Below are 55,542 nucleotides of genomic sequence, written 5' to 3'. Positions count from 1 at the left end.
CAACCGCAAGAGCTTTGCCGTCCAACTCCCGAACTTGCCCCAGTGACGACATACCGTGCCATGCTATCTATTCCCGTTGCTTGAAATGTCGAACATGCAGCGGGGGGAAAGGAATGACATTAACCGGGGTTAACATGCCAGGCAGGGCGGCGATTTCGCTGTTCGAGCGTATTGCCGGTCAGCCGCTGGCGCAGGCGGAGCGATTGACCGATGCGATCCAGCTTTGCCTGGTGAAGCCCGGCGAGACTATCTTCGCCCAGGACGATTTGCACCCGTATCTCTATGTGGTCGAGAGCGGCCTCTTGAAATTCACCTATCTGCGATCGGACGGTGAAGAGTGGATCAAGTCATTCATTGTCGAAGGGCAGTTCTTCGCCAGCCTCTCTGCACTCGCGCCTGCCGGCCGGGCGAGTTTTTCGGCGGTCGCGATCGAGGCCTGCTGCCTGGAGAGAATTCCGTTCGTAGCGCTCAGAGACCTCGCAGATGCGGATCTTGGATGGTCGCGGATGATCCGGAATGCTTTAATGATCTATGGCGAACGCAAGGAGCGCCGCGAGCGCCAGTTCCTGACGCTGGACCGTGAAGAGCACTATCGCTCGCTGGTCCGCGAGGAGCCGAATGTGGTTACGCGTGTGCCGCAGAAGGATCTTGCGAGTTATCTCGGCATCACCCCGGTGGGTCTCAGCCGCATCGCCACGCGCGTCCGGACTGAGATCGGCCGCTAGAGCCGTTCATCTTTGAATGGCTCTCGGCTTAACCCGGGTTAATGCGCCGGGATCGTTCATGGGCGATACCGGTTTTATTCAAAACGGGAGCCCTGACCTTGACCACTCGCAATACTGCATCGGACACGCTGCTGTTCTTTCGATCTTGGCTGACAAGACCGCTGGAGGTCGCGTCGATTGCGCCGTCGGGCAAAAGGCTGGCTGCTGCAATGACTGCCGAGGTGGGGCCGTCTCCCGGCGACGTCCTTGAGCTTGGACCGGGCACGGGCATCTTCACGCGGCGGCTTCTGCAGGATGGTGTTGATGAGGAAAGGCTGATTCTGGTGGAGCGCAATCCCACCTTCGCCATGCTGCTACGCCAGCGGTTTCCGAAGGCAACCTTGATTGAAGGGGATGCGCAGCATTTGCGCTTGCCGTCGGCAGGCACGATTGGCGCCGCGATCAGCGGCCTTCCATTATTGTCCATGCCGAAACCGATTGTGCATGACATTCTTGATGCCGTCTTCCGGCATCTGGCCGATGATGCCTGCCTTTTCCAGTTTACCTACGGGCCGCGCTGCCCTGTCCCGGCGCCGATACTTGCAGCGCTCGGCCTTGAAGCATCCTTCCGGCGCTGGGTGCCGTTCAATCTGCCACCCGCTAGCGTTTATCGCATCCAGCGCCGGATGGTTTGAGGCCGCAAACACGGTCCTGTCGCTGCCGTAAGAGCAAAAAAGCTCCGCCGGTTTCCCGGCGAAGCTTCTTGTTTGTGCCTATGCTTGCGCAGTTACATATGGCCGCCAGCGCCTTCCAGCGTGGCGTGATCATCGCCCGGATGGGTGAAGAGCTTGCCTTTCTCTGCCCAGAGAACGGCAACAATGGTCACTGCACCAAAGGCGGTAAAGCCGGCGAACAGCGGCTGGACCGTGCCGTTGAACAACTGGCCGACACCGCCGCCAATCAGCGCGCCGCCGGTGGTCGAAACGAAGCCGGTGATGGCCGTAGCTGTGCCTGCCAGGTGTCCCATCGGTTCCAGGCTGATCGCGGTGAAATTGGTGGCGATCACGGCGAACATCATCAAAAGAACGGAAAACAGCAGGTACGCGACGAGGAAATCGGGGCGGCCACCGAGCGAGAGCAACAGCCCCACGCCCGACAGCAGCGTGAACAGGATCATCGCTACATGCGAAATGCGTCGCATGCCGAAGCTGCGGACGAAATAGCCGTTGGCAAAATTGGCAACCGCGATGCCACCGGCCGTGCCGGCAAAGGCGATCGGCAGCCAGTCTCCGAGGCCGTAGACCTCGCCGAAGATTTGTTGAACGGTGACGATATAGGCGCAGATCACGGCGGTGAACAGCGTCAGGCCGATCATGTAGCCGCAGGTGACGCGGTTGGTCAGAACCGTGCGGAAGCCGGAGGCGACGGAGGCAACCGATAGCGGCAGGCGCTCGCTTACCGGTAGTGATTCCTTCAGGCGCATGCCGGCCCAGATGAACAGAATGGCGCCGATGCAGCCGAGCAGGATGAAGATCCAGTGCCAGTTGGCGTAGTAGATGACGGCCTGACCGAGCGATGGGGCGACGATCGGCACGATCATGAAGACGATCATCACATAGGACATCACCCGTGCCATTTCACGGCCACCGAAGCAGTCGCGCACGATTGCCATCGTGGTGATACGTACGGCCGCAGCACCAATGCCCTGAACGAAACGCAACAGAAGCAGCATTTCAAAGCTCTGGGTCAATGCTGCGCCGAACATCGTCAGCGAGAAGAAGACGAGACCTGCGAGCAGGATGTTGCGGCGTCCGAACGTGTCGGAGAGACTGCCGAAGACGATCTGCGAGCAACCGAACCCGAGGAAGAAGATGCCGATGACCAGCTGTGTGTCATTGGTATTGGCAACGTTCAACGACTGGCCGATGGCGGGCAGGGCCGGCAGCATGATGTCGATTGCGACCGCGACGCTTGCGGTCATCAAGGCAATGGTGATGACGAATTCGAAGAAGCCGAGGCCTATTCGGGCAGAGCCGATATTTTCGACGTGTTCAGTGGTGGTGGCGGACATGAAGAAACCTATGAATGTCTTGGGAGAGACAGGACGTTAAATTGCGGGATTGTGTGGTCTGAAAAGCTTGCCTTTTTCGGCGGTGAGAACAAAGGCAAGCCCGATGATGGAAACGCTTAAAAACCCGATGGCGAGCGGCGTGATCGTACCGTTGAACGCCTGGCCGATCAGCGCACCGATGGTGGCGCCCCCGATCGTCTGGGTGAAGCCCAGGACCGAGGATGCGGTTCCGGCAACATGGCCGAGCGGCTCCATAGCCATGGCGTTGAAATTCGAGCCGATCAGGCCGAACTGGAACATGGCGCAAGCATAGAGAGCGGCGAACAACCAGAAGGGAAGCAGGCCGGAGACCGACGCCGCCACCCAGATCAGGCTGGTAAAGACAAAACCGATCAGTGCACCGTGAGACAGGCGGCGCATGCCATAGCGCTTGACCAGCCGCGAATTGGTGAAGGAGGCGAGCGCCATCATGCTGGCAAAGCCGGCGAAGACCAGCGGAAACCAGGTCCCGAGCCCGTAGATACCGACGAGGATCTGCTGTGCCGAATTGATGAAGCCAAACAGCGACCCGAACAGAAACGCAGCCGCCAGCGAGTAACAGAGCGAGACGCGGTTTGTCAGGACGATGCGGAAGCCGGCCAGGATGGACGTGACCGTGAACGGCCGGCGGTGCTCGACCGACAGCGTTTCAGGCAGGCGCAGCATCACCACTGTCGCCACGGAAACCGCAAACAGGCAGATGACCACGAAGATCATGTGCCATTCGGCAAAGATCATGATCAGCTGGCCGACGCTCGGTGCAATGACCGGTACGATCATGAAAACCATCAGCACAAGCGACATGACTTCCGCCATCATCCGGCCGCCGTAGACGTCACGGACGATCGAGACGGTGATGACACGGGTGGCGGCCGCGCCGATGCCCTGAATGAAGCGCAGCGCCAGCAATCCGGTAAACGAGGGAACAAAGACGATGGCGAGTGCACAAAGCGCATAGAGGCAAAGGCCGCCGAGAAGCGGCAGCTTGCGGCCGAAGCGATCCGACAGCGGGCCGAAGACGAGCTGCGCACAGCCCATACCGATGAGATAGGCGGTGATGATATATTGGCGGGCGTTTTCATCGACGACGCCAAGGCTGGCGCCGATTTCCTGAAGGCCGGGCAGCATGATGTCGATGGAAATTGCATTGATCGCCATCAGCATGGCCATCAGCGCAATGAAGCGTGGTTTTGACAAAGCCGGCAGACCCGGCGCTTCGGACAGTGTGGTCATTGGGTATTCCTGGCGGATGTGCCGGGCGCCTGAAACTGGAAGCGGAAACGTTTCCGGCGCGGATGAAAATGCTGGAGCCAGCATGGACGATCGAACGAAAAGCGCGGCTCCGAAGCGCTTTCAAAACGGGAACCGGGCTCGCCGGTCTGGAAGTAGTGCCGGCAAACGACGCCAGCTATCAAGGATGGATATGGGAGGTCAGATTGGCCTCATTGACTGGCGCGGCGGACATCGGCACTGCCCGTGCATACTCCCAACATCGCGACCGGCTTGTGACAGTGGTTCAGATTGGTTTCAGCTAAAAAAGGGCGCGCAACATTAGTCTTCCGTCGCAATCATCCTGAATCAAAAAAGGCGGTGACCCGCCTTTTTCAGGTGTCACTGTGGCTTCAATCAGGTTTCAGGCTGCGCCCTTGACCGCGATGCCGTGTTCTTCGAAATGCGACTGGAGTTCGCCAGCCTGGAACATTTCGCGCACGATGTCGCAACCGCCAATGAATTCGCCCTTGACGTAGAGCTGCGGAATGGTCGGCCAGCTGGAATAGTCCTTGATGCCCTGGCGAAGGTCCGTGTCGGCGAGCACATTGATGCCCTTGTAGTCGACGCCGATATAATCGAGCATCTGCACAACCTGGCCGGAGAACCCACACTGCGGGAACTGGGGGGTGCCCTTCATGAAAAGAACGACATCGTTGCTCTTCACTTCATTGGCGATGAAATCGTTGATACCGCTCATGGCTAGTCCTTCCTCATCCCGCTTCAAGGGCCGGGTGCGTCGATGTCTGTTAGATAACATGCACGCGGGTGATTTTCATCACCTGAATACAACAAAAATTGATGGCTTGCACGACTGCAACAGTGTCCTTTGCAGTCCTAGCGTATCCTGCTGCGAGATGCGGCTGTTTTACGCCGACTCACCTGCTTCTTTGCCGGCTTTGCCTTCGCTACCGCCGCCTTCTTGAAGCGGCCGGTGGTTGCCGAGCGGGTCTGCCGCTTTTGCCGTTTGGTTGTCGTGCTTCCGCCGGCTTTCTTCAGAATTTCCTTCAGAACGCTCTCGACCGCGCCGCTGACCAGCTCTTTCATGAGATTGGCCATCGGGCGTGTTACTCCGGCGCAGATGTCTGAAGGGCGAGCGCGTGCAGAACGCCACCCATATTGCCCTTCAGCGCGTTGTAGACCATCTGGTGCTGCTGCACCCGGCTCTTGCCGCGGAAGGCTTCCGCGACAACTTCGGCTGCGTAATGATCGCCGTCACCGGCAAGATCCCGGATTGTCACCTTCGCGCCGGGAATGCCGGACTTGATCATGTCTTCAATATCGCCAGGTGCCATCGGCATTGTCTGCACTCCCTGATTTACTCGGCAGCGATTTTTGCTTCGCCGTCCATGAAGTCAGGGAACCATGATTCATGCACCGAGCGCAATTGCAGAATTGCAAGCGGCCTGGCCGAACCGAGCACAACTTCCGTGCCGCCGGTGCTGCCGATGACAGGGGCTGTGACGCCGGCAGCCTTTGCCCGCTCTGCAACCACCACTGCGTGTTCCTGCTTGACGGTCACGACATACCGTCCCTGGTCCTCGCCGAAGAAGACTTCGACCGGATCGCGGCCGGCAACGGCCGACACCTTGGCACCGATACCCGATGCCATGGCCATTTCAGCAACCGCGAGCGCCAGTCCACCGGACGAGCAGTCATGCACCGCCGTCGTCAGGCCGTCGGTGATCAGGTTGCGGACGAAATCGCCAGTCTTGCGCTCATGGGCGAGATCGACATGCGGGGCAGGGCCATCGGTGCGGCCATGGATGTCGCGCAGATAGACCGACTGGCCGAGATGCGTTCCAAGGCCTTCGGGTGCGCCAACGAGCAGGATCGTTTCGTGTTCGGCGGCAAAGCGGATGCGGGCCATCTGCGACCAGTCACCCAGCAGGCCAACACCACCAATGGTCGGGGTCGGCAGGATGCCTTGACCGTTGGTCTCATTGTAGAGCGAGACGTTGCCGGAGACGATCGGGAAATCCAGCGCGCGGCAGGCTTCGCCGATGCCCTTAATGGCATGGACGAGCTGGCTCATGATTTCCGGGCGTTCCGGATTGCCGAAGTTGAGATTGTCGGTGGCAGCCAGCGGCAAGGCGCCGGTTGCCGTGATGTTGCGCCAGCATTCGGCCACGGCCTGCTTGCCGCCTTCGAAAGCATCGGCTTCAACGTAACGCGGGGTGACGTCGGAGGAAAAGGCCAGCGCCTTGGTCGGATGGCCTTCGACGCGGACAACGCCGGCATCGCCGCCCGGCAACTGCAGCGAATTGCCCTGGATCAGCGTGTCGTACTGCTCGTACACCCAGCGGCGCGAGGAGTTGTTGGCCGAGCCGACAAGCGACAGAACGGCGTCTGCGACATCTGCCTGCGGAATATCGCCGGCTGCGAGCGGTGCCGCAACCTTGGCCGATGTCCATGGACGGTCGTATTCCGGCGCTTCGTCGCCCAGTTCCTTGATCGGCAGGTTGGCGACTTCCTCGCCCTGGTGGATAACGCGGAAACGCAGGTCGTCGGTGGTCTTGCCGACGATGGCGAAATCGAGCCCCCATTTGACGAAGATCGCCTTGGCGACCTCTTCTTTGGCAGGTTCGAGCACCATGAGCATGCGCTCCTGGCTTTCCGACAGCATCATTTCATAGGCCGTCATGCGCTCTTCGCGCACCGGCACCTTGTCCAGTTCCAGCTCGATACCGAGGCCACCCTTGGCGCCCATTTCGACAGCCGAGCAGGTAAGGCCGGCAGCACCCATGTCCTGGATGGCGATGACGGCGCCGGTCTTCATGAGTTCGAGGCAGGCTTCGAGCAGGCATTTTTCGGTGAAGGGGTCGCCGACCTGGACGGTCGGGCGCTTTTCCTCGATCGATTCGTCGAATTCGGCCGATGCCATAGTGGCGCCACCGACGCCGTCACGGCCGGTCTTGGCACCGAGATAGACGACCGGCAGGCCGACGCCTTTGGCTTCCGACAGGAAGATCGCATCGGACTTGGCAAGGCCTGCAGCAAAAGCGTTGACGAGGATATTGCCGTTGTAGCGGGCATCGAATTCAACCTCGCCGCCAACCGTCGGCACGCCGAAAGAATTGCCATAGCCGCCGACACCGGCAACGACGCCGGAGACGAGGTGGCGGGTCTTCGGGTGATCCGGTGAACCGAAACGCAGCGCGTTCATTGCCGCGATCGGACGCGCGCCCATGGTGAAAACGTCGCGCAGGATGCCGCCAACGCCGGTCGCAGCGCCCTGATAGGGCTCGATATAGGACGGGTGGTTGTGGCTCTCCATCTTGAAGACGACGACATCGCCGTCATCGATATCGACGACACCGGCATTTTCACCCGGCCCCTGGATAACGCGCGGACCAGTGGTCGGCAGCGTGCGCAGCCATTTCTTCGAGGACTTATAGGAGCAGTGCTCGTTCCACATCGCCGAAAAAATGCCGAGTTCCGTAAAGGTCGGCTCGCGGCCGATCAGGCCGAGAATGCGCTGATACTCATCCGGCTTCAGGCCGTGCGAGGCAATCAACTCGGGGGTGATGGGGCGGGTATTGGAAATGGTCATCGGGGTCCATTCGGTCCGTTAGAGCATCCCGGACGGCCAAGGTTCCGTCAGCTTGCGGGGATGCGTCAAAACAAAGAGATCACGTCCGGGTTTCTTTAGCCGAAGCTACTCGTCGATGCGACAGGAAAATGCCGGAAAAGCACAGGAGATCTCGTGCTTTTCGCTGACAATGTCATGGCTCGCTCAGGCGAAGCTGTCATAGCCGGTGCGTCCGCTGTCAAGCAGGCGGCGCAGCGTCAGGAAACCGCGCCGCACTTCGCTGCGGTCGGCCGGTGACGAGAAGCCGATCCGGACCCGGTGGTAGACGCTCTCCGTCCGTCCTGCCTTGAACTCGTCCTCGTCATCGATCAGCACGCCTTCCTCGAATGCCGCATGCTTGAATGTGCCGGAGAACCATGGCTCCGACAGCTTCAGCCAGAGAAATGGCACATGCGGATGCGAGTTGAAGTCGACACCGGCGAAGATTTCGCGCGCCATCTGCTCGCGTGCCCGGATCTCGTCGATGCATTTTGAGCGCAATGTGGCTGCCTCGCCACTCATTACCAAGCGAGCGCAAAGCTCGGCGAGCAGAAACGGCATGCCGCCACTGACCATCTTGTGGGCGATGCGGATGCGCTGGCTAAAGTGTGGAGGGCAGGCGACCCACCCGCCGCGCACCCCGGCAGCCACCGATTTCGACAGGCCGCCAACGAGGAATGTCCGCTCTGGAGCCAGTTCAGCGAGAAGCGGCATCGTGTCTCCGGTCATCGCGCCATAAAGATCGTCTTCCAGCAGCCAGACGCCATAACGGCGGGCAATGTCGGCGATCGCCTGGCGCCGCTCCAGCGACAATGTCACCACTGTCGGATTTTGCGCTGTCGGCATGAGGAAGGCGAGTTTCGGGTGCTGCTGGGCGCAGACGCGCTCGAAGTCGTCAGGATCCAGGCCGTAGTCGTCGGTGCGCAAGAGAATCGTTCGACGCCCGATCAGCCCGGCACTACGGCTGATCTGGGAATAGGTGATGTTCTCGAAGGCGATCTTGTCGCCCGGTGCCGTGACGGCGGCGATCACCGCGACAGCGCCGGCATGGGCGCCAAGCGTCGGCACGATGCGATCGGGCTGCGGCCTAAAACTTCCCTTGGCAAGCCACTGGCTTCCTGCCGTAAACCAGTGTGCCGGAAAATCGCGGGCATAGCTGGCAATATCGGCATGATGGACGCGGCTGATCTCGCCCAGCACCTTTTCAAGCGACGCACCTTGGCCGATATCGGGTGCCGCCGTGCTGTCGAACCGGAGTTTTCCGGGCGGCGCTTTCAGCGCCCTCGTGCCGGCCAGTGCCGCGCTCATCGGATCAGGCTGTTCGGCGGGGCGCAATTCGGCATTGTCGAGCACATAGGTTCCGCGCCCGACTTCGCCGCTGACAAGCCCGCGTTCACGCACCAGATGATAGGCACGACCGATTGTCCCGATTGTCACACCGATGTCGAAAGCAAGGTTGCGCTGCGGTGGCAATTTCGTGCCGACGGTTAAGACGCCACCGGCAATCGCCTGCTCGATCTGATCGGCGATGCGGGCATAAAGCGGGCCTTGGCCTTGGCTGGGATCTGGCATCCATGTTGTCATGGTGACAATTTCTACATTGCATCGATTTTCTTGTCAATTATGACAATGCAATACCGAAATGAAACCGTTGCAATCGATTGGATGATGACAATGGGTACAATGTGCACCAGTGATAACGCCGCATGTGCCATACCGATAGGTACAATTCAGCCACGAAGTCTTGTCTCGCGATTGAAGGGCTTTGGCTGGTTTGTAATCGTCTGGATTTTAGGCCGTGAAGAAAAGCGGCTCAGCCGCATTGCTCTTTCCGAGCTTACCGATGATCAGCTTGCCGATATCGGTGTCACGCCTGCAGAGGCACGCCGGGAGGCTGCACAGCCGTTCTGGAACTGACTGCGGTGTGACAGGCTACAGGAGTTCCAGCACCTTCGTCTTCGGACGACAGAGTTTTGCGCCTCTTTCTGTCACCACGATCGGCCTTTGCATCAGCTCCGGATGAGCGAGCATAGCATCGATAATCTGCCGGTCCGTCTTGCTGTTGTCGTCGAGATTGAGCGACAAATACGCGGGCTCCTTGGTCCGCAGCAATTGGCGCGGCGCCATGTCCATGGCGAGCAGAAGAGCCAGCATCTCTTCGTGGCTTGGCGGTGCTGCCATATAGTCGATAATGGCAGGTTCGGTCCCTGCCTCGCGAATGAGCTTGAGAACCGAGCGGGACGTATCGCAACGACGATTGTGATAAATCATGACGGTCATGAGCGTGCCTTTGGTGTCGATACGAGCGATCGGAAGAGGTTTGGCGAAAGATGCCAGGAGAATGGTCTGCGCCTAGCATGAGAATGCGTGCGGCTTCGTGACAGCTGCAAGATACTATTCTCTGGTTTTATGCACAAAAACACGTTCTTTGGTTGTGTGGAATCAGCGTCGGAAGTCTTGAGTTGATTGTCATGCAAAAGCACAGCAAAGAAAAGCGGCTAGAATTAGCGATACGCGATCATTCCACCGCTTGTTTCTATCAAACTGATTGCAAATGCCTAACCGCCAAACTGCCGACGTGGAGCGCCGGCCCGTTAGAGGGCTGTGCGGGTGGCATAGTTGTATGCGGATGAGAGGAATGCGATTTTGAACCGCAGTGCTGCTAGGTTATCCGGCGTCTGATCTGATTTTCATCGGGAACTGTCTGCACACAGCCCATTCCCTGGTAGGTTGCCTCAGCGGCAACCGGTACCGCCGGCAGCCCAGCGCTTGATATCCGCGGTCATCCTCGCCCCTACAGTTTCGCTGAAAAGCGGCCCGAAAGCCTGCAGCCGGGCAGGGTGCCCCTCTGCCTGAACCACTGCCAGCGGCCGCGATTCGGGGGAGTTACGCTTGACGATCAGGATGCGTGGACGCCCGGAGAAGGAATTCAGTTCCGGCGCAAGGCGATAGGGCTTGAAGGCTGCGTCACCTGACTTGAACCAGCAGGCATTGGCACCAAGGGCCACCCGCTCCATCGTGGCCAATGCGGCCGTATTACTGGCCGGTGCCGGCGGAGATTCCGTCTGGCAGCCGGCGACAAGCGTGAGAAAGGCAACGGAGCCTGCAGTGGCCATGAAACGGATGAAAGCTGCGGCGCGCATGAAAGCCCCTTTTGATTCGGTCTCTAGGGTGCTTTCTAGCAGGTCGAATGTTAAGCAGCGATTACATCAAGCGCCGAAGCGAACAATCCGCGTCCATCCGAGCCGCCATGTGCGGCCTCGATCAGGTTTTCCGGATGCGGCATCATGCCGAGGACATTGCCTTTAGCATTGACGATCCCGGCGATGTCGTTGACCGAGCCGTTTGGATTAGTACCTGCCGCATAGCGGAATACCACCTGGCCGTTATCCTCGATGGTTTGGAGCGTTTCCGCATCGGCAAAATAATTGCCATCGTGATGGGCAACCGGGCAGCGGATGATCTGGCCCTGTTCGTAGGCGCGGCTGAAATCAGTGTTGGCGTTGACGACTTCGAGCTTGATTTCCTTGCAGACGAATTTCAGCGAGGCATTGCGCATCAGCGCGCCGGGCAGGAGGCCGGCTTCGACCAGGATCTGGAAGCCGTTGCAGACGCCGAGCACCTTGACGCCGGCCTCAGCTTTCGCCTTGATTGCCTGCATCACCGGCATGCGCGCCGCGATCGCGCCGCAGCGCAGGTAGTCGCCGTAAGAGAAGCCGCCGGGAATGACGATCAGATCGACATCTGGAATGTCCGTTTCGGTCTGCCAGATCGTAACCGGTGCCTTGCCGGAAATCTTGGTCAGCGCTGCGATCATGTCGCGGTCACGATTGAGGCCTGGAAGCTGAACGACGGCGGATTTCATGGGTGCGGTTCAAACCTGGATTGGGCCTCGGCAAGCTCGCGCAATTCGAGGCGGTTTTCTATTCTCTCCAAACGCTCATCGATCTGATGAAGCATTGTATAGAGCGTGTTGATGTCATTCTGATGGGCATGCAACGACAGTCTTATCGAGCCCATTTCGCTTCGAAGGTCGCGGATCGTATTATCGGATTTGTCGGCCCTAACGTGCATACGCCGCAAAATCTCGTGAATAAGTTCCTGAGTGACATCAGCCATCAAACTAGCCTAGCTTCTCAAGACGGTTTCCGAATAACCTCCGTTTGAGAGCCTCTGTTCGCTCACGGCCTTCCGTTAATTCCCGGTTGGTTTCCCGCATAAAGGTCACCAATTCGTCCAGAGACTGGGCGGTCTCTTGAAGTCGACGATCAAGTGCCATTACTTCCGTGTAAAGCATTTCACTAATGACTTCGGCCATCTGACCACCTCATTCAACCATCAGGCGAGTGAGATAGTGTAATTCTCAATCACCGTGTTGGCGAGGAGTTTCTCACACATGGCTTTCACTTCGGCTTCAGCCTTTGCCTTGTCGGCGGTGTCGATCTGCAGATCGAAAACCTTGCCCTGACGGACATGGCCGATGCCGTCGAAGCCGAGAGCGCCAAGGGCGCCCTCGATTGCCTTGCCCTGGGGGTCGAGAACGCCGTTTTTCAGCGTCACTGTTACGCGTGCGTTGATCACTGTCGTCTTTTCCTGCTTATTTCACCAGAACCGGGCCGGAGCCACGGGGTGGTTCGTTCTCGTTCATGATGCCAAGGCGGCGGGCCACTTCCTGGTAAGCCTCGACTAGGCCTCCCATGTCGCGGCGGAACCGGTCCTTGTCCATCTTTTCCTTGGTCTCGACGTCCCACAGACGGCAGCTATCCGGCGAAATCTCGTCGGCCAGGATGATGCGCATCATGTCGCCTTCGAACAGGCGGCCGCATTCGATCTTGAAATCGACCAGCTGAATGCCGACGCCGAGAAACAGGCCGGTGAGGAAGTCGTTGATGCGGATGGCAAGTGCCATGATGTCATCAAGTTCCTGCGGGCTTGCCCAACCGAACGCGGTGATATGCTCTTCCGAGACCATCGGGTCATCAAGCGCATCGGCCTTGTAGTAGAACTCGATGATCGAGCGCGGCAGAACCACGCCTTCTTCGATGCCTAGGCGCTTGGACAGAGAACCGGCGGCAACATTGCGCACGACGATCTCGAGCGGAATGATTTCCACTTCCTTGATCAGCTGCTCGCGCATGTTGAGGCGGCGGATAAAGTGGGTGGGAATGCCGATACGGTTCAGATTGGTAAAGATATATTCCGAAATCCGGTTGTTGAGCACACCCTTGCCGTCGATGATCTCATGCTTCTTGGCATTGAAGGCCGTAGCATCATCTTTGAAGAACTGAATCAGAGTGCCCGGCTCAGGACCTTCGTAAAGGATCTTGGCCTTGCCCTCGTAGATACGGCGGCGACGGTTCATGAATGATGTCTCTATCTTTAAAGGCGCTCTTGGGCTGCGCACTTGGTATTTTCTAAGGCGGTCCATAACTGAAATGAAACCATTTCACAATCGGCGACTCATCCGATCCCCTGAATTAGGTCTCCTCAATTGGGGTCCAAGGTATCACGAAAGTCGTCATGCCGGAAAACTTCGCATTGCACTTTCGGTGGCCTTTTGGTTTATGGGCGAAAAGCGAAACGTAAAACGGTTTTTTGGAGATCGGAGATGACCAATATGCAGGATCGCGAAAAGGCGTTCGAATCGAAATTTGCTCTTGATGAAGAGTTGAAGTTCAAGGCCGAGGCGCGCCGTAACAAGCTTCTCGGTCTTTGGGCTGCCGAGCTTCTGGGCAAGAGCGACCCGGCAGCCTACGCAAAGGATGTCGTCGCCGCCGATTTCGAAGAAGTTGGCCATGAGGATGTCGTGCGCAAGATCCGCGCCGATTTCGATGCGGCCGGTATCGCCCTGACGGACGACCAGATTCGTCTGAAGATGCTCGAACTTCTGTCCGAAGCCGTCACGCAGATCCAGAACGGCTGATATCGCTGTATCGGCTATTTTGAACCGCCCGAGTTTTCGGGCGGTTTTTTTATGCCTTGCGGTCGCTGCTGACCATTGTCTTCATAGCCTCGTCAGATGTTTGCGGCGGCCGCCAGCTGCCGGAACGGATAAATGTCTCAAGGTCCGCTCTGGCCATTGGCCGGGCGAAGGCATAACCCTGCAATATGTCGCAGCCCAGATCGCGCAGAATATGGGCGTGGTGCATCGTCTCCACGCCCTCGGCGACGACTTCGATATTAAGCGAGTGACCGATATCGATGATCGATCCCACCAGCTTGCGTTGCTCGGCCGCCTCGATAATCGGCTTGACGAGGGCGCGATCGATCTTGAGGCGGCTCGGATTGAGCTTCATAAGACCGACGATCGAGGCGTGGCCTGTTCCGAAATCGTCGATTTCGATGTCGATACCGAGGGCGCTGAGATCACTGAGAATTTGCGAGGAATCTTCGTCGAGATCGTCGAGGAAAATCGATTCCAGCAGCTCGAACGATAGTTTTCCGCGCGGTATGTTCAACTGCCGTAGGCTGTCGATCAGGCCAGGTTCCCGCAACCGTGGTGAAGAGACGTTGACGGAAATGCGCGGGACACCGAGACCCTGCGTCTCCCAACTGCTGAAATCGCTCAAGGCCTGCTCGGCAATGCGGCGATCGATTGCCGTCAGCGCGTTGATATCCTCCGCGATCTTCAGAAAATAATCGGGTGCCAGTAGCCCATGCTGCGGGTGCATCCAGCGGGCGAGCGTTTCGACGCCAGTGATATTGAGTGTACGAGCATCAAACTGCGGTTGGTAGAAGGGCACGAATTCGCCGTCCTCAAGCCCCTTGATGATTTCGTCAGCCGTACGCTTGGCATGGTGGATCTGTGTTTGCAGTTGCTGGGTGAAGAATTCATAGCGGTTCCGGCCAAGACCCTTGGCCCGGTAGAGCGCTATGTCAGCGTTCATCAGTGACTGTTTGGCGTCGGCGGTACCATCGACGGTCCAGGCGATGCCGACGCTGGCCCCGAACCGGCATAGGTGTCCTTCATAGGCCACCGGCTGGCGCAGAGCTTCGATAATCCGGTCGGTGAGCAAGATGACGTCATCCTGTGATTGACGGGCGTCACACAGGACCAGAAATTCATCGCCGCCGATCCGGGCGACGAAATCACGCTCTCCAATGATCGCGGAAAGCACCTTCGCTGTATGCACCAGCATGGCATCACCGGCCTGATGGCCAAGCGTGTCGTTGATCTGCTTGAACCGGTCGAGATCGATATGAAGGATGGCGCAATAATCGACTGTGTCGGCAATCCAGTCATCAAGGCGCTGATCGAGGAACCGGCGGTTGGGCAGGCCGGTCAGATGGTCGTGCAGTGCATTGTATTCGATGCGGGTCCGCGCCACTTCCAATTCCAGATTGCGGGCCTCGGCCAGTTGCCGGGCTCTTTCCAGGTCCTCGCGCAAGGTGACATCGTCAGTCACATCCCAGTTGGCACCGATGAGTTTGTGAGCACCTTCATTATCGGTGAATGTCACGGAACTGGAGCGGATGTGGCGGATTTCGCCGTCGGCACGGATAATGCGAAAGGCGCTCATGAAGGGAATAGCCGAAGCGACGCCAGCTGCGACCCGTGCGAGGGCTGCGTCGCGATCTTGCGGGTGCAATCTTTCCTCAAAGGCTGCGACGCCCGGCTGTTGCGGGTCCAGCCCGTAAATGGACAGCAGTTGTTTATCGCGGATTATGGCGCCGGTATCGAGATTGGCTTCGAAGACGCCGACTTTCGAGACATCTAGAGCAAGCCTCAGCCGCCGCGATATTTCCTCAAGCTGAGCCTCGGCTTTCTTGCGTTCGGAAATATCGGTGTCCGTGCCGATGATCCGGCTTGGCTTGCCATCCGGTGTCCACTCGATGGAGGCCCCCCGGCTTTCGATCCAGATCCAGTGACCATCGGCGTGGCGTTCGCGGTACTGGAAGATGTTGAATGCGACTTCACCTTCATCCTGACGGCGAATACAGGCGAGCACATGCTCGCGGTCAGCCGGATGGACATTGTCGATCCATACATCGAGGGAACCGTCGACCGGCGCATCGGCCGCCATGCCGCGCATGGCCTTCCAGGGGATGGAGTAGAAAAGATCGTTGGCGCTGAAATCATGATCCCAAACGCCCTGATGGGCGCTTTCGAGTGCATATTTCCAGCGGGTTTCGCTCTTCTGCAGGGCGACGACTGCCTGTTTCAGGTCATCGATTGACTGGGTTTGCAGAATAATCGACGGCGAAGTACCGGTCATTTGCGACAGTGAGGCCATGATCCATCTGGCAGAATGATCGGGCTGGATCAGGCGGAGTTCACATTGTTTGGCTGGTACCCCATCCGCTCTGATATCCGCCAACACAGCGATCAGAGGATCAGCATCCTCAGCATGCACGAAACGCAGGATGTGTTCGCCAAGGATCGCCTCTGCGGGTAGGGAAAGGGCATGGGAGAACGCTGCATTGACGTGGCGAATACGGCCGTCCTGTTCCAGCACGCAATAGCCCAAGGGCGCGCTATCGAGAATATCCGCCGCGTCCGGCAAGGCACCGGCCACTGCCGGCCTTGGTGGCGGATGTCTGCTTTCACTGGCGGTTGGCACTACAGGCTATTCCCGAATAATTTCGGGCATCATGGCCGACGACAATGAAAGTCCCATTAATGGCAGGAGTCGCTAAAATACCCCGTTTGCTGTAGCCGGATCAGGGCTGCAACCGGTTGAGAAACTGGGCAAAGACCATCGTTCCTTCCGGCCAGGGTCCGTGCCCGGATTCACTGTTTATATGTCCGGATTCACCAGCATCAACCAAAAGAGAGCCCCAGGCATTGGCGACGTCGCCGGCATGCTCATAGGAGCCGAACGGATCGTTGCGGCTTGCCACCACCAGACTTGGAAACGGCAGAGGATCGCGCGGGTAGGGGCCGAACGTCATCAGGTGTTTCGGGCGGATCGCCTGATTGGTCACCTCTGGCGGTGCGACGAGGAAGGCGCCGGCGATCTTCTTTTCGATATGCGGCAGCGCATGCAGCGCGGTTGCCACGCCAAGCGAGTGCGCAACGATGACGACGGGCTTGGTCGACGCATTGATATCGTCGATCATCCTCTTCACCCAATCCTCGCGCACGGGCTTGGCCCACTCAGCCTGCTCGACGCGCCGCGCCGAGGCGAGTTTGTTCTGCCATCGGGTTTGCCAATGGTCCGGTCCGGAATTTGTGTAACCGGGTACGATCAGGATATCTGCTTCGGATGCTTTCATAATAACGGCGATTTGAGGTCGAGGAGAGCGGAAGTCAAGTGTAAGACCGACAGATTTGGTATATGCTGGTGGCACGGTGCGATTGGTCACGACGCTCCGTGGCGAAAAGACGCCGATACCGGGAGCATCGCATTTCGGTCTATTCTACCGGACTGCCCTTCAAGCCGACACTACTGGTTGTTCTCGAATGACGTGACACCGCGTGTTTCAGCAGGAGAATTGGTCATGACAGCATTTCATGTAATGGCAGGATCCGGCGCCGGGCTCGCACATCCGGACATTCGCAGGATCGGCGTCGCCGACGTTTTCGACGCGCTGCGTCTCGGTTGGCAGGATTTCAATGCAAAGCCGTCACACTACGTTTTTCTCTGCCTGATCTATCCCATCGCCGGTGTCGTTCTGGCCACCTGGAGTTCGGGCGTCAACATGCTGCCGCTGGTCTATCCGCTAGTTTCAGGCTTTGCCCTTGTGGGACCGGTCGCTGCCATCGGCCTTTATGAGATCAGCAGACGGCGCGAAATCGGCATGGATACGTCATGGCGTCATGCCTTCGACGTGCGCCGTTCTCCAGCGCTTGCGTCGATCCTCGGTCTCGCCTTCATGCTGGTCGTGCTGTTTGTCGTCTGGTTGCTGGTCGCGCAGTCGCTCTACACGCAACTTTTCGGCGATATGCCGGCGGCATCATTGTCGGCGCTCTACCATCAGGTCATCGAAACAGAACAGGGCTGGAACCTCATTCTGGTTGGGAATGCCGTTGGTTTTGTCTTCGCTGCGATCGTGCTTTCGACCGTGGTCGTGGCATTCCCGTTGCTGCTTGAGCGGGATGTCGGTGCCGTTGCTGCCATTGAAACGTCGGTGCGGGCGACGCTTGCCAATCCGGTTCCGGTCGCCGTCTGGGGATTGATCGTGGCTGCCGGTCTGGTTATCGGCTCGATCCCGGTTTTCGTCGGTCTCGCGGTTATCATGCCGATCCTCGGACATGCGACGTGGCATCTTTACCGCAAGATGGTTGTCGCGCCGCAAGGCAAGTAACGCAACGTTACCCGGCAATTGCCAGAAGTGCCGCCGTGATGGCGGCACGCATGTTGTTGAGAGCTATGCGGTTTAGCGGAAATATTTGTAATAGGACGAAATCTGCGCCGAGGTGTTGGACGACACGTCGAGGCGAATGCCGATCTTGTCGCCACGATACCATTGCACGACACCGGTCAAATGGCCGAATTCGTCGCTTTGGATCGAGACCTGCTGGCCGGTCGTGGCGTTGATATCGAAATAGAGCTGAAAACAAATTCCAGCCGCCGACAGGTCCTTGACGATCCCGCGGCTCGATCCGCCCTTGCAGGTCACTTCACCGGTGAATTTCGTTTCCGTGCGCACGGCTTTGCGTTCGATTGTCTGCTGGCTCGGCATGGTCCACCCAACTTTTGCGCCTTCATTCCGTCGTAGTCTCCACTGGAAGGTTGACGAAAGGCTTGAAAAATTCATTCGCAATTGAACGAACTGGGTCGAAATCGGACATTTCAGCCAAAAAAGTGCGGAGAGCTTTTGGCTCTCCGCCGGGATTATCAGCCGAAAACGCGGCGGAAGATCGTGTCGACATGCTTTGTGTGATAGCCAAGATCGAATTTCTCGCGGATTTCCGCTTCCGGAAGGGCTGCGCGTACTTCCGCGTCTCCCAGAAGCTCTTCGAGAAAATCCGCACCCTTTTCCCAGACCTTCATGGCATTGCGCTGGACCAGCCGGTAGCTGTCCTCGCGCGACACGCCAGCCTGGGTAAGAGCCAGAAGCACGCGCTGGCTCATCACCAGACCGCGGAACTTGTTCATGTTCTTCAACATGTTTTCCGGGTAGATCACCAACTTTTCGATGACGCCAGCCAATCGGTTGAGGGCGAAGTCGAGAGTGATCGTCGTATCCGGGCCGATGGCGCGCTCGACGCTGGAATGGCTGATATCGCGCTCGTGCCAGAGTGCGACGTTTTCCATGGCCGGAACCACCGACATGCGCACCAGACGGGCAAGGCCGGTCAGGTTCTCGGTCAGGACCGGATTACGCTTGTGCGGCATGGCCGACGAGCCCTTCTGGCCCGGCGAGAAGAATTCCTCCGCTTCCAGAACTTCGGTGCGCTGCATGTGGCGGATTTCGGTGGCGACGTTTTCGATCGAGGAGGCGATGACGCCGAGTGTTGCGAAGAACATCGCATGACGGTCGCGCGGGATCACCTGGGTGGAGATTGGCTCGGCAACGAGGCCAAGCTTCTCGCAGACATATTCTTCGACGTGCGGGTCGATATTGGCAAAGGTGCCGACGGCGCCGGAGATGGCACCGGTGGCGATCTCAACGCGGGCAGCGACGAGGCGGTCACGGTTGCGGCGCATCTCGGCATAGAAACGGGCAAAGGTCAGGCCCATCGTGGTCGGCTCGGCATGGATGCCATGGCTGCGGCCGATGCGGACCGTATCCTTGTGTTCGAAAGCACGGGTCTTCAGCGCGGTCAGCACGCGGTCGAGATCGGCAAGCAGCAAGTCGGCGGCGCGCACCAGCTGGATGTTGAACGTCGTGTCGAGCACGTCGGATGAGGTCATCCCCTGATGGACGAACCGGCTGTCTGGGCCGATGAATTCGGCCAGATGCGTCAGGAAGGCGATGACGTCATGCTTGGTGACGGCTTCGATTTCGTCAATGCGCGCGACATCGAAAGTGGCCGAACCGCCCTTTTCCCAGATTGTCCGGGCAGCGTCCTTGGGGATGACGCCGAGATCGGCCAGTGCGTCGCAGGCATAGGCCTCGATTTCGAACCAGATGCGGAATTTGGTTTCCGGCGACCAGATGGCCACCATTTCCGGCCGGGAGTAACGCGGGATCATGGGCTTTCAGCTTTCGTCACAATGGGAGTTGGCTGAGCCTCTAGCAAAGATGGACGGTAATCTCAACGTTGCTGTTTCGGCATCCGGCAGCTCAGCCACAGGCTGGTCAGTGCGAGAGCGGCAAAACCGAGCGGCAGATAGAGGCGGATGCCCATGACGATGAACTGATAAATGGCGCTGGCTGAGGTAAACGTGAATTGGTAGACCCAGGTGCCGGTGCCGAAAGGTGCATGCCAGCGGGCATAGAAAATCCGGTAATCGATGGCAAAAAGAATAGCCGTGGTGGTGATGGTGCAAAGGGTAAGGCACAGGAAGAATGCCGCAAAGCGGGTTTCCCGGCCCCTGCCGATCGCGCCGAAACGGCCAAGCAGCAGTGCGAACGGCCAGGACACCAGGCCGCCCGAGAAGAACAGCACGAGAATACTGGACAGTTGGGAGGTTTCGACGCCGTTGCGCAGATAGAGTGCCGCTAGCGCCGACACGGCCATCATCACGCCCCACAACGGCGCACCCAGCAGAACTTCCCAAAGGCCAGGCCGGGCCAGACGTAGCCGCTGTGCTACTTTCCGCGTCAGACCGCGCTGCGCGTCCGTCCGCCCATGCTCGGGTGCACTCATGGCGCTGCCGGCGCCGGAACGGCGATCCAGCGGCCGTCGCTGCCTTCGAAACCGACACTCAAAACCTGGACGAGGACGACGTGGACCGGTTCACCTTCCAGCGGATTAAACACCATCACACCGCCGATACGGTAACCCGTCGGGCATTTGCGGCTGTCGGGAATGGCCGTGTCGGCGTGCAGAACGCGGTGCGATGCTGTTCCGTCTTCGGTTTGGAAGGCGAGGCGAAAACCGACCGATTGCGGCGTGACATCCTTGCAGAGTGCGGTGGGAGCAAGCGGAATTTCATTGAGCGATAATATGAAATCTCCACCAACCGGCGGCTCGACGGCATATTGCCGGTATGTCAGGCGGTGAGGAGCGCTGTCCGTTTCCGTGATCGGATTGAAAGCGGCGAGCAGGCCTGGATGTGCGCCAAGATCAAATTTCTGAACGAGGGGGGCGGCTTTTGCGGCAGTCTGTGCTCTCACCTTGGCAAGGCTGGTGTTTTCCTCATCGATGCGCAACCGGATCGGTGTACCGGGCAAAAAGGTGTCCTTGCGGGTATCGACGAAAAATATGTTCGAATAGGGAAAGCCCGACCCATCCTGAACGCCGTATTCCTCGAAGGCAAAGACATTGCCATCCGCCGAAAAGCCGAGCGGCTGGACGGAGGCGAAATCGCCAGCACAGGCCACGCCGGAGAAAAGCGCCGAGGCTAGCAGTGCAGCGGCGATTCCGCCTGAAAATCTCACCCGCGGCCTCCTTCAGCGTTGCTGCGCAGCGTGTCGATTGTTTTGCGGTAGGCATCGACGTGCCCCCCGCCGAAGATCGCCGAGCCGGCAACGAAGACATTGGCCCCGGCAGATGCCGGCAGTGCGATCGTGTCCAGCGCAATACCGCCATCCACCTGGATGTCGATCGGCCGGTCGCCGATCATCGCCTTGATGCGGCGGATCTTCTCTTCCATCGCGGGAATGAATTTCTGGCCGCCGAAACCTGGATTGACTGTCATCACCAGAACGAGGTCGATCTTGTCGAGCAGGTAGTCGAGAACGCTTTCGGGCGTTGCCGGATTGATCGAAACGCCGGCCTTCTTGCCGAGAGCCTTGATGGCCTGCACCGAACGGTCGAGATGCGGGCCTGCCTCGGCATGCACGGTAATGCTGTCGCAGCCGGCCTTGGCAAAGGCTTCCAGATAGGGATCGGCCGGCGCGATCATCAGGTGGCAATCAAAATAGGCCTGCGTGTGCGGCCGCAACGACTTGATCACATCCGGGCCGAAGGAAATGTTCGGGACGAAATGGCCGTCCATGATGTCGAGATGGATCCAGTCGGCACCGGCGGCAACGACGTCGCGCACTTCCTGTCCGAGCTTGGCGTAATCGGCGGCGAGAATGGAGGGGGCGATGCGGATAGGCAGGGGCATGATGTGGGGCTCCAACTGTTTTGCGGGCAATAGCATCGCTTTTCTCGGCAAACAACAGATGTTGCCGCTTCATCATCGCGCGGCGTCTAGGTTTGCACCGCCCAAACGGGCAGCAGATCGTTTTCCTGAGCCGTCGCATCATGCACGCCACGGGCAATAGCGCGGGCCATGGTGGATGCTGCCGCAGCACCGAGATCGATGAAATCCTGTACGGAAATGGTTTTTCCGCTTGTTCCAGTCGCCAGCGCAAAGACCAGGTCGCCATCAAGTGGCGTATGCGATGGCCACAGCGCCCGGGAGAAACCGTCATGGGCGGCGATGGCCATACGTTTGGCCTCGGCCTTGGTCAGCACCGCATCGGTGGCGATGACGGCGATCGTGGTGTTTTTCGTTTCGCTCTGCTTGCCGCGGAACTTGATGCGCAGGTCTCGCGCGTCCTTCGGGAAGGGATGTGGCATTCCGAGGCCGCCGAATTCCGTGTCTTCCTCGAACGGTGCCGCCCAGAAATGTCTGCCGTCACCGATGGTCGCTGATCCAAGCGCGTTGACCGCCACCAGCGCGCCGACGGTGATGCCGTTGTCGAGGATCGACGAGGCCGTGCCGAGGCCGCCCTTGAACGTGGCTGTCAGGGCGCCTGTTCCGGCTCCGGCGCTGCCTGTCGAAAACTCCAGCGCTGCGGCCTGAACTGCCGCATACCCAAGTTCGCGATAGGGCGGGTAGAGACCCCAATCCTTGTCGCCGCCATTGATCAGGTCGAACAGGATAGCGGCTGGAACGATCGGGATATGCAGGTTGCCGACTGGAAAACCGCGTCCCAGCTGACGCAGGGCCGCCTGTGCGCCCGAGGCAGCGTCAAGCCCGAAGGCCGAGCCGCCCGACAGAACGATGGCATCGACGGTCTGTACCGTATTGTGTGGCTCGAGAAGGTCAGTTTCCCGCGTGCCGGGGGCGCCGCCCAGCACCTGTACAGCGGCGACAGCCGGCTGGTCGCAGACGACGACGGACACCCCGGATTTCAGCCGATGATCCTCGGCATTGCCGACCCTCAGGCCGCCGACATCGGTGATCGCATTGCGCGGGCCGGGGCGCATCATTGGCTTCCCGAAACGGCGGGTGCGGCGATGAACCGGTTGTTCTGCCATTCCAGCAGGCGGTAGGGGTTTTCGGCCAGTTCGTGATTGGCGTTGAAGCGGATCGGGCCGAGAACGGTCTGGTAGGGGCCTTTGGCCAGCGCATCCAGCACCGGTCCGCCATCCTTGCCGGCCTGATCCTTCGCCTGCTCCAGCAGCGCGACGGCTGCGAATGCGGGCAATACATAGCCTTCAGGCAGCAATTGTGCCGCTGTCATGGCATCGACGGTGACCTTGGCGTCCGGCAGGGTGGCATAATCGGGCAGGGACACCGCCAGAACGCCGTTTGCCAGCGGAACCGGCAGGTTTGCCGCATCCAGCGTTTCGCCGCCCATCAGCGTCAGCGGCACCTGTTCGGATGCGGCATCGCGGGCAATGATTGCGGTATCGGCGCGGTCGCCGCCGGTGAACACATGCGTCGCGCCGCTCTTGGCCAGCCGGCGGACAAGGCTGACCTGCTGTTCCTGGGCCGGGCGATAGGTATCAGAGAAGGTTGGGGTGAGGCCGATTTCAGCCAGTGCACCGCGCACGCTTTCCACCAGTTCACGTCCGTGGATTGTTCCGTCCTCGATCAGCCCCAGCGGTTCGTTCTTCCAGCGCGACAGGATGATCTCGGTCACCTTGGCCGCTTCCGCCTTGGCGCTCGGCACCAGCCGGAAAAACGGCCATTTCTTCTTCAGCGCGTCTTCCATCAGGATATCGGAGCGCACGCTCAGCGTCAGTGCCGGAATGCCGGCCTCGGCCATTGCCGGCAGGGTTGCCTCGAGACTTTCCGTACACAGGAAGCCGATCGCCGCCTCGGCGCCGCTGGCGAGCAGTGCCTTTGTCAGGCTCTCCGCATCCTTCGGTTCGCAGGTTTCAGGAATAGCGATGATTTCCGAGCCGCGATCGTCCGCCTGAAAGCGTGCGCCGTCCAGCATCTGCTGCCCGAGAAGCGCAAACGGTCCGTCCGCCGGGGCGACGACAGCGATCTTCAGGCCTGCAGCCAAAGCGGGGGCGGCCTGCACCGATCCGGCAATAACAAGGCTGGCGAAAATCGAACGAAACATGCGCTTATCCAATTGAGAATGCCCATGTTTTAAAGATGTGGCAGCAGGGGTCAAAGGAAAAGATCGGAACAGGCGTCGGGGGGACGGCAATTGCCGCCAATGGCGAAGAAAAACCAGACGATGGGTTTCATATTTCGCCGCAATGTCTATGTGTTAAGGCATAACTCGATCTGGAGACTGCCGTGTTGGACAAGACCCAACTGGACCCGCTGACCTACCGTGATGCCATGAGCCGGCTGGCCGGTCACGTGCATATCGTGACGGCGGCTCATAACGGCGTGCGGCGCGGTGTGACGATTACGGCTGCCTGCTCGGTCTCCGACGATCCGGCAACCCTGCTGGTCTGCCTCAACGGTGCCAACCCGCGCAACGACATCTTTGCTGACAGCGGCAGTTTTGCGCTCAATCTCCTCGGTGCCGACCAGATGAATCTCGCCCATGTTTTTTCCGGCAAGAATCCTGTCGATCCGTCAGAGCGGTTTTCCCACGGCACCTGGGGAGAACTGAAGACTGGCGCGCCGATTCTTGGCGAGGCGGTCGCGGCGTTCGATTGCCGGCTGATCGATATCAAGACGGTAGCCACCCATATCGTCCTGTTCGGACAAGTCGTTGCGGTGACACTCGGTCCGCAGAAACCGGCGCTGGTCTATCTGGACCGGGACTACCGCACGTTATAGATTTTCCTGAACCTCCTGCGATGGGAAATGTAAGAGGAGAGCATATGCCAGGCCAGCCTCTAACCCTCGATCCGTTGACGGTTGCCGCAGAATGGCATGCCGATGGACGTGGTGTCGCCATTGCAACGGTCATCGAGACCTGGAGCTCCGCCCCAAGGCCGGCCGGTTCTCATCTGGTTATTGATTCGGCGGGTAATTTTCACGGTTCCGTTTCCGGCGGCTGCGTCGAGGAAGCTTTGATTCCGGAAGCACTAGAGGTGATCGCCTCCGGCATTGGGCGGACTGTCGAGTTCGGCGTCACCGATGATGCCGCTCGAAAAGCCGGCCTTTTCTGTGGTGGGCGCATTCGCCTCTACATTGAAAAACTGGGATAGCGCCGATGCTTCTCGCTCATCTTCAAGAGATCAATGCGGCGCGCGATGCGCGGCGTGCAGCAGTGACGATCACGGACCTCGACACAGGTTCCACCCGGCTTTTCCGCGAGAAAGAGGTATTTGATCCGCCGGTTTCGTCCGCATTGGAATCCGCGCTGCGCACGGGAAAATCCGGCATTGTCGAAACCGGCGGCCGATCTGTCTTCATCAATGTCTATCTGCCTTCGCCCCGTATCGTTGCCATTGGAGCAGGTCATATATCGCAGGCACTTGCCGGTATGGCCGCCATTGCTGGGTTCGAGTTGACGATCATCGACCCGCGCGATTCGTTTGCTTCGCCCGAGCGGTTCGGTCCCGCACAATGCCTTACGGAGCGGCCGGAGGACGTGTTTCAGCGAACACCGCTTGATGCCTACACAGCCATGGTTGCCGTTTCGCATGATCCCGCCATCGACGACTTTCCTCTGATGAAAGCGATTGCGGCCGGCTGCTTTTATGTCGGTGCGCTCGGGGGCAAGAAGAGCCATGCAAAGCGGGTGGAGCGTCTGGCCAAGCTGGGACTCGACGATGCTGCCATCGCCCGTATTCACGGCCCGATCGGCCTTGATATTCGCGCATCCAATCCAGCAGAAATCGCTGTTGCCATACTCGCTGATATCATACTGACCCTGCGGACACGCAATGTCACGGGAACGCTGGATGAAGCATCGTGATCTCGACACGCCGGATAAGATCATCGCCACCGACGGCATATGGAAAGGCTGACAGACATGGACAATGCGGCAATCGAGGAGATGTTTTCGGCTCTTGGGCCGGTGACGGTCAAGCGCATGTTTGGCGGCAAGGGCATCTATTTCGAGGGCCGGATTCTGGCTCTGGAGGTCAGCGGCGATATTCTGTTGAAAGCAGATACCGAGAGCGCCGGGGAATTCGAGGCGGCCGGTAGTTTGCAGTGGAGCTATGACGGCAAGGGCAAACTGGTGAAAATGCCCTACTGGTCCATTCCGGAAGAGGCTTTTGATGATCCCGATGAAATGGCCCGCTGGGTACGGCTTGCCTATGAGGCCGCCTTGCGCGCTAAGAAATAGCCAGCGCCCGCAACGCCTTGACCGCATCCTGCGCAAACAGGGAGAGCGGTTGCGGCAGGTCGTCGAGAGGGTACCAGCCGATTTCGGAGAGTTTGTCGGGTTCCGTCAACTGGGGTTCGCCGGAGAAATCGTCGGTCACGTAGATCAGCGAGACCCAGTGTTGCCGGTCGGCTTCAATCAGTTGTTCGCTCAGGCAGAGAAAACGGGCCGAATGGATTTTTAGGCCGCTCTCTTCTTCCGCCTCGCGGCGGGCGGCGTCGGCTGCCGGTTCCATATGATCGACCTTGCCACCGACAATGCTCCAGTGGCCAGCTTCCGGCGCCTTCAAGCGCTTGCAAAGCAAAAGCTTGCCGTCACTGAAGACGGCAAGCCCTGATCCCACACCGGGAAAATCTATACCTGGATATGCCATGTGACCGCGTAAAGGCTCAGGCCTTGCCGGCAATCAGCATGAAAGCCGGGATATCGTCGCCAAAGCCGACTGGCGTCGGGCCGTCGTCCTGATCGCGGCGATAGCGATTGCGGCGATTGTCATCGTTGGCAGGAGACGGCTGGGGAGCAGGACGGTTGCTGTTACGGCCGGCATTCTGCGGTTTCGTTTCTGCCTTGCGTTCTGATCTCACAGGTTCTGCCTTTGCTACTACCGGTTCAATGGGGGCTGCTACGACTGCCGGACTATCGTCTGATTTGATGTCCGATTTGTGACTGGCCACGGGCCGGGGAGCGTGTTCGCGATCCCGGTCGTTGCGGCGTCCGCCGCGCTTGCCGTCACGGCCGCCGCGGTCCGGCTTGCTGCTCTCGTGGCTTTCCATCGGAGCGGGCAGGGCGGAAAGATCGCCGTTCAGCCACTCGATGTTCTTGTCGATCAGCTTTTCGATGGCATCGACGAATTTCGTGTCGCGTTTGGAAACCAGCGTGAACGCAGCACCCGAACGTCCGGCACGACCGGTGCGGCCGATGCGGTGGACATAGTCTTCCGCATGGATCGGCACGTCGAAATTGAACACGTGGCTGACATCCGGAATGTCGAGACCGCGAGCGGCGACGTCGGAGGCGACCAGCAGGGTGATCGCATTGTCCTTGAAGCCAGCAAGCATTTTCGTGCGCGAGCTCTGGTCCATATCACCATGCAGGGCACCCACGGAGAAACCGTGACGCGACAGCGAACGGTACAGTTCGGCAACATCAAGCTTGCGATTGCAGAAGATGATGGCGTTCTTCAGATCGTCCTGCTTCTGGATCAGATCGCGCAGCACTGCCCGCTTTTCGTAATCCTTGCTGTGAGTGGCGACCAAACGCTGCGTGACGGTCGTTGCCGTCGAAGAGCGCGTGGATACTTCGACACGCTCGGGGTTCTGCAGGAACCGGTCGGCGAGCTTCTGGATTTCCGGCGGCATGGTGGCCGAGAAGAACAGGGTCTGGCGCGTGAACGGGATCAGCTTGGCGATGCGCTCGATATCGGGAATGAAGCCCATGTCGAGCATGCGGTCGGCCTCGTCGATGACAAGGATTTCAACGCCGGTCATCAACAGCTTGCCGCGTTCGCAATGGTCAAGCAGGCGGCCTGGTGTGCAGATCAGCACATCGGCGCCACGCTCAAGCTTGCGGTCCTGCTCATCGAAGGACACGCCGCCGATCAGCAATGCGACATTGAGCTTGTGATTCTTGCCGTATTTTTCAAAGTTTTCCGCAACCTGAGCAGCCAGTTCGCGCGTCGGCTCGAGAATGAGCGTGCGCGGCATACGAGCGCGGGCTCGGCCCTTTTCCAGAAGCGTCAGCATTGGCAGCACGAAGGATGCCGTCTTACCCGTGCCCGTCTGGGCGATGCCCAGAATATCACGCCGCTGCAGGGCTGGCGGAATAGCGCCTGCCTGGATCGGTGTAGGGATGGTGTAGCCCGCATCTGTCACTGCGGTAAGAACTTTTTGGCTCAGGCCAAGGTCTGAAAAAGTGGTCAAAGGGAAATCTGTTTCCGTTCCGGTTCGGTCGAACTCTGGTCAATCGGCGCATGCGTTAACTGCCGTCGCTGGGGCTCTTAGTCCCATAGCCAAGCAAAGTCAAGAAAACCGGTGGTTTGATCGGTGAAAGAGTCAATAATGGGCTGCCAACAACAGGATAGCGCAAAAACGCCTGCCGTTACGTCAAGAGCGGCCACAAAGCCATCAAGTTCAATTGATGTAGTGGCTGAGCTTAATGCCAGCGGTCAAAAACCGCATGGGGTCTACGGCCTCGCCATTGAGGCGGACTTCATAGTGCAGGTGCGGACCGGTCGAGCGGCCGGTGCTACCGGAGCGGGCAATGGCCTCGCCAGCGGTAATCTTGTCACCGGCATTGACCAGTATAGTCGAGAGGTGCGCGTAGCGGGTGGTGATGCCGTTGCCGTGGTCGATTTCGATCATGTTGCCGTAACCCCCGGTCTTGCCGGCGGTGATCACCGTGCCGGGCGCAGTCGCGAGGATGCGGGTTCCGGTCGGGGCGCGAAAATCGATACCGGCATGCAGCGCCAACCGGCCAAGGAAGGGATCGAGGCGGTTACCGAAGCTTGAGGTAATGTCGCTGGCTGGCGACGGATTGTTGAATGGCAGCTTCCTTGCCTGGCTGCGAACGTTTTCAAGACGGCCAAGCGCTGTGTCGAGCCCAACCAGCGAGCTGTCGAAGGCCTCGGTGGTTTCCGGCTCGACGAACGGACCGCCAATAGCGTCGTCATCTGCGGTAGCGCTGGTGTTTTCCGTTTCCACAGCCTCATCTTTGGCCACCTTGACGCCGGTGCGCGCAAGGATAGTCATGATGGCATCGGTTGCTTCCGACGCGCCCGCCGTCAGGCTGTCGATCCTAGTTTTCTGTTCCTGCTCGATATCCTTGAGCGATAGCGTTACCTTTGAAAACAGCCTGTCGGCCCGGTCAGACATGGCTTCCTGTCCGCTTGACGCGGATTGCGGTGCGTAGGCCAGCGCCATTTTCTGCTGAGGCGCCTTGGCGCCCATGCCCATCAAGCGTTCGATGGCTTTCAAGCCACCACTGGCGTCTGCCCGCTTTTCGTAGGCGAGGGGGGCTGCGTCCGCAGGCTGGATTTCCTTCTCGGCGAGACCGGATTCTTCGGCGCGGTCGAGCAGCGTGCCGAGGCGGCCGTGGCGTGACGACAGCGCCATCTGCTGCTGCAGCAGCTTTTCGACCTTGTCTTCAACGACTTGCTGATCAAGAAGCTGGCGGCTGGTGACGCGATCGACCTGCGCACGCAGGGCGGCAATCCGGTCCTCGTATTCGTGCTGCATGCGCGCCTGGCGGGCCATCGTGCCGCCGATCAGGTCATCGCGCAGCACCAGATAGGAGGTTGCAGCGAGATAGCCGATCGAAAAAACAGAAATAAAACAAACCGACAGCGCTGCCATCCAGGGCTGAACGGTCATGTGGCGAACCTTGTTGCCGCTGGCCAGAATGATGATGTGCTTTTGTGCGCGCTTGCCGAAAACCTGGCTTTCCGTAGACACCAACTCACCCCCAACGCGTGCGATTCTGCCCGTCCTGATGGGGTTGATTAGACACCGTTAAGGTTAATAAAGCCTTTCGGGGCGGGTTTTGTGACGGTCTTTCAGGTGTTCACGGAGGCCGTCATCGATCGATAGAAGGATGGCGTCAGGCCAGCTTCGGCGCGGGCGATATCGTTGAACGGCGCCTTCAGGGGGCCGCGAAAATTTGCCCTGACCAGGGCCTGGAATGCCGCTGCCGGGTCTTTCTTCTGCCGGGCACAGAGGAAGCGGAACCATTTGGCGCCAACGGCCACATGGCCCTTCTCGTCCTCGTAGATGACGTCGAGCACCGCAGCGCTTTCCATGTCGCCAGCCTCGCGCATCTTCGCTTGCAGCGCTGGCGTCACGTCAAGGCCGCGTGCCTCGAGAATCAGAGGCACGACTGCCAGCCTTGCCGTAAGGTCGTTGCGCGTATCATGGGCTGCCTGCCAGAGCCCGTCATGGGCCGGCAAGTCACCATAGTCGGCACCAAGCTGGCGCAGGCGATCGCGCACCATGCGGAAATGCTTGGCCTCCTCGAAGGCCACCTTCATCCAGCCGTCGAAAAAAGAGTTGGGAACGGCTTCCGTGGCAAAGCGGGCGACGATGTCGAGTGCCAAATCGACGGCATTGAGTTCGATATGGGCAATGGCATGCAGGAGGGCGATCCTGCCTTTGTCTGTGGTCAGCGCACGCTTTGGCATTTGCCGTGGCGGTATCAGTTCCGGCTTTTCCGGCCTTCCGGGACGATCTGGCACGGGCGTATCGAGCGGCGAGCGCAGCGACAGGGTCCGCTCGCTCCAGCGGCGCGCCGTCTCCTGGGTCAAGAGTGTCTTGATATCTAGATCGGCTGCGCGGATTGCGCGGACGGCCCCGTCGCGAAGACTGCGAATCGCCGGCAGGCTCGTCATCGTCACGCTGTTCCGTTGGCAAGGTTCTTGGCTGCGGCAAGGACCTCTTCAGCATGACCGGCGACCTTTACCTTCGGCCAGATACGCCGGATGACCCCATTGGGTCCAATCAGCAGGGTTGTCCGCTCGACACCCATATATTTGCGGCCGTACATGCTCTTTTCGACCCAGACACCATAAATGTTCAGGACGGCCAGATCCTCATCCGAGACGAGGATGACGGACAGATCGTATTTCTTGGCGAACTTGTCGTGCTTCTTCACCGAATCCGGCGACATGCCGATGATCACCGCGCCAGCGGCTGAGAATTCGCTCAGCAGGCCGCTAAACGCGATCGATTCGGTGGTGCAGCTGCTGGTGTCGTCCTTCGGGTAGAAGAAAAGCACGACGGACTTACCCTTGAAGCCCGACAGCGAGACGGTTCCGCCGCCGTCACGGGGCAGGGTAAAGTCGGGTGCAATTGCGCCTTCGGTCAGGTTCGCCATGGTTATTCCTTTATTTTGGGGCATGTGCCGCAAAAGCTTGTCGCATGAGGCATATCCAATCGGAACCCGGCCCGTCCAGCGCCGCAGTGGTTAAGGGACGTTTCACGCACAGGGAAGATGGGTGGAAGGACAGACATCGTTTGCCCCGAGATGGTTCTTTGCCTACTGTGCAGCGAATGCAAATGCCGAAAGATGCTTCGGTGCGCCATTGGTGTTTCCAGGCAGGAACATGAGAAAAATCAACCACGTATGACGTGTGTTCGGCATCATGGGCATGGACCCGTCTGATGCCGCGAGGTCGAATCGCAGCAGATTGGAAAATACCGCATGATTCTTTTTCACACTTCCGGAGGCCGCCGGCACTGATGAATGAAATCCGCGGCGAAAAAGTATCGTTTCGCAAGGAAGACATTGTTGCTTTGCATTCCCTGCCGTCGGCGCAGGCCCATGATCCGTGCATTGTCCATGCTCCAAACAAGCGCGGCATTACCCATCGTGTCTTCACTGCGACGGCATTTATTGTTTCGATTGTCCTTCTGCTTGGCGCAGCGCTTGTGGCGGCCATTGAAGGCGGAGCTCTCGATGAGCCGTTGAATGCACGCGCGCAGGCGGCCCTGAACGCAGCGATCGGCAGCGGCTATCATGCCGAGGTCGGCAGCACTGTGTTGCGCGTGACAGCCAGTGGAGCGCTGGCGCTTAAGGCGCGGGACGTGACGCTGGTGCAAAACGTCTCCGACAAGCGCCTGGTCACCACCAATTCCGTCTTTATCGAACTCAATCCGCTGGCCTTGATAACAGGCCGGATTGCCGTTTCGCGGATCGAGGCTGAAGGGGCGACGCTTGATCCGTCCTTGCTGCCGCAGGGCAAGCCGATCGACCTCACCGCCATTCGCGTCGCCGATGTTGCAGCCGGGCTGGAAGTCGTTTTCAATCAGATCGACAGCATTTCGCAACTGATCAGCCGCAGCAATACCGAAACCGTCCGTATCGCCGACCTGAGATTGTCCTTTGCCGGTCTTCGCCAGCGCATCGTCCCTGTCGTTGTGGAAACCCTGGACTTCAAACGCACGGCCGATGGCTCGATGCAGATCGACGGTGTCTTCTCCATCGATGAGCAATCTTCGGAACTGCATCTTCGTGCCGACCGCCAGAACGGGCGGATCACCACGCTCGACGGTTCCGCCGTCGGCTTGCCGCTGTCTGCCTTCCTGCATCGGGGTGATACTGCGACGGAGCTTGCCTTCGGGGTGACGAGCAGCGCCGATCTGACCATCAAAGCAACGCGCGCCGCCGAAAACACGATACCGACGCTGCAGCTGAACGGCCGTTCCAACGGTGGTGCATTCGACGCGGGTGGGTTCACCTCCGAGCTCAAACCCTCCGAGCTCAATGTCAGCTATGATTTTGCGCGCAACAGAATAGAGATTCTGCCATCGATAGTGCGCGTTGGCCGGTCGACGTTCCCCTTTACCGGCGCGATTGCCGATCTTGATCCGGCGGTGCTCGCCGGCAAAAAGGGCTTTTCGATCGATCTTCTGGCGCAATCCGCCAGTTCGTCGCCAATCGACGTGTCGGAGGCGCCGCTGACCTTCGATGCCAAGGCGCAGGGGCGCTATTTGCCGGAGAGCCACGAACTGCTGTTTGACGAACTGACTGTCGCAAGCGGGTTGGGCACGGCTGCCGGTTCGCTGTCCATGACCTTCGGAGACACCTCGCCACAGATCAGTTTTGCGCTCCTGACCAGCAAGATACAGGCGGCGGCCGTAAAACAGCTGTGGCCCTGGTGGGTCGGCAAGAATGCGCGGCGCTGGGTGATCAACAATGTCTTCGGTGGCACGGTCACAGAGGGAAAACTCGAAGTCTTCCTGCCGATGGGACGCATCACGCGCACGGTCGGTCCCATCGATCTGAATGCCGATGAATTGAGCGTTCAATTCAACATTGCCGATACGCGGATCAACCTGGCTGGCGACATTCCGCCGCTGCGCGATGCCGCCGGTGCTTTCAAGCTGAAGGGCGAGCGCCTGGATGTGGAGATCGAGCGCGGAACAGCCTATTTCCCATCCGGGCGTTCCGCCACGGTGACCGGTGGTGATTTCGTCATCCCCAATACCTATGAAAAGCCGCTGATTGCCGAAATGAAACTCGATGTCGCCGGACAGGCCGACGCGATCGCCGAGCTTGTCAGCTACAGGCCAATCCTTGCGCTGCAGCGGACCCCGTTCAAGCCGGAGGATTTTTCTGGCGAGATGACGGCCGAGGTTGGCGCGCGGTTCGGTCTGATCACTGCCCAGAAACCGCCGCCGCCGCTCTGGCAGGCGCAGATGCTGCTGAATGGCGTGACCGTCAACAAACCCTTTGCCGGCCGAAACATCTCGGACATCAACGGCACCTTGCGGATCGACCCGAACCAAGCCGTGCTGGACGCCAAGGCCGATATCGATGGGGGAGAGATGAATATCTCCGTCATCGAGCCCGTCGGCTCAGCCAGCACGGTTAAACGCAAACGCGAGATTTCCGGAACACTGAATGACGGCGAGCTTGCCAAGCTGGCGCCGGGGCTGGCCGGCATCATCAGCGGGCCTGTGGCGCTGGATATCCTGATCAACGACAACGATCAGCACACGGTATCGGCTGATCTCGGCAATGCCTCCATTTCGCTTCCCTGGATCGGCTGGTCGAAAGGTGCCGGGATCGGCGCCAAGGCGACCTTTTCCGCGTCCACCACCGACGGTGTCACGCACATCGATGGTCTAAAGCTGAACGGCGATGGTTTTGGGGCCGCAGGCGCACTTGTGCTCGACAAGTCAGGTTTGAATTCCGGAGAGTTTTCTTCGGTCCAGCTCTCCAAGGGCGATAATTATGCTGTCAGCATAAAGCGCCAGAAGAATGGCTTTGCCGTCAACGTCAATGGCTCGTCCGCTGATATGCGCCCGGTCATCGAAAGCCTGCGCAGCGGGTCAGGCGACGGAGATGGTGGTGGCGATGGCGACGGCAAGCGGATTGCCATCAGCGCCAACCTTCAACAGGTGACAGGCTTCCATTCCGAGACGCTGTCCAACGTCAACCTCAATTACGCGGCCAGAGGCAAGCAGATCGACGCCGTCGACCTCTCGGCAGTGACCGATAGCGGCCAGGCCGTGGTGGCCACAATAACGAAAAACGGTGCCGACAACATTCTCGAACTGACCAGCGGCGATGCCGGTTCTTTGGCGCGATTTGCTAATATCTACAGCAACATGCGCGGCGGCTTGCTGAATCTCAAGCTACGCGATCGCGGCGGCAGCTCCTGGCGTGGAAGTGTCGATATCCGCAAGTTTTCGCTGGTCAACGAGGCAAGGCTGCAATCGATCGTCTCCACACCGACCGGTGCTGACGGCAGAAGCCTGAACCAGGCGGTGAAGAAGAACATCGATGTCAGTTCGGCCCGCTTCGAGCGCGGTTCCGCCAATGTGGCACTCGACAATGGATCGATCGCCGTCGACAGCGGGGTCGTGCGTGGTGTTGATGTCGGCGCAACGTTCCAGGGCACGGTGCGCGACAAGAACGGCAATATGGACATGACCGGAACGTTCATGCCGGCCTACGGGCTTAACCGCCTGTTCGGTGAGCTGCCGATCATCGGCGTCATCCTGGGTAATGGCCGCGACCGCGGTCTGCTGGGGATCACCTTCAAGCTGGTTGGCCCGTTCGCCAAGCCGAACCTGACGATCAATCCGCTGTCGATCATCGCGCCCGGCGTGTTCCGCAGCATTTTCGAATTCCAATAAAAAACCGGCGGGATCACCGTCGGTTTTGATGTCGCTTTATCGTGCTGGGCGCTCAGGCCGGCCGGACAAGAATGTGCTTCTTCTTGCCGAGCGACAGCTTGATGACACCATCTGCCGTCACATCACCGGTGCCGATCACCTGGCGATCGTCACTGACCACGGCATCGTTGAGACGGACCGCACCATCTTTCAGGAATTGTCGCACTTTGCCGTTCGATTCGGCCAAACCAGCCCGCACGAACAGCGCGAGAACACCGACACCGGCTTCAAGCTCTGCCTTTGGGACATCGATGGATGGCAGATTGGCTGCAAGTGCGCCTTCTTCGAAAGTCTGCTTTGCTGTTTCAGCTGAACGTTCTGCTGCCTCGCGACCATGAACGATAGCGGTTGCTTCGGTTGCCAGGATCTTCTTGGCTTCGTTGATTTCCGATCCGCCAAGCGCCACCAAACGGGCAATTTCGTCCAGCGGTAACCGCGTGAAGATCTTCAGGAAACGGCCGACATCGGCGTCTTCGGTGTTTCGCCAGTATTGCCAGAAATCATAGGGGCTGAAGACATCTTCATTCAACCAAACAGCACCCGTTGCTGATTTCCCCATCTTAGCGCCTGAAGATGTCGTGAGCAGCGGGGTTGTCAGTGCATACATTTGCGGTGTGCCCATCCGGTGGCCGAGATCGACCCCGTTGATGATGTTACCCCATTGATCCGATCCGCCCATCTGCAGCAGGCAGCCATGACGGCGGTTCAGTTCGACGAAGTCGTAGCCTTGCATGATCATGTAGTTGAACTCGAGGAACGACAGTGATTGTTCCCGGTCCAACCGAAGCTTGACACTATCGAAGCTCAGCATACGGTTGACCGAGAAGTGCCTGCCAACATCGCGCAGGAATTCAACGTAGTTCAACTTCAGAAGCCAATCGGCATTGTTAACGATGAACGCGTCCGTTGGGCCGTCGCCAAAGCGCAGGATACGCGAGAAGATGCGCTTGATACCTTCAATGTTGACATCGATTGCTTCGGGCGTGAGCAATTTGCGCTGCTCGTCGCGAAATGAGGGGTCTCCGACCATCGAGGTGCCGCCCCCCATCAAAGCGATTGGCCGATGGCCCGTTTCCTGCAGCCAATATAGCATTGTCGCCGAGATAAGGTTGCCAATATGCAGGCTGGTGGCTGTTGCATCATAGCCGACATAGGCCGTCACGGTTTCCTTGTTGAACAGCGCATCCAGTCCGGCATTGTCGGATGTCTGGTGGATGAAGCCGCGTTCGTGAAGGGTGTGCAGGAAATCGGACTTGAATTCGGACATGACCTGTCTCTTTCGGTGGCTGTTTGGAAAAGAATGAGCGCTTGCTGGATATTTGCGCGGCGTTTAGCACTGTTTGGTGAAAAGTGCACCTGTTTGCATCGGGAATGTTTGATTGGGAGTTGAGTGCGGGATGGCGCAGATGAAGACGGCGATCGGGCTGATGAGCGGTACCAGCATGGACGGGATCGACATTGCGCTTATTCGAACCGATGGCCGCAACAACGTTGAGCGCGGCCCGTTCATGGGGGTTTCCTACGAGCCGGTTTTCCGGAGCCGGCTGAAATTGGCGCTGGACGAAGCTCGCACCTTGACGAACAGGACGGAGCGGCCCGGCGATTTGGGCGCCATCGAGCGAAACCTGACGTTACGGCATGCCGTAGCGGTCAATGATTTTCTGGCTCAGAACGGGTTGTCGCCGGCCGATATCGACGTGATCGGATTTCACGGCCAGACCGTTCTTCATCGCCCGAATGACGCGCTGACCGTGCAACTGGGCGATGGCGCGCTGCTGGCCCAGTTGACGGGCATCGCCGTTGTTCACGACATGCGCGCCAATGATATGACCTATGGCGGGCAGGGTGCGCCTCTCATTCCTGTCTATCATGCCGCTCTCGCCCGAAGCGCTGGACAAACCGCGCCGCTGGTTTTCGTCAATATCGGTGGCATCTCCAATCTGACGTTTATTGGCACGCAAGGCGATATCGTCGCCTATGACAGCGGGCCGGGAAATACGTTGATTGACCAATGGGTGGAGACCCATACGGGGAGCGCCTTTGATCAGGATGGCGCCATCGCCACTGCCGGCAGCATCATTCCGCGGCTGGCTGACCGTTATCTCGACCATTCGTTTTTTTCATCCAACCAGCGTCGCTCGCTTGATCGCAACGATTTTTCACCGCCGGCGAATACAGATGCCGCCTTGGCGGACGGCGCACGCACGCTTGCCTATGTGACAGCTGCAGCCATTCTCAAATCGTCCAGACACCTGCCAGAACGGCCCCGGGCCTATGTCATCTGCGGCGGCGGACGGCTCAACCCGGTGATCATGGACGACTTTCGCAGGCTCGCGGCGCAGGAAGGCGCAACAGTTGTGGTTGCCGAGGAGGCGGGGCTCAATGGCGATGCCATGGAGGCGGAGGCATGGGCCTATCTGGCGGTGCGTTCGCTTGAAGGGTTGCCGCTGACATTTCCCGGCACAACGGGCGTTGAAAATCCGGTCACTGGTGGCGTCTTCAATGCGGTTTTAAAGCCTCTGTGATCGACTGAAATTAACGTTTCTTTTGCCGGGCGCAGATACCATTCGCCCGAATCTGCGATGCCTTGGCGGCATGGCGGAGGGGAACACACGGCGTGTGTGTTTCCGAAACGGACATATCCGATGAACGGCGCGCTCTTCTTACTGACGGTCAATTTCTTGATAGCGCAGCTTTTTTGCGCGTTTTTCCTCGTCATTTCCAAGCGTAGCCGCATTCCGTCGGCCGGGCGCTGTTTTGCCGCTGCGTTCGCGGTCGCCTCGCTGTCGGCAGTCTTTGAGGTAATGATCCGCTATGGCGATTTCGACCGGATCGCCAGTTTTGGTGCATTCACTTCCCTGCTAAGCGCGCTATTGATGATCCGCGTCGGCATTGGCCGCTTGTATGCGGTGCCGGCGAACATCTGGACCATTACGGCCCTTCTCTGCGCAGCACTTCCGCTCAACCTGATGATCTATGACTTGCCGCGCGGCACATTCGCCCATTCATTCGGCTACCAGATGCCGTTCGCGATTGCGGAATTGATCTGCGCGGTGGCGGTCTACCGGTCCGGGCGTCGCGAGACCGCCGACCGGATCCTCATGACGCTGCTTTTGGTCACGGCCGGCAATTTTGTCAGCAAGGTCTATTTTGCGGTCAAATTCAGCGGAGGCGATACGGCGCAAGCCTATCTTGGCAGCACCTATGCGCTGGTTTCCCAAAGCCTCAGCGCCGTGCTGGTCGTCTCGACAGGGCTGACATTGCTGGCCGTCATCGTCGTTGAAATCATGGACCATGCAAAGGCAAACTCCGAGATCGATCCGCTGTCAGGGCTTTTGAACCGGCGTGGTTTCGACGCACGCGTGAGCCAGATCCTTGCCCGCCCGATGTCCGCCTATCCGCACAGCGTGATTGTCTGCGATCTCGATCATTTCAAAGCCGTCAACGACACCTATGGTCACGCCGCTGGCGATCAGGTGATCCTGGCGTTTGGCCGCTTGCTTGCCGGACATGCACCGCCCGAGGCAATCTGCGCCCGTTTCGGCGGCGAGGAATTTGCCATCTTCCTGCCGTCGACGGGAGAAGCGACGGGGTACCTGTTTGCCCAGGGACTTCGCAACAGTTTCTCATCGCTGGTGATTATCGGACTACCGGACACCGTTCGCCTGTCGGCAAGCTTTGGTGTTTGCGCGCTTGCCTCACCAAGCCACTCGATCATCGATACGATCAAGGGCGCGGACGCAGCGCTTTATGATGCCAAGAAGAGCGGGCGTAACCGGGTCAACCGCGCGGAGCAAGCCAGACCGGCCAGCCCAGAAGGATGGCAGGCGCAGGCCTGACGTCCATGTTGGTTGTGCCAGCGAACCGGCTGCCGGGACACCGGTTAAAGTGCCCCGGCTGGTTGGAAAATCAGGCTAACGCTTGAAACTGCGCCTTACCTTGATGCAGGAAGCACGCTTTGGAAAAGAGGCTCATATTGATACGATTGGGCAGGCGGATGTCTTGCAGATCCGGCAATGGTTTGCTTTGCGGGTCAAAGGAGCGATCGATCTGCGACAGGAACGCGAGGATGATTCCCGCCCTCTGCGCAAAGGCTTGCAAAGCGTCGAGCTGTTCTGAAAGCGCGGGCTTGTTTCTGCGTTGATCAAGGATTTGCAGATAGTCGATGACGGCGACTGTGCCGCAGGCAGCGCCTGCAAGATGGCGGGTGATGTAATCAGCGCAGATCTCGTCGTCCGTCACGATTTCCACGCCATCGCCAAGCCTAGATGTTTCGCCCTCTAGCGATCGAATGCGCTCGCGGGTTTCATGCTCGGTATATTCCAGCGTGAAGAACACGCTTCTCCTGCCGTCGCGGATGGCATCGAGCAGAAGCTTTAGACCCAGCAACGTCTTGCCATGTCCGGGACGGGCGCCCAGCAAGACGATATCGCCATCGGCGAGCCGGGACAGGATGTCTCTTTCGTCTGAAGTCCCTGCAACTTGCGCGGCAAGCAGGCTCCAGCCTGCAAAGCCCTCGTTCCGTGCTATGCGATCCAAAGCGGCATGCAGGGCGATTTTATCAGCGCGTGCCAATAACTTGGCCCGGCGTTTCAGTTGGTAGATCGGGGCGGATAGCCTCATCAGAAAACCTCCATTGCGAGCAGAAAACGCAATCCCTCCTTATGCGGCGCTCGAACAGATGGCTCGATGATTTCAATACCCCGTATGAACGATACTTCCCCGATTGGAGGGAGGAGGCGCGGGCCAAGCCTGTACCCTGATCAATACCGCGAGTCGGAAATAGCAACAAGACGGAGGCGGATGATCGCCTGCGGCGTGGCCGGCTCGAATTGGCAGGTTCTGTCACCTCGGCAAAAAAAATGGCACCCTGCGACGCTTGAGGACGCAGAATGCCATTCGAAATAAACGCGAGGCCGGGTGTGAACCAGCCAATGCGGGTTTAGCGAATACGCTTTGCCGCCGGTTCCGGCGTCAGTTCGCCGTTCAGCCGCCGGTCGAGGTAGTCCTCGCATTCGGCCATCAGCGTATTGACCTGGCCGCTGAAGAAGTGGTTTGCACCCGGCACGGTCTTGTGGGTAATCAAGATACCCTTCTGGGCCTTCAGCTTGTCGACCAGCGTGTTGACGTCCTTTTCAGGCGCCACCTTGTCGAGGTCGCCGTTGATGATCAGGCCGGACGACGGGCAGGGAGCGAGGAACGAGAAGTCGTAGGTGTTCGGCTGCGGCGCGATCGACATGAAGCCTTCGATTTCGGGACGGCGCATCAAAAGCTGCATGCCGATCCAGGCGCCAAAGGAATAACCGGCGACCCAGCAGCTCTTCGAATCGGGATGCATGCTCTGTACCCAGTCGAGCGCCGATGCCGCATCCGACAGTTCGCCGGCGCCGTGGTCGAATTCGCCCTGGCTGCGGCCGATCGAGCGGAAGTTGAACCGGAGCGTGGTAAAGCCGCGCTTCTGGAACATGTAGAACAGCTGGTAGACGATCTGGTTGTTCATCGTGCCGCCAAACTGCGGATGCGGATGCAGGACGATGGCGATCGGGGCATTCTTCTGCTTGGACGGCTGGTAACGGCCTTCGAGGCGACCGGCCGGTCCGTTGAAGATGATTTCGGGCATTGGCTCTCCGGGCTTGATTCTGGGACTAAAAACCGGTTCAGCGCTGATGCAGTCTTGACGAAAGCAGTCAGCTTTTCTAAAACTAGTTTAGAACCATTCAAAACTTTGACACGGACTTTCCGTGGCGAGTGCTGTCTCTTACGGCAAGCGAAGCGAAAAATTCAAGGAAAATGCACCGGCCGCATGCCTTTACATGGCAGCCGCCGGTTCTTTGGCAAGAGAACATGGCACAAGAGCGCATCTATATGGACTGGAATGCCACCGCGCCGCTGTTGCCGGCCGCGCGCGCGGCATGCCTTGATGCGCTCGATCTCCCCGGTAACCCGTCCTCGGTGCATGGCGAAGGTCGTAAAATTCGCACGCTGATCGAAAATGCCCGCCGTGATGTTGCGGCCCTCTGTGGCGCTGCGGCTTCCAGCGTGACCTTCACCAGCGGGGCGACGGAAGCGGCCAACTGGGTGCTGACCCCGAACTTTCGCATGGGCAAGACGCCCCTGACGATCGGCCATCTCTATATCTCGGCGATCGAGCATCCGGCTGTTCGCGAAGGGGGGCGGTTCGGCAAGGCTGATGTCAGCGAAATTGCCGTGACTGCGGCTGGTACGATCGATCTGGCCGAACTTGAAGCAGCACTTGACGCGCATGACCGCCAGTCAGGCCTGCCGATGGTTGCGGTGATGCTTGCCAACAACGAAACGGGGATCGTCCAGCCGATTGCTGACGTCTCCCGCCTGGTCAAGGCCGCCGGTGGCATCCTTGTCGTCGATGCGGTTCAGGCGGCCGGACGCCTGCCACTGTCGATCGAGGCGCTTGGTGCGGACTTCCTGATCATCTCGTCCCACAAGATCGGCGGACCGAAGGGGGCCGGTGCTCTGGTGGCACGCGGCGAAATCCTGATGCCTGTGGCGCTGGTCCGTGGTGGGGGGCAAGAAAAAGGGCATCGCTCCGGAACGGAAAATCCTGCCGCGATTGCCGGATTTGGCGCTGCTGCCCGGTTTGCGGCCGATAATCTCGGCGAGCGGATGATCGCGGTTTCGGCACTGCGCGAAAAGCTGGAGACAGCGATGATCGCGGCGGCACCCGACGTCATCATCCACGGCCAGGGTGGCGAGCGTATCGGCAATACGTGCTTCTTCACGCTGCCCGGTTTGAAGTCCGAGACCGGACAGATTGCCTTCGATCTGGAGGGCGTCGCGCTTTCGGCCGGCTCCGCCTGCTCGTCCGGCAAGGTCGGCCAGAGTTACGTTCTGTCGGCGATGGGGCACGATCCGCGCCATGGCGCACTGCGGATTTCGATCGGACCGTCAACCACGGAAGCGGACATAGACCGCTGTGCCGAGGTCTTTGCTAAGGTCTCGGCGCGGCGCAGGCTTTCGGGGGCTGCGGCGTGAGACTGAATTAAATTGCGGAAATTGAATTTTCCGCTTGGCAAATGGGGTGAAAATGCCCCTTAAGCCCATTACATAGGCGATACAACGACATTGTATCGTACTGACAAGCTGCCGGACCTTGTATCCGGCGAGATTGGAGAACGACATGGCTGCTGTGCAGGAAACAATCGATCAGGTCGCCCTGATCGATGTCGACCAGTACAAATACGGGTTTGAGACGACGATCGAAATGGACAAGGCACCCAAGGGCCTGTCCGAAGACATCATCCGCTTCATTTCGGCAAAGAAGAACGAACCGGACTGGATGCTCGAATGGCGTCTGGAAGCGTATCAGCGCTGGCTGACCATGGAAGAGCCGACCTGGGCACGCGTCAACTATCCGAAGATCGATTTCAACGAGATCTATTTTTACGCGGCGCCAAAGAGCACGCCTGGCCCGACGTCGATCGACGACGTCGATCCTGAGCTTCTGCGGGTCTATGAAAAGCTCGGCATTCCCTTGCGCGAACAGGAAATCCTCGCCGGCGTGAAAACGCCGCGCATCGCCGTCGATGCCGTGTTCGATTCCGTTTCGGTCGTCACGACGTTCAAGGAAGAGCTGAAGAAGGCCGGCGTGATCTTCATGTCGATCTCGGAAGCCATCCGCGAACATCCGGATCTGGTGAAGAAATATCTCGGCACCGTCGTTCCGCCCACCGACAATTATTATGCGACTTTGAATTGCGCCGTCTTCACCGATGGTTCGTTCGTCTATATCCCCAAGGGCGTTCGTTGCCCGATGGAGCTGTCGACCTATTTCCGTATCAACGAGAAGGGCACCGGCCAGTTCGAGCGCACGCTGATCATTGCGGAAGAGGGCGCCTACGTCTCCTATCTGGAAGGCTGCACGGCGCCGCAGCGCGACGAAAACCAGCTGCATGCGGCGGTTGTCGAGCTTGTTGCGCTCGACGATGCCCAGATCAAATATTCGACGGTCCAGAACTGGTATCCGGGCGACAAGGACGGCAAGGGCGGCATCTACAACTTCGTCACCAAGCGTGGCGATTGCCGCGGCAAGAACTCGAAGATTTCGTGGACGCAGGTCGAAACCGGTTCGGCGATCACTTGGAAATACCCGTCCTGCATCCTGCGCGGCGATGGTTCGCGCGGCGAGTTCTATTCGATCGCGGTCTCCAACGGCCATCAGCAGATCGATAGTGGCACCAAGATGATACATCTCGGCAAGAACACCTCGAGCCGCATCGTCTCCAAGGGGATTGCTGCCGGTTTCAGCCAGAACACTTATCGCGGCCAGGTCTCGACCCACCGCAAGGCCGAAAACGCCCGTAACTTTACCCAGTGCGACTCGCTCCTGATCGGTGACAAGTGCGGCGCCCACACGGTACCCTATATCGAGGCACGCAATTCCTCAGCCCAGTTCGAGCATGAGGCGACGACCTCGAAGATCTCCGAAGACCAGCTGTTCTATTGCCTGCAACGCGGCATTCCGACCGAAGCGGCGATCGCACTGATCGTCAACGGCTTCGTCAAGGAAGTCATCCAGGAACTGCCGATGGAATTTGCGGTCGAAGCGCAGAAGCTGATCGGAATTTCGCTGGAAGGTAGCGTGGGTTAACGGTTTGGCCGTCATCCTCGGGCTTGTCCCGAGGATCTGCCGGAGTTGCCTTGGAGACATGATTGACCGGTTTCGTCTACATGATGTCCGACAAGCCCCGAGGCGTTATATACACCGGCGTGACCTCAGACCTCGCTGGAAGAGTTTGGGAACACCGCAATCACATCCACGAAGGATTTACTGCAAAATATCGAGCTGAGAAGTTGGTCTGGTTCGAACGTCATCCGAATATCGTTCTTGCGATACAGCGCGAGAAATCTTTGAAGAGGTATAGACGGGACTGGAAAATCGAATTGATAGAAGGCCTCAACCCCACCTGGCTGGATCTATTCGAACGTATTGAAGAAGTCGACAACATCTATCGTCCACATCCAAGCACAAAAATGTGGAGCGATTACAATTGATAGACTGTCAGATCCTCGGGACAAGCCCGAGAATGACGGCAGTCTGGTTGAAGTGCCCAAGACACGGGTTTGCATGGACTACGCGGACCGACCACACTAGGGAAAAGTGAAATGCTTGAAATCAGAAACCTCCATGCCCGCATCGCCGCTGACGGCACCGAGATCATCCGTGGTCTGAACCTGACCGTAAAGGCTGGCGAAGTCGCTGCCATCATGGGGCCGAACGGCTCCGGCAAGTCGACGCTGTCCTACATCTTGTCGGGCCGCAGCGATTACGAAGTGACCGAAGGCGACATCCTTTACAATGGCGAGAGCATTCTTGAGCTCGATCCGTCCGAGCGCGCTTCCAAGGGCATCTTCCTTGCCTTCCAGTACCCGGTCGAAATCCCGGGTGTTGCGACCATGCAGTTCCTGAAGGTGGCTCTCAACGAGCAGCGCAAGTATCGCGGCGAAGACGAGCTTTCGACGCCGGATTTCATCCGTCGCGTCAAGGAAGCCGCTGCCAGGCTGCAGATCAACCCGGATATGCTGAAGCGGCCGCTCAATGTCGGTTTCTCCGGCGGCGAGAAGAAGCGTGCGGAAATCCTGCAGATGGCGCTTCTGGAGCCAAAGCTGTGCGTGCTGGACGAAACTGACAGCGGCCTCGACATCGATGCGCTGAAGATCGTTTCGGACGGCGTCAACGCGCTGCGCTCACCTGACCGTGCTGTCATCGTCATCACCCACTATCAGCGTCTGCTGGAGTACATCGTGCCCGATAGCGTCCACGTTCTTTACAAGGGTCAGATCATCAAGTCCGGCGACAAGTCGCTGGCGCTTGATCTTGAAGCCAATGGTTATGCCGACATCATCGATGCGGCGGCTTGAGGAGTACCGGGATGAACATGCAAACGGCAATCACGATGACAGCCGCCGAGACGGCCCTCGTCGATGCCTATACTGCCCAGATCGGTGAACTGCCCGGTGAAGGCGCCGTGCTGTCGGCCCGCGATAGCCTGCTGGCAAATCTCAGGCAGCAGGGCCTGCCGACCCGCCGCGTCGAATCCTGGCACTATACGGACCTGCGCGCGCTTTTGCGTGCTGTTCCGGCCTATGATCCGACGGCGTTTGCGCAAAAGGTCGATCCACTTGTTCCCGGCTCCTCGGTTCTTGCCGTCCTGAACGGCAAAGCCGACACCAAGAACCTGCCGGCCGGCATCAATGTGCGTTCCTACGCCGAAAGCCTGATCGATGGTGTTGCCGCCGCCGATCTGGTCGAGCGCGATCAGGATGATGCCATCGGACGAATCAATGGCAGCTTCGTGCGCGACGGTTTCGAGATCGAAGTGCCGGAAGGCACCGTGCTCGAGCAGCCGCTGGAGTTCCAGCTGGTGCAGAGTGCCGGCCAGAGCCATTCGCGCTTTCCAGTGACGTTCGGCGCCAACTCCAAGGCAACGATCATCGAGCGCCATCTCTCGGTCAACGATGCAGCCAGCCTTGTCACGGTTGTTAGCGACCTGATCCTCGATGAAGGTGCCGAGATCACTTGGATCATCCTGCAGCAGCAGGGCGCAAGCGACAGCCATCTGGCCCAGGTCAATTTCGACCTCGGCACCAATGCCAAGCTCCGGCTGTTCATCATCAATGCTGGCGGCAAGCTGGTGCGCCAGGAAGTGCACGGCGTCACAACGGGTGAAGGCGCGGATTTCAAAATGCGCGGCATCAACCTGCTGGGCAACGAAACGCATACCGACGTGACATTCACGCTCGGCCATGACGTGCCGAACACGACATCGACGGAAATCCTCCGCAACGTGCTGTTCGACCGCGCCAAAGGCGTGTTCCAGGGCCAGATTCGGGTTGCTCCGGACGCGCAGAAGACCGACGCGAAGATGGCGTGCAACACGCTGCTTCTCTCTGACGACGCCGATTTTTCGGCCAAGCCGGAGCTGGAAATCTTTGCCGATGACGTTCAGTGCGGTCATGGCGCTACCGTCATCGATATCAACCCGACGCATCTTTACTACCTGCGTGCCCGCGGTATTCCGGAAAACAAGGCGCGCGCCATGCTGGTCAACGCATTCGTTGATGAAATCGTCGAGGAACTGGAACATGAAGGCCTGATCGAGACGCTGGAAACGATCATCGCCGCCTGGCTCGAAAAGCACGCCTGATTGGATTTCTGACATGGAACACACGGTGCCGGTGCCCGCCTATGACGTTGAAGCGATCCGCAGGGATTTTCCGATCCTGTCGCGGACCGTTTACGGCAAGCCGCTGGTCTATCTCGACAGCGGCGCCTCGGCCCAGAAGCCGCAGGTGGTCATCGATGCTGTTGCCCATGCCTATTCCAACGAATATGCCAATGTCCATCGTGGCCTGCATTTCCTGTCGAATGCCGCGACCGATGCCTATGAAGGTGCCCGTGAAAAAGTGCGCCGGTTCCTGAACGCGCCATCGGTCGACAACATCATCTTCACAAAATCCTCGACGGAGGCGATCAACACGGTCGCCTATGGCTATGGCATGCCCAAGATCGGCGCTGGCGACGAGATCGTCCTGTCGATCATGGAGCATCACTCCAATATCGTGCCGTGGCATTTCATCCGCGAGCGTCAGGGTGCCAAGCTGGTCTGGGCGCCGGTAGACGATCAGGGTGCATTCCATATCGATGATTTCGTCAAATGCCTGAGCGACAAGACCAAACTGATTGCCATTACCCATATGTCGAATGCGCTCGGCACGGTCGTGCCGATCAAGGAAATCTGCCGGATCGCCCACGAACGCGGCATTCCGGTGCTGGTCGATGGCAGTCAGGCGGCCGTCCACATGCCGGTCGACGTGCAGGATCTCGATTGCGACTGGTATGTCATGACCGGCCACAAGCTCTACGGCCCTTCTGGTATTGGCGTGCTCTATGGCAAGATGGACCGGCTGAAGGAAATGCGCCCGTTCATGGGCGGAGGCGAGATGATCGTCGAGGTCACCGAAGACGCGGTCACCTATAACGAACCACCGCACCGGTTTGAGGCCGGCACGCCGCCGATCGTGCAGGCGATCGGCCTCGGTTATGCGCTGGATTACATGGACACTATCGGCCGGGCCGCGATTGCCGCCCATGAAGCCGATCTGGCCGCCTATGCGCAGGAGCGCCTGTCGTCGGTGAACTCACTGAGGGTAATCGGGACGGCGCCGGGTAAAGGTGGTATCTTCTCGTTCGAACTCGAGGGTATCCATGCCCATGATGTGTCGATGGTGATTGACCGGGCAGGGGTTGCCGTCAGGGCAGGAACGCATTGCGCCCAGCCGCTCTTGAAACGCTTCGGCGTGACCTCCACATGCCGGGCATCCTTTGGCCTCTACAATACGCGGGCCGAAGTGGACGTGCTGGTGGATGCGCTTGAGCAAGCCCGCAAATTCTTTGCGTAAGGACATAAGCCGATGAGCCTTGATACGACTGAAAACAAGATCGACGTTCGCGAAGGGATTGTTCATTCCGCCATTCCGGCGGACGAACTGGCGCGTCTGAGCGACGATGTCATCTCTGCGCTGAAGACGGTCTACGACCCGGAAATTCCATCCGACATTTTCGAGCTCGGGCTGATTTACAAGATCGATATCGAAGACGACCGGATGGTCAAGATCGCCATGACGCTGACGGCTCCCGGCTGCCCCGTTGCCGGCGAAATGCCGGGCTGGGTAGAAAATGCTGTCGGTGCTGTTGAGGGCGTGTCCGGCGTCGAAGTATCGATGACGTTTGATCCGCCGTGGACGCCGGATCGCATGTCGGAAGAGGCGCAGGTTGCGGTCGGCTGGTACTGATCACGTATTGATCCCTTAACCGTCGCGCATTACATTCGGGACTCGGAAAGCATCAGGCCTTGAACCTGGTTGCTACAAGGAGAACGGCCTATGGGCTTTGCAGTCATGAGTTTGAGCGATGCGGCGGCTGGCCGCGTCAACGCGATCGTCGACAATGCCGGCGGTGACGCCCAGGGCATTCGCGTCGGCATCAAGAAGGGCGGCTGCGCTGGCATGGAATATGCCATCGATATGGTGACCGTGGCCAACCCGAAGGACGATCTGGTCGAACATCAGGGCGCCAGGGTCTGGGTTGCTCCTGAAGCCGTGCTCTATCTGCTCGGAACCCGGATGGACTTCGAAGTGACGACGCTGCGCTCGGGCTTTACCTTTAACAACCCGAACCAGACATCGGCTTGCGGCTGCGGCGAATCGGTCGAACTGAAGCCCGCCGATCTGGCTGCGCTGGCCGCAAAAGGCGACGCGGTCGTTCGCGCCAGCTAAGCATCTTCTCGCCGGGATACGGCGCTCTATCGGGAATTTGCAAAGAGACTGGTTTGCGCCAGTCTCTTTTTCTGTTTGTATGCCTCATGTGTACGGGGCGGAGCGCGACCGAGTAACCGATGACGGCGACGCAGGCAGATTTCGTTCAGGCAATCTATGATGTTTTTCCTTCTCCCGTCATCTTTGTCGATGCCGATCGCATTGTTCTGTCTGTCAATGCTGCCGCGATCGAGCAGTTCGGCTATGCCGCCGATGACATGATCGGTGGGTCGATACAACGGCTCTACGCCAGCGACCATGACTTTGAGGCCGCTCTTTTCCGCAACGCGGCGGAGCCGGGAAACACACAATTTTCCGAAGGTATCTACCGCTACCGCCGCAGCAATGGCACTGTGTTTACGGCTCGGCTGCGGGTGACGCCGGTTGTTGATGCAGACGGCACGGCACGGGGTTTCGCCGGTATCGTGCACGATATCTCCGACTATCTCGAACTCTATCGCGAGCGCCGGAAAGCCAGCGAAATTCTCGACACTGCGCTGCAGGCCATTCCGGAAGGGTTTGCGATCTTCGATGCAGATGAGCGGATCATCGTCTACAACGATGCCTATAAGCGCATCTGTGGTGCTGCGGGACCCCACTTGAAAATAGGCATGACCGCCGAAGAGATCATGCTTGCCGTCTACGAAGTGGGATATTACCCCAACGCGCCGGTCGGTTCGCCGCAGGCGAAGGCTTGGCTTGAGGGGCGCATGCGGGCGTTCCGCAATCCGGGCGGCGACAATCAAATCTTTGAATATGGCGATGGACGCTGGCTGCGTATCGAGGATTTGAAGACTCAGGATGGTAACACCGTTGCGCTGCGCATCGATGTCACCGATTTGAAGCGGGCCGAGATCGCGCTCGATCGGCAACGGCTGGAATATTACACGCTGGTCCAGAACATTCCCGACTTCATCTGCCGTATCTCCGCCGATCTCAGATACACGTTCGTCAACGACCGGTATGCGCGATTTGTTGGCATGGCGGCCGATGATCTGATTGGACAATCGCTTCCAGATTACGTTCCGGCAACGGACCGCGAGAGCCTGGTGACCACGCTGAAAAGCCTCTCGGTCGAGGCGCCGCTAGCCACGCGAGAACAACGTCGCAAACTGTCCGATGGCAGCGATCTCTGGCTACTCTGGTCGAATATTGCTGTCTTCGATGGCGGCAAACTGGCGGAATATGTCACGGTCGGACGCGATATCACCGAATTGAAGCAGCAGCAGCAGCGCATCGCCCAGCAGAGCGCTGAGTTGCAGCGCAAGAATGAGGCGCTCAATCAGTTTACCGGGACGGTGTCGCATGACCTGAAGGCACCACTGCGGCATATGTCGATGTTTTCGGACATGATCGTCGAGGATGTGGGCAGCGGCAATCACGAGGAACTGCCCGTTTACGCCGGCCATCTGCGCCAGAGTGCGCGGCGGATGGACCAGTTGATCGACAGCCTGCTCGACTATGCCCAGATCGCCGACGAAATCGGCAGCTGGCAGATCGTTTCGCTAACCGATGTGATTGCCGATACGATCCTCACTCTCGACAGTTTCATTCAGGAGGCCGGAGCCAGTATCGCCGTTTCAGCCTTGCCGCAGCTGAAAGGCGACCCCGAACTCCTGAAGCGTCTTTGCCAGAACCTGATCGGCAATGCCATCAAGTACCGCCGGGAGGATGTGAAACCGGTCGTCCGGATCTATGCCGAGACGGATGGGGATACGGTCCGGTTGATTTTCGAAGACAATGGCATCGGCGTCGATCCGCGGTTTTCCAGGAAGATTTTTGACGTGTTCCAGCGCCTGCACCGGGATGAAAGCATCTACCCGGGCACGGGTATTGGACTGGCGCTGGCAAAACGGATCGCCGAAAGCCACGGCGGCTCCATCGCGCTTGATACGGCGTTCACGCATGGGGCGCGGTTCGTGGTGACGCTTCCAAACCAATCTCACGCACCGTAAGACTCGGGCAGACGTTGGTTTGCGGCGGCACAGTTATGAAAAAGGGGCGCATGAAGCGCCCCTTTCGTTTTTCTAATTTACTCTGCCGCCTCGGCATAATCTTCCAGCGGCGGGCAGGTGCAGACGAGGTTGCGGTCGCCGAACACGTTGTCGACGCGGTTGACCGGCGACCAGTATTTGTCGACACGGAAGGCGCCCGGCGGGTAGCAGGCCTGTTCGCGCGAATAGGGGCGATCCCATTCGCCGACCAGGTCTTCGACCGTGTGCGGGGCGTTCTTCAGCGGATTGTTCGTCCGGTCCATCTTGCCGTCTTCGATCGCCTGCGCCTCAGCACGGATCGCTAGCATGGCGTCGCAGAAGCGGTCGATTTCGGCCTTGGTCTCCGATTCCGTCGGCTCGATCATCAGCGTGCCGGCTACCGGCCAGCTCATGGTCGGAGCGTGGAAGCCGCAGTCGATCAGGCGCTTGGCAACGTCATCGACGGTGACGCCGGCGCTATCGACCAGCGGACGGGTGTCGATGATGCACTCGTGCGCGACGCGGCCCTTGGCCGACTTGTAGAGCACGTCGTAGGCGCCCTTCAGCCGGGCAGCGATATAGTTGGCGTTGAGGATCGCCACCTTGGTCGCCTGCGTCAGTCCTTCACCGCCCATCATCAGGCAGTAGCTCCAGGAGATCGGCAGGATGGAGGCCGAACCGAACGGAGCAGCAGACACGGCACCTTCGCCGCCATCGGTTTCCGGATGACCGGGCAGGTAGGGGGCAAGATGCGCCTTGACGCCGATCGGCCCCATGCCCGGACCACCGCCACCGTGAGGAATGCAGAAGGTCTTGTGCAAGTTGAGATGGCTGACGTCGGAACCGATGTCGCCAGGACGGGCAAGCCCGACCATGGCGTTCATGTTGGCGCCGTCGAGATAGACCTGGCCACCATGCTTGTGAACGATGTCGCAGACTTCGCGGACGTTTTCCTCAAACACGCCGTGCGTCGACGGATAGGTGATCATGCAGCACGAGAGGTTTTCCGCATACTGCTCTGCTTTTGCACGGAAATCGTCCATGTCGATATCGCCGTTGTCACTAACCTTGATGACAACGACCTTCATGCCGACCATCTGGGCGGAGGCCGGATTGGTGCCGTGCGCAGAGGTCGGGATCAGGCAGACATCGCGATGGCCGTTGCCATTGGCGCGATGAAAGGCGCGGATGGTCAGAAGTCCGGCATATTCGCCCTGCGCGCCGGAGTTTGGCTGCATGGAGACCGCATCATAACCGGTGATCTGGCAGAGTTTCTGCGACAGATCCGTGATCATATGGCGGTAACCTTCAGCCTGGTCGGCCGGCACGAAGGGATGGATTTCGGAAAATTCCGGCCAGGTGATCGGCAGCATTTCGGCTGTCGCGTTCAGCTTCATCGTGCAGGAGCCGAGCGGGATCATCGAACGGTCGAGCGCCAGATCGCGGTCCGACAGCCGGCGGATATAGCGGGTCATCTCGCTTTCCGCGCGGTTCATGTGGAAGATCGGATGGGTCAGGTATGCGCTGGTGCGCAACAAGGTTTCGGGCAGGCGGTAACCCGCGTCGAAATCCTCGACCTTGAAATCGCCGCCAAAGGCGCGCCAGACGGCTTCCAGCGTGACCGGCCGCGAGCGCTCATCCAGGCTGATGCCGATCTTGGTGGTGCCGATGCGGCGAAGGTTGACGTCTTCCGCCACGGCGGTCTTCAGGATGATGCCCTGCAGCTTGCCGACATCGACGGTGACTGTGTCGAAGAACACGTCCGGCTCGACCGTGTAGCCAAGTTTTTCGAGGCCAAGCGCCAGAAGGACGGCCTTCTGATGGACGCTCTGGGCGATGGCCTTGATGCCTTTGGGGCCGTGGAAGACGGCATACATCGACGCCATGACGGCGAGCAGGACCTGCGCGGTGCAGATGTTCGACGTCGCCTTTTCACGGCGGATATGCTGTTCACGGGTCTGCAGCGACAGGCGGTAGGCGCGATTGCCGCGGCTGTCCTGCGAGACGCCGACCAGACGGCCGGGCATCGAGCGCTTGTAGGCATCCTTGACGGCCATGTAGGCCGCATGCGGGCCACCGTAACCGACGGGAACGCCAAAGCGCTGGGTGCAGCCGATGGCGATATCGGCGCCCATTTCACCGGGGGATTTCAGAAGTGCCAGTGCCAGCGGATCAGCCGCAACCGTAGCGATTGCGCCTGTCTGGTGCAGGCGTGCAATCAGGCCGGTGAAATCGTGAACATGGCCGTAGGTGCCGGGATATTGGAAGATCGCTCCAAAAACGTCGACCGGGTCGAGATCGGTAAACGGGTTACCGATGACGATCGACCAGCCGAGTGGCTCGGCGCGGGTCTTCAGGAGTGCGATGGTCTGGGGATGGCAATTTTCATCGACGAAGAAGGCCTTGGCCTTGGACTTTGCCACGCGCTCCGCCATTGCCATGGCTTCGGCGCCGGCGGTTGCCTCGTCGAGCAGTGAGGCGTTGGCGACGTCAAGACCAGTGAGGTCGCAGACCATCGTCTGATAGTTGAGCAGAGCCTCAAGACGGCCTTGGCTGATTTCCGGCTGGTAGGGCGTATAGGCCGTGTACCAAGCGGGGTTTTCGAGGATATTGCGCTGGATGACCGGCGGCGTGATCGTGCCATAGTACCCCTGGCCGATGAGCGAAACGAGCTTCTTGTTGCGGTTTGCCGTTTCGCGCATCTTGTCGAGCGCTTCGCGCTCGGTCATCGCAGCGCCCCAGGCAAGCGGGGCCTTCTGACGGATCGACGGCGGAACGGTGTCGTCGATCATGGCATCGAGGCTGGGATAGCCGATGACCTTGAGCATCGCCGTCATTTCATCGGGCGAGGGGCCGATATGACGCCGGTTGGCGAAGTCATACGGCTTGTAGTCGGTAAAGGTGAAATCCTTCGGCATGCTCATCAGGCGATCAGCTCCTTATAGGCTGCTTCGTCCAGAAGGGCGTTGACGGCCGACGGATCGGACAGTTTCAGCTTGAAGAACCAGCCGGCACCCTGCGGGTCGCTGTTGACCAGCGCCGGGTCATCGACGATAGCCTGGTTGCTCTCGACGATCTCGCCATCAAGTGGACAATAGACGTCGGACGCTGCCTTGACGGATTCAACGGTGGCAGCAGTGGCCCCCTTGTCGAGCGCAGTTCCGGCCTCTGGCAGTTCCACGAAGACGAGGTCGCCGAGCTGTTCGGCAGCGTGGGCGGTAATGCCCACTGTTGCGACATCACCCTCGATTTTCAGCCATTCGTGTTCATCGGTAAATTTCAGCATGAGGTTCAGCTCCTGATCAGCGTTTGTAGGTCGGGGTGACGAAGGGAAGGGCGGCGACGGTAATTGGCAGATACTTGCCGCGCACTTCCGCGAAAACCTGGGTGCCATTGGCGGTGTGGGCCGTATCGACATAACCCATGGCGACGGGATGATCGGCACTGGGGCCAAATCCGCCGGAGGTTACGGTACCAACCGCTACCTTGCCTTCGGCATCGGCAAACAATGGCGCTCCACCGCGCACCGGGGCCTTGCCTTCCGGCTTCAGGCCGACACGGCGGCGGCTGGCACCATCGGCGAACTGACGCAGAATGACATCGGCGCCGGGAAAGCCGCCTTGCCGGGCACCGCCGGCGCGGCGTGCCTTCTGCATCGCCCATTCGAGGCCTGCCTCAACCGGTGTCGTGGTGGTGTCGATATCATTGCCATAGAGACACAGGCCTGCTTCGAGACGCAGGGAATCGCGGGCGCCAAGGCCGATCGGCATGACGTCGGGATGTTCGAGAATACGGCGCGTCACATCGTCGGCCGACGCAGCTGGGATGGAGATTTCAAAACCGTCCTCGCCGGTATAGCCGGAACGCGAGATAATGCAGGGAACGTCGTGCAATGCAGCTTCCGCCACGTCCATGAAGCGCATGGTGGCTATATCGGCCCAGAGTTCAGCAAGCACACATTCGGCGCGTGGTCCCTGCAGCGCGATCAGCGCGCGGTCATCGAGCAGGGTCAGCTCGCAGGTTTCGCCGAGATGCTTTTGCAGATGGGCGAAATCGGCCTCCTTGCAGGAGGCATTAACGACGAGGAGGAGGTGATCACCGCGATTGGCGATCATCAGGTCGTCGAGGATGTTGCCGTTGTCGTCGGTAAAAAGTCCGTAGCGCTGTCTGCCTTCGGCAAGACCGAGCACGTCGACGGGCACCAGCTTCTCCAGCGCCAGCGCCGCATCCTCGATCCGGCCGGATTTTGGCCGCAGGATCACTTGTCCCATGTGAGAGACATCGAAAAGGCCGGCGGCGGAGCGGGTGTGCAGATGCTCCTTCATTACGCCGGCTGGATATTGCACCGGCATGTCGTAGCCGGCAAACGGCACCGTGCGGGCGCCAAGCGACACGTGCAAAGCATGCAGCGGCGTCTGTTTCAGTGGGGAATGTTCGTTCAAGTCCGGCCTCCAGGTCTGGCGCGACGCGCCGGCTCATCTCCACGGCGCATGTCGTGCGACGTTTCCTCGAGCCCCCTCTGTCCCTTTGCCTGAGATTGTTATCCCTTCGGCGAGCGAAACCGCTTCTCTCCAGAGTCCTACCGGCACCTTGCTGGTCCTTTGGCCTGAGAGTTTCCGGGGCGGTTGCTCCTTCGGCACCGGCGTTACCCGGATTCTCCCAACAAGATCGATTTCAGATAACGGCGATGCCAGCGGCTTGGCAAGCGCAAAATGTCGCGCCCGAACAGATTTTTGTCGTGGCTGTTTCGGAACCGCAGATAGAACAGAAATTCGGCCTTTGCTTTTTTGCCGGCGAGGCGATAACGCAATCATTTAAGACGAGGATGATCAATGGCGGTAGCCGGGCGACAGTGGCGAATGACGGTGCGGGTGTTTTCGGCACTGGCCCTGCTGTTTTTGTCGTTTGCCCATCAGCCAGCCTTCGCCCGCCAAATCACCCCGGCAATGGCGACAGACTACATGCTGCCGGACGGCACGATCGGCGATATCTGCTTCGGGCTTGATGGCATCGAGGGGAAAAGCCACGGCTCCTCGCATGATGCGTTAGCGCCGGTTTGCGATTATTGCCGGTTGTCGGCTTCTATCGCTCTGCCATCGCCTCCAGGCGACGGCTATCTGGTTCTCCGCGTTGCCGCACTTTCAGACAGAAAACCGGATTTCCCCACCATTTTCGTTGCGCAACCGCGCCTCCTGCCGCAATCACGCGCACCTCCGCTCTTGCTCTGACCGTTTCGCCTCGGCGATTTTCCATATTATTCAGAGTATTCAGCCGCCTTCAGCGGCATTGACCGCCCTGCTATGCGTGCAGGCTCCGGTCCGGAGACAGATCGATGACACAGACCAGAACCACATTTCTCGCGCTCGCGCTTTCACTGGGCGCTGCCGCATCGGCGCATGCTCATGCTTCGTTTGAAACCGATGAA

Annotated in this window: 58 protein-coding genes and 1 riboswitch (1 of these 59 only partly in view); of the genes, 24 read left to right on the top strand and 34 right to left on the bottom strand. The window is 59.1% G+C overall.

Annotated features, from left to right (window positions below; all coding sequences use genetic code 11):
* The first annotated feature begins 134 nt into the window (after window positions 1-134).
* Together ACQY8Q_RS23645 and ACQY8Q_RS23640 are read left to right on the top strand one after the other, a co-directional pair.
* Window positions 135-725, top strand: coding sequence for a Crp/Fnr family transcriptional regulator (locus ACQY8Q_RS23645; RefSeq protein WP_428428858.1), 591 nt, complete (start codon window positions 135-137; stop codon window positions 723-725).
* 98 nt (window positions 726-823) lie between these two features.
* Window positions 824-1,399 carry a class I SAM-dependent methyltransferase gene (locus ACQY8Q_RS23640; protein WP_428428857.1) on the top strand — a complete coding sequence of 192 codons (576 nt, stop codon included), beginning with the start codon at window positions 824-826 and terminating at the stop codon, window positions 1,397-1,399.
* A gap of 92 nt (window positions 1,400-1,491) precedes the next feature.
* Here the strand turns inward: ACQY8Q_RS23640 and ACQY8Q_RS23635 are convergent, their stop codons facing one another.
* Entirely contained in the window at window positions 1,492-2,775 is a 1,284-nt protein-coding gene (locus ACQY8Q_RS23635) for a multidrug effflux MFS transporter (protein WP_428428856.1), read from the bottom strand.
* Window positions 2,776-2,811: 36 nt separating this feature from the next.
* Window positions 2,812-4,047 carry a multidrug effflux MFS transporter gene (locus ACQY8Q_RS23630; RefSeq protein ID WP_428428855.1) on the bottom strand — a complete coding sequence of 412 codons (1,236 nt, stop codon included), beginning with the start codon at window positions 4,045-4,047 and terminating at the stop codon, window positions 2,812-2,814.
* Between ACQY8Q_RS23630 and ACQY8Q_RS23625 the strand changes: the two genes are divergently transcribed.
* Window positions 4,047-4,349, top strand: a complete 303-nt coding sequence (locus ACQY8Q_RS23625; protein WP_428428854.1) for a hypothetical protein — start codon at window positions 4,047-4,049, stop codon at window positions 4,347-4,349. The two genes, ACQY8Q_RS23630 and ACQY8Q_RS23625, sit on opposite strands and share 1 nt — an antisense overlap.
* A gap of 98 nt (window positions 4,350-4,447) precedes the next feature.
* Here the strand turns inward: ACQY8Q_RS23625 and grxD are convergent, their stop codons facing one another.
* The 5 genes from grxD to ACQY8Q_RS23600 form a co-directional block, all read right to left on the bottom strand.
* Window positions 4,448-4,783 carry a Grx4 family monothiol glutaredoxin gene (gene grxD, locus ACQY8Q_RS23620; RefSeq protein WP_428428853.1) on the bottom strand — a complete coding sequence of 112 codons (336 nt, stop codon included), beginning with the start codon at window positions 4,781-4,783 and terminating at the stop codon, window positions 4,448-4,450.
* Between the two features lie 137 nt (window positions 4,784-4,920).
* Window positions 4,921-5,142: a hypothetical protein gene (locus tag ACQY8Q_RS23615; protein ID WP_428428852.1), complete on the bottom strand. Its 222-nt coding sequence runs from the start codon at window positions 5,140-5,142 to the stop codon at window positions 4,921-4,923.
* Window positions 5,143-5,150: 8 nt separating this feature from the next.
* Window positions 5,151-5,384 (bottom strand): BolA/IbaG family iron-sulfur metabolism protein, encoded by a 234-nt coding sequence (locus tag ACQY8Q_RS23610; protein WP_037095612.1) that lies wholly within the window; start codon window positions 5,382-5,384, stop codon window positions 5,151-5,153.
* 17 nt (window positions 5,385-5,401) lie between these two features.
* Window positions 5,402-7,636, bottom strand: coding sequence for a phosphoribosylformylglycinamidine synthase subunit PurL (gene purL, locus ACQY8Q_RS23605; RefSeq protein WP_428428851.1), 2,235 nt, complete (start codon window positions 7,634-7,636; stop codon window positions 5,402-5,404).
* Window positions 7,637-7,819: 183 nt separating this feature from the next.
* Window positions 7,820-9,238, bottom strand: coding sequence for a PLP-dependent aminotransferase family protein (locus ACQY8Q_RS23600; protein WP_428428850.1), 1,419 nt, complete (start codon window positions 9,236-9,238; stop codon window positions 7,820-7,822).
* On the opposite strand from ACQY8Q_RS23600, the gene ACQY8Q_RS23595 reads away from it, so the two are divergent.
* Window positions 9,209-9,571 carry a DUF1127 domain-containing protein gene (locus ACQY8Q_RS23595; RefSeq protein ID WP_428428849.1) on the top strand — a complete coding sequence of 121 codons (363 nt, stop codon included), beginning with the start codon at window positions 9,209-9,211 and terminating at the stop codon, window positions 9,569-9,571. The two genes, ACQY8Q_RS23600 and ACQY8Q_RS23595, sit on opposite strands and share 30 nt — an antisense overlap.
* 15 nt (window positions 9,572-9,586) lie before the next feature.
* Here the strand turns inward: ACQY8Q_RS23595 and arsC are convergent, their stop codons facing one another.
* The 7 genes from arsC to purC all read right to left on the bottom strand — a co-directional run bounded on the left by arsC (window position 9,587) and on the right by purC (window position 13,016).
* Entirely contained in the window at window positions 9,587-9,934 is a 348-nt protein-coding gene (gene arsC / locus ACQY8Q_RS23590; protein ID WP_428428847.1) for an arsenate reductase (glutaredoxin), read from the bottom strand.
* Between the two features lie 455 nt (window positions 9,935-10,389).
* Window positions 10,390-10,797, bottom strand: a complete 408-nt coding sequence (locus ACQY8Q_RS23585) for a hypothetical protein (RefSeq protein ID WP_428428846.1) — start codon at window positions 10,795-10,797, stop codon at window positions 10,390-10,392.
* A gap of 50 nt (window positions 10,798-10,847) precedes the next feature.
* Window positions 10,848-11,519 (bottom strand): phosphoribosylformylglycinamidine synthase subunit PurQ, encoded by a 672-nt coding sequence (gene purQ / locus ACQY8Q_RS23580; protein ID WP_428428844.1) that lies wholly within the window; start codon window positions 11,517-11,519, stop codon window positions 10,848-10,850.
* The gene (locus tag ACQY8Q_RS23575) at window positions 11,516-11,773 is read right to left on the bottom strand and encodes a hypothetical protein (protein WP_428428843.1); all 258 of its coding nucleotides are present in this window, start codon (window positions 11,771-11,773) and stop codon (window positions 11,516-11,518) included. Before ACQY8Q_RS23575 ends, purQ begins: the two co-directional genes overlap by 4 nt.
* Window positions 11,774-11,777: 4 nt before the next feature.
* The gene (locus ACQY8Q_RS23570) at window positions 11,778-11,972 is read right to left on the bottom strand and encodes a hypothetical protein (RefSeq protein WP_428428842.1); all 195 of its coding nucleotides are present in this window, start codon (window positions 11,970-11,972) and stop codon (window positions 11,778-11,780) included.
* Between the two features lie 20 nt (window positions 11,973-11,992).
* The gene (gene purS, locus ACQY8Q_RS23565) at window positions 11,993-12,235 is read right to left on the bottom strand and encodes a phosphoribosylformylglycinamidine synthase subunit PurS (RefSeq protein WP_113244741.1); all 243 of its coding nucleotides are present in this window, start codon (window positions 12,233-12,235) and stop codon (window positions 11,993-11,995) included.
* Between the two features lie 16 nt (window positions 12,236-12,251).
* Entirely contained in the window at window positions 12,252-13,016 is a 765-nt protein-coding gene (purC, locus tag ACQY8Q_RS23560; RefSeq protein ID WP_113244742.1) for a phosphoribosylaminoimidazolesuccinocarboxamide synthase, read from the bottom strand.
* 246 nt (window positions 13,017-13,262) lie between these two features.
* Here purC and ACQY8Q_RS23555 point away from each other — a divergent pair, with 246 nt between their 5' ends.
* Window positions 13,263-13,577, top strand: coding sequence for a DUF1476 domain-containing protein (locus tag ACQY8Q_RS23555; RefSeq protein ID WP_426228288.1), 315 nt, complete (start codon window positions 13,263-13,265; stop codon window positions 13,575-13,577).
* A gap of 49 nt (window positions 13,578-13,626) precedes the next feature.
* On the opposite strand, the gene ACQY8Q_RS23550 is transcribed toward ACQY8Q_RS23555, so the two are convergent.
* The gene (locus ACQY8Q_RS23550; RefSeq protein WP_428428841.1) at window positions 13,627-16,215 is read right to left on the bottom strand and encodes a sensor domain-containing protein; all 2,589 of its coding nucleotides are present in this window, start codon (window positions 16,213-16,215) and stop codon (window positions 13,627-13,629) included.
* A gap of 100 nt (window positions 16,216-16,315) precedes the next feature.
* The gene (locus tag ACQY8Q_RS23545) at window positions 16,316-16,870 is read right to left on the bottom strand and encodes an RBBP9/YdeN family alpha/beta hydrolase (protein ID WP_428428840.1); all 555 of its coding nucleotides are present in this window, start codon (window positions 16,868-16,870) and stop codon (window positions 16,316-16,318) included.
* Window positions 16,871-17,095: 225 nt separating this feature from the next.
* Between ACQY8Q_RS23545 and ACQY8Q_RS23540 the strand changes: the two genes are divergently transcribed.
* Window positions 17,096-17,902, top strand: a complete 807-nt coding sequence (locus ACQY8Q_RS23540; RefSeq protein WP_428428839.1) for a DUF2189 domain-containing protein — start codon at window positions 17,096-17,098, stop codon at window positions 17,900-17,902.
* 72 nt (window positions 17,903-17,974) lie between these two features.
* Here the strand turns inward: ACQY8Q_RS23540 and ACQY8Q_RS23535 are convergent, their stop codons facing one another.
* The 7 genes from ACQY8Q_RS23535 to ACQY8Q_RS23505 form a co-directional block, all read right to left on the bottom strand.
* Entirely contained in the window at window positions 17,975-18,280 is a 306-nt protein-coding gene (locus ACQY8Q_RS23535) for a PilZ domain-containing protein (protein ID WP_428428837.1), read from the bottom strand.
* A gap of 155 nt (window positions 18,281-18,435) precedes the next feature.
* Window positions 18,436-19,737, bottom strand: coding sequence for an adenylosuccinate lyase (gene purB / locus ACQY8Q_RS23530; RefSeq protein WP_428428836.1), 1,302 nt, complete (start codon window positions 19,735-19,737; stop codon window positions 18,436-18,438).
* A gap of 62 nt (window positions 19,738-19,799) precedes the next feature.
* Entirely contained in the window at window positions 19,800-20,354 is a 555-nt protein-coding gene (locus tag ACQY8Q_RS23525; protein ID WP_428428835.1) for a hypothetical protein, read from the bottom strand.
* Window positions 20,351-21,088: a DUF2259 domain-containing protein gene (locus tag ACQY8Q_RS23520; protein WP_428428834.1), complete on the bottom strand. Its 738-nt coding sequence runs from the start codon at window positions 21,086-21,088 to the stop codon at window positions 20,351-20,353. The genes ACQY8Q_RS23525 and ACQY8Q_RS23520 overlap by 4 nt, the downstream gene beginning before the upstream one ends.
* On the bottom strand, window positions 21,085-21,762 hold the full coding sequence (rpe, locus tag ACQY8Q_RS23515; RefSeq protein ID WP_426228304.1) for a ribulose-phosphate 3-epimerase: 678 nt from the start codon (window positions 21,760-21,762) through the stop codon (window positions 21,085-21,087). Before rpe ends, ACQY8Q_RS23520 begins: the two co-directional genes overlap by 4 nt.
* An 86-nt stretch (window positions 21,763-21,848) precedes the next feature.
* Window positions 21,849-22,856: a P1 family peptidase gene (locus ACQY8Q_RS23510; protein WP_428428833.1), complete on the bottom strand. Its 1,008-nt coding sequence runs from the start codon at window positions 22,854-22,856 to the stop codon at window positions 21,849-21,851.
* Window positions 22,853-23,941: a branched-chain amino acid ABC transporter substrate-binding protein gene (locus ACQY8Q_RS23505; protein ID WP_428428832.1), complete on the bottom strand. Its 1,089-nt coding sequence runs from the start codon at window positions 23,939-23,941 to the stop codon at window positions 22,853-22,855. The genes ACQY8Q_RS23510 and ACQY8Q_RS23505 overlap by 4 nt, the downstream gene beginning before the upstream one ends.
* A 227-nt stretch (window positions 23,942-24,168) precedes the next feature.
* Between ACQY8Q_RS23505 and ACQY8Q_RS23500 the strand changes: the two genes are divergently transcribed.
* Genes ACQY8Q_RS23500 through ACQY8Q_RS23485 form a run of 4 tightly spaced genes read left to right on the top strand, consistent with a single transcriptional unit; the run spans window position 24,169 to window position 26,080 of the window.
* Window positions 24,169-24,618, top strand: a complete 450-nt coding sequence (locus ACQY8Q_RS23500; protein WP_428429856.1) for a flavin reductase family protein — start codon at window positions 24,169-24,171, stop codon at window positions 24,616-24,618.
* Between the two features lie 44 nt (window positions 24,619-24,662).
* Window positions 24,663-24,992 (top strand): XdhC family protein, encoded by a 330-nt coding sequence (locus ACQY8Q_RS23495; RefSeq protein WP_428428831.1) that lies wholly within the window; start codon window positions 24,663-24,665, stop codon window positions 24,990-24,992.
* 5 nt (window positions 24,993-24,997) lie between these two features.
* Window positions 24,998-25,705, top strand: coding sequence for an XdhC family protein (locus tag ACQY8Q_RS23490; protein ID WP_428428830.1), 708 nt, complete (start codon window positions 24,998-25,000; stop codon window positions 25,703-25,705).
* A gap of 57 nt (window positions 25,706-25,762) precedes the next feature.
* A complete protein-coding gene (locus ACQY8Q_RS23485; protein WP_428428829.1) occupies window positions 25,763-26,080 on the top strand; it encodes a TfoX/Sxy family protein in 318 nt (105 codons plus the stop codon).
* Here ACQY8Q_RS23485 and ACQY8Q_RS23480 read toward each other — a convergent pair.
* The 5 genes from ACQY8Q_RS23480 to ACQY8Q_RS23460 all read right to left on the bottom strand — a co-directional run bounded on the left by ACQY8Q_RS23480 (window position 26,070) and on the right by ACQY8Q_RS23460 (window position 30,982).
* Window positions 26,070-26,492: an NUDIX domain-containing protein gene (locus ACQY8Q_RS23480; RefSeq protein WP_428428828.1), complete on the bottom strand. Its 423-nt coding sequence runs from the start codon at window positions 26,490-26,492 to the stop codon at window positions 26,070-26,072. The two genes, ACQY8Q_RS23485 and ACQY8Q_RS23480, sit on opposite strands and share 11 nt — an antisense overlap.
* Before the next feature lie 16 nt (window positions 26,493-26,508).
* Window positions 26,509-28,038 carry a DEAD/DEAH box helicase gene (locus ACQY8Q_RS23475; protein WP_428428827.1) on the bottom strand — a complete coding sequence of 510 codons (1,530 nt, stop codon included), beginning with the start codon at window positions 28,036-28,038 and terminating at the stop codon, window positions 26,509-26,511.
* A 210-nt stretch (window positions 28,039-28,248) separates the two neighbouring features.
* The gene (locus ACQY8Q_RS23470) at window positions 28,249-29,571 is read right to left on the bottom strand and encodes a M23 family metallopeptidase (RefSeq protein WP_428428826.1); all 1,323 of its coding nucleotides are present in this window, start codon (window positions 29,569-29,571) and stop codon (window positions 28,249-28,251) included.
* Window positions 29,572-29,669: 98 nt separating this feature from the next.
* Window positions 29,670-30,497 (bottom strand): ferritin-like domain-containing protein, encoded by an 828-nt coding sequence (locus ACQY8Q_RS23465; RefSeq protein WP_428428825.1) that lies wholly within the window; start codon window positions 30,495-30,497, stop codon window positions 29,670-29,672.
* A gap of 2 nt (window positions 30,498-30,499) precedes the next feature.
* Window positions 30,500-30,982 (bottom strand): peroxiredoxin, encoded by a 483-nt coding sequence (locus tag ACQY8Q_RS23460; RefSeq protein ID WP_428428824.1) that lies wholly within the window; start codon window positions 30,980-30,982, stop codon window positions 30,500-30,502.
* A 365-nt stretch (window positions 30,983-31,347) separates the two neighbouring features.
* Here ACQY8Q_RS23460 and ACQY8Q_RS23455 point away from each other — a divergent pair, with 365 nt between their 5' ends.
* On the top strand, window positions 31,348-34,752 hold the full coding sequence (locus ACQY8Q_RS23455; RefSeq protein ID WP_428428823.1) for a DUF3971 domain-containing protein: 3,405 nt from the start codon (window positions 31,348-31,350) through the stop codon (window positions 34,750-34,752).
* Window positions 34,753-34,804: 52 nt separating this feature from the next.
* Here ACQY8Q_RS23455 and tyrS read toward each other — a convergent pair whose 3' ends face one another.
* The gene (tyrS, locus tag ACQY8Q_RS23450) at window positions 34,805-36,058 is read right to left on the bottom strand and encodes a tyrosine--tRNA ligase (RefSeq protein ID WP_428428822.1); all 1,254 of its coding nucleotides are present in this window, start codon (window positions 36,056-36,058) and stop codon (window positions 34,805-34,807) included.
* Window positions 36,059-36,188: 130 nt separating this feature from the next.
* Here tyrS and ACQY8Q_RS23445 point away from each other — a divergent pair, with 130 nt between their 5' ends.
* The gene (locus ACQY8Q_RS23445; protein WP_428428821.1) at window positions 36,189-37,316 is read left to right on the top strand and encodes an anhydro-N-acetylmuramic acid kinase; all 1,128 of its coding nucleotides are present in this window, start codon (window positions 36,189-36,191) and stop codon (window positions 37,314-37,316) included.
* A gap of 120 nt (window positions 37,317-37,436) precedes the next feature.
* Complete coding sequence (locus ACQY8Q_RS23440) at window positions 37,437-38,630, top strand: diguanylate cyclase (RefSeq protein ID WP_428428820.1); 1,194 nt, start codon at window positions 37,437-37,439, stop codon at window positions 38,628-38,630.
* Between the two features lie 70 nt (window positions 38,631-38,700).
* Here ACQY8Q_RS23440 and ACQY8Q_RS23435 read toward each other — a convergent pair whose 3' ends face one another.
* Window positions 38,701-39,414 (bottom strand): DNA helicase, encoded by a 714-nt coding sequence (locus ACQY8Q_RS23435; protein WP_428428819.1) that lies wholly within the window; start codon window positions 39,412-39,414, stop codon window positions 38,701-38,703.
* Window positions 39,415-39,733: 319 nt separating this feature from the next.
* The gene (locus ACQY8Q_RS23430) at window positions 39,734-40,429 is read right to left on the bottom strand and encodes an alpha/beta hydrolase (RefSeq protein ID WP_428429855.1); all 696 of its coding nucleotides are present in this window, start codon (window positions 40,427-40,429) and stop codon (window positions 39,734-39,736) included.
* Between the two features lie 206 nt (window positions 40,430-40,635).
* On the opposite strand from ACQY8Q_RS23430, the gene ACQY8Q_RS23425 reads away from it, so the two are divergent.
* The 9 genes from ACQY8Q_RS23425 to ACQY8Q_RS23385 all read left to right on the top strand — a co-directional run bounded on the left by ACQY8Q_RS23425 (window position 40,636) and on the right by ACQY8Q_RS23385 (window position 50,099).
* Window positions 40,636-41,802, top strand: coding sequence for a cysteine desulfurase family protein (locus tag ACQY8Q_RS23425; RefSeq protein ID WP_428428818.1), 1,167 nt, complete (start codon window positions 40,636-40,638; stop codon window positions 41,800-41,802).
* A gap of 145 nt (window positions 41,803-41,947) precedes the next feature.
* Window positions 41,948-43,417, top strand: coding sequence for a Fe-S cluster assembly protein SufB (sufB, locus tag ACQY8Q_RS23420; RefSeq protein WP_428428817.1), 1,470 nt, complete (start codon window positions 41,948-41,950; stop codon window positions 43,415-43,417).
* A 62-nt stretch (window positions 43,418-43,479) separates the two neighbouring features.
* Window positions 43,480-43,821 (top strand): GIY-YIG nuclease family protein, encoded by a 342-nt coding sequence (locus tag ACQY8Q_RS23415; RefSeq protein ID WP_428428816.1) that lies wholly within the window; start codon window positions 43,480-43,482, stop codon window positions 43,819-43,821.
* A gap of 111 nt (window positions 43,822-43,932) precedes the next feature.
* Window positions 43,933-44,688, top strand: coding sequence for a Fe-S cluster assembly ATPase SufC (sufC, locus tag ACQY8Q_RS23410; RefSeq protein ID WP_428428815.1), 756 nt, complete (start codon window positions 43,933-43,935; stop codon window positions 44,686-44,688).
* A gap of 11 nt (window positions 44,689-44,699) precedes the next feature.
* A complete protein-coding gene (sufD, locus tag ACQY8Q_RS23405; RefSeq protein WP_428428814.1) occupies window positions 44,700-45,974 on the top strand; it encodes a Fe-S cluster assembly protein SufD in 1,275 nt (424 codons plus the stop codon).
* Between the two features lie 13 nt (window positions 45,975-45,987).
* Complete coding sequence (locus ACQY8Q_RS23400; RefSeq protein ID WP_428428813.1) at window positions 45,988-47,229, top strand: cysteine desulfurase; 1,242 nt, start codon at window positions 45,988-45,990, stop codon at window positions 47,227-47,229.
* Between the two features lie 12 nt (window positions 47,230-47,241).
* The gene (locus ACQY8Q_RS23395) at window positions 47,242-47,622 is read left to right on the top strand and encodes an SUF system Fe-S cluster assembly protein (RefSeq protein WP_113244768.1); all 381 of its coding nucleotides are present in this window, start codon (window positions 47,242-47,244) and stop codon (window positions 47,620-47,622) included.
* Between the two features lie 90 nt (window positions 47,623-47,712).
* The gene (gene sufA, locus ACQY8Q_RS23390) at window positions 47,713-48,105 is read left to right on the top strand and encodes a Fe-S cluster assembly scaffold SufA (protein WP_428428812.1); all 393 of its coding nucleotides are present in this window, start codon (window positions 47,713-47,715) and stop codon (window positions 48,103-48,105) included.
* A gap of 119 nt (window positions 48,106-48,224) precedes the next feature.
* Window positions 48,225-50,099 carry a PAS domain S-box protein gene (locus ACQY8Q_RS23385; RefSeq protein ID WP_428428811.1) on the top strand — a complete coding sequence of 625 codons (1,875 nt, stop codon included), beginning with the start codon at window positions 48,225-48,227 and terminating at the stop codon, window positions 50,097-50,099.
* Window positions 50,100-50,176: 77 nt separating this feature from the next.
* Here ACQY8Q_RS23385 and gcvP read toward each other — a convergent pair whose 3' ends face one another.
* From gcvP to gcvT, 3 genes are read right to left on the bottom strand one after another with little or no spacing between them, the layout of a single operon-like run.
* The gene (gene gcvP / locus ACQY8Q_RS23380) at window positions 50,177-53,041 is read right to left on the bottom strand and encodes an aminomethyl-transferring glycine dehydrogenase (protein WP_428428810.1); all 2,865 of its coding nucleotides are present in this window, start codon (window positions 53,039-53,041) and stop codon (window positions 50,177-50,179) included.
* A complete protein-coding gene (gene gcvH, locus ACQY8Q_RS23375) occupies window positions 53,041-53,403 on the bottom strand; it encodes a glycine cleavage system protein GcvH (RefSeq protein ID WP_113244772.1) in 363 nt (120 codons plus the stop codon). The genes gcvP and gcvH overlap by 1 nt, the downstream gene beginning before the upstream one ends.
* A gap of 16 nt (window positions 53,404-53,419) precedes the next feature.
* On the bottom strand, window positions 53,420-54,559 hold the full coding sequence (gene gcvT / locus ACQY8Q_RS23370) for a glycine cleavage system aminomethyltransferase GcvT (protein WP_428428809.1): 1,140 nt from the start codon (window positions 54,557-54,559) through the stop codon (window positions 53,420-53,422).
* Window positions 54,560-54,701: 142 nt separating this feature from the next.
* Window positions 54,702-54,789, bottom strand: a riboswitch (glycine riboswitch).
* A 160-nt stretch (window positions 54,790-54,949) separates the two neighbouring features.
* On the opposite strand from gcvT, the gene ACQY8Q_RS23365 reads away from it, so the two are divergent.
* Window positions 54,950-55,345, top strand: a complete 396-nt coding sequence (locus ACQY8Q_RS23365) for a hypothetical protein (protein WP_428428808.1) — start codon at window positions 54,950-54,952, stop codon at window positions 55,343-55,345.
* 104 nt (window positions 55,346-55,449) lie between these two features.
* Window positions 55,450-55,542, top strand: the 5' end (the start) of a protein-coding gene (locus ACQY8Q_RS23360; protein WP_428428807.1) for a DUF1775 domain-containing protein. 894 nt of this gene lie beyond the right edge of the window; the window shows 93 of its 987 coding nt (coding positions 1-93); its start codon is at window positions 55,450-55,452; its stop codon lies off the right edge, out of view.

This window comes from Pararhizobium sp., assembly GCF_965279435.1.
Classification (GTDB): domain Bacteria; phylum Pseudomonadota; class Alphaproteobacteria; order Rhizobiales; family Rhizobiaceae; genus Pararhizobium.
Note: the sequence above shows the minus strand (reverse complement) of the source record. Positions and strands in the feature narration are given on the sequence as shown.

Bases quoted from the DNA above. Each gene is read 5' to 3' on its own strand.
- ACQY8Q_RS23645 (WP_428428858.1), top strand. From the start codon at position 135: ATGCCAGGCAGGGCGGCGATTTCGCTGTTCGAGCGTATTGCCGGTCAG.
- ACQY8Q_RS23635 (WP_428428856.1), bottom strand. From the start codon at position 2,775: ATGTCCGCCACCACCACTGAACACGTCGAAAATATCGGCTCTGCCCGA.
- ACQY8Q_RS23630 (WP_428428855.1), bottom strand. From the start codon at position 4,047: ATGACCACACTGTCCGAAGCGCCGGGTCTGCCGGCTTTGTCAAAACCA.
- grxD (WP_428428853.1), bottom strand. From the start codon at position 4,783: ATGAGCGGTATCAACGATTTCATCGCCAATGAAGTGAAGAGCAACGAT.
- ACQY8Q_RS23615 (WP_428428852.1), bottom strand. From the start codon at position 5,142: ATGGCCAATCTCATGAAAGAGCTGGTCAGCGGCGCGGTCGAGAGCGTT.
- ACQY8Q_RS23610 (WP_037095612.1), bottom strand. From the start codon at position 5,384: ATGCCGATGGCACCTGGCGATATTGAAGACATGATCAAGTCCGGCATT.
- purL (WP_428428851.1), bottom strand. From the start codon at position 7,636: ATGACCATTTCCAATACCCGCCCCATCACCCCCGAGTTGATTGCCTCG.
- ACQY8Q_RS23600 (WP_428428850.1), bottom strand. From the start codon at position 9,238: ATGACAACATGGATGCCAGATCCCAGCCAAGGCCAAGGCCCGCTTTAT.
- arsC (WP_428428847.1), bottom strand. From the start codon at position 9,934: ATGACCGTCATGATTTATCACAATCGTCGTTGCGATACGTCCCGCTCG.
- ACQY8Q_RS23585 (WP_428428846.1), bottom strand. From the start codon at position 10,797: ATGCGCGCCGCAGCTTTCATCCGTTTCATGGCCACTGCAGGCTCCGTT.
- purQ (WP_428428844.1), bottom strand. From the start codon at position 11,519: ATGAAATCCGCCGTCGTTCAGCTTCCAGGCCTCAATCGTGACCGCGAC.
- ACQY8Q_RS23575 (WP_428428843.1), bottom strand. From the start codon at position 11,773: ATGGCTGATGTCACTCAGGAACTTATTCACGAGATTTTGCGGCGTATG.
- ACQY8Q_RS23570 (WP_428428842.1), bottom strand. From the start codon at position 11,972: ATGGCCGAAGTCATTAGTGAAATGCTTTACACGGAAGTAATGGCACTT.
- purC (WP_113244742.1), bottom strand. From the start codon at position 13,016: ATGAACCGTCGCCGCCGTATCTACGAGGGCAAGGCCAAGATCCTTTAC.
- ACQY8Q_RS23555 (WP_426228288.1), top strand. From the start codon at position 13,263: ATGACCAATATGCAGGATCGCGAAAAGGCGTTCGAATCGAAATTTGCT.
- ACQY8Q_RS23545 (WP_428428840.1), bottom strand. From the start codon at position 16,870: ATGAAAGCATCCGAAGCAGATATCCTGATCGTACCCGGTTACACAAAT.
- ACQY8Q_RS23540 (WP_428428839.1), top strand. From the start codon at position 17,096: ATGACAGCATTTCATGTAATGGCAGGATCCGGCGCCGGGCTCGCACAT.
- ACQY8Q_RS23535 (WP_428428837.1), bottom strand. From the start codon at position 18,280: ATGCCGAGCCAGCAGACAATCGAACGCAAAGCCGTGCGCACGGAAACG.
- purB (WP_428428836.1), bottom strand. From the start codon at position 19,737: ATGATCCCGCGTTACTCCCGGCCGGAAATGGTGGCCATCTGGTCGCCG.
- ACQY8Q_RS23525 (WP_428428835.1), bottom strand. From the start codon at position 20,354: ATGAGTGCACCCGAGCATGGGCGGACGGACGCGCAGCGCGGTCTGACG.
- rpe (WP_426228304.1), bottom strand. From the start codon at position 21,762: ATGCCCCTGCCTATCCGCATCGCCCCCTCCATTCTCGCCGCCGATTAC.
- ACQY8Q_RS23510 (WP_428428833.1), bottom strand. From the start codon at position 22,856: ATGATGCGCCCCGGCCCGCGCAATGCGATCACCGATGTCGGCGGCCTG.
- ACQY8Q_RS23505 (WP_428428832.1), bottom strand. From the start codon at position 23,941: ATGTTTCGTTCGATTTTCGCCAGCCTTGTTATTGCCGGATCGGTGCAG.
- ACQY8Q_RS23500 (WP_428429856.1), top strand. From the start codon at position 24,169: ATGAGCCGGCTGGCCGGTCACGTGCATATCGTGACGGCGGCTCATAAC.
- ACQY8Q_RS23495 (WP_428428831.1), top strand. From the start codon at position 24,663: ATGCCAGGCCAGCCTCTAACCCTCGATCCGTTGACGGTTGCCGCAGAA.
- ACQY8Q_RS23490 (WP_428428830.1), top strand. From the start codon at position 24,998: ATGCTTCTCGCTCATCTTCAAGAGATCAATGCGGCGCGCGATGCGCGG.
- ACQY8Q_RS23485 (WP_428428829.1), top strand. From the start codon at position 25,763: ATGGACAATGCGGCAATCGAGGAGATGTTTTCGGCTCTTGGGCCGGTG.
- ACQY8Q_RS23480 (WP_428428828.1), bottom strand. From the start codon at position 26,492: ATGGCATATCCAGGTATAGATTTTCCCGGTGTGGGATCAGGGCTTGCC.
- ACQY8Q_RS23465 (WP_428428825.1), bottom strand. From the start codon at position 30,497: ATGACGAGCCTGCCGGCGATTCGCAGTCTTCGCGACGGGGCCGTCCGC.
- ACQY8Q_RS23460 (WP_428428824.1), bottom strand. From the start codon at position 30,982: ATGGCGAACCTGACCGAAGGCGCAATTGCACCCGACTTTACCCTGCCC.
- ACQY8Q_RS23455 (WP_428428823.1), top strand. From the start codon at position 31,348: ATGAATGAAATCCGCGGCGAAAAAGTATCGTTTCGCAAGGAAGACATT.
- tyrS (WP_428428822.1), bottom strand. From the start codon at position 36,058: ATGTCCGAATTCAAGTCCGATTTCCTGCACACCCTTCACGAACGCGGC.
- ACQY8Q_RS23445 (WP_428428821.1), top strand. From the start codon at position 36,189: ATGGCGCAGATGAAGACGGCGATCGGGCTGATGAGCGGTACCAGCATG.
- ACQY8Q_RS23440 (WP_428428820.1), top strand. From the start codon at position 37,437: ATGAACGGCGCGCTCTTCTTACTGACGGTCAATTTCTTGATAGCGCAG.
- ACQY8Q_RS23435 (WP_428428819.1), bottom strand. From the start codon at position 39,414: ATGAGGCTATCCGCCCCGATCTACCAACTGAAACGCCGGGCCAAGTTA.
- ACQY8Q_RS23425 (WP_428428818.1), top strand. From the start codon at position 40,636: ATGGCACAAGAGCGCATCTATATGGACTGGAATGCCACCGCGCCGCTG.
- sufB (WP_428428817.1), top strand. From the start codon at position 41,948: ATGGCTGCTGTGCAGGAAACAATCGATCAGGTCGCCCTGATCGATGTC.
- sufC (WP_428428815.1), top strand. From the start codon at position 43,933: ATGCTTGAAATCAGAAACCTCCATGCCCGCATCGCCGCTGACGGCACC.
- sufD (WP_428428814.1), top strand. From the start codon at position 44,700: ATGAACATGCAAACGGCAATCACGATGACAGCCGCCGAGACGGCCCTC.
- ACQY8Q_RS23400 (WP_428428813.1), top strand. From the start codon at position 45,988: ATGGAACACACGGTGCCGGTGCCCGCCTATGACGTTGAAGCGATCCGC.
- ACQY8Q_RS23395 (WP_113244768.1), top strand. From the start codon at position 47,242: ATGAGCCTTGATACGACTGAAAACAAGATCGACGTTCGCGAAGGGATT.
- sufA (WP_428428812.1), top strand. From the start codon at position 47,713: ATGGGCTTTGCAGTCATGAGTTTGAGCGATGCGGCGGCTGGCCGCGTC.
- ACQY8Q_RS23385 (WP_428428811.1), top strand. From the start codon at position 48,225: ATGACGGCGACGCAGGCAGATTTCGTTCAGGCAATCTATGATGTTTTT.
- gcvP (WP_428428810.1), bottom strand. From the start codon at position 53,041: ATGAGCATGCCGAAGGATTTCACCTTTACCGACTACAAGCCGTATGAC.
- gcvH (WP_113244772.1), bottom strand. From the start codon at position 53,403: ATGCTGAAATTTACCGATGAACACGAATGGCTGAAAATCGAGGGTGAT.
- ACQY8Q_RS23365 (WP_428428808.1), top strand. From the start codon at position 54,950: ATGGCGGTAGCCGGGCGACAGTGGCGAATGACGGTGCGGGTGTTTTCG.